General features: G+C 59.3%; 57 protein-coding genes and 3 tRNA genes (1 of these 60 running past the window's edge). 25 read left to right on the forward strand and 35 right to left on the reverse strand.

Features of this window, described 5'->3' with window-relative positions:
• Window positions 1–507, reverse strand: a 507-nt coding sequence (locus tag A3714_RS14510) for a histidine phosphatase family protein (protein ID WP_063527196.1), incomplete at its 3' end; no start/stop codon positions are given.
• 181 nt (window positions 508–688) lie between these two features.
• On the opposite strand from A3714_RS14510, the gene A3714_RS14515 reads away from it, so the two are divergent.
• The gene (locus A3714_RS14515) at window positions 689–1465 is read left to right on the forward strand and encodes an enoyl-CoA hydratase/isomerase family protein (RefSeq protein ID WP_063508109.1); all 777 of its coding nucleotides are present in this window, start codon (window positions 689–691) and stop codon (window positions 1463–1465) included.
• Between the two features lie 154 nt (window positions 1466–1619).
• On the opposite strand, the gene A3714_RS14520 is transcribed toward A3714_RS14515, so the two are convergent.
• The gene (locus A3714_RS14520) at window positions 1620–2249 is read right to left on the reverse strand and encodes a TetR/AcrR family transcriptional regulator (RefSeq protein WP_062817787.1); all 630 of its coding nucleotides are present in this window, start codon (window positions 2247–2249) and stop codon (window positions 1620–1622) included.
• Between the two features lie 213 nt (window positions 2250–2462).
• Between A3714_RS14520 and A3714_RS14525 the strand changes: the two genes are divergently transcribed.
• The 6 genes from A3714_RS14525 to A3714_RS14550 all read left to right on the forward strand — a co-directional run bounded on the left by A3714_RS14525 (window position 2463) and on the right by A3714_RS14550 (window position 10033).
• Complete coding sequence (locus A3714_RS14525; RefSeq protein WP_063508110.1) at window positions 2463–2933, forward strand: MaoC family dehydratase; 471 nt, start codon at window positions 2463–2465, stop codon at window positions 2931–2933.
• Window positions 2934–3189: 256 nt separating this feature from the next.
• Window positions 3190–4110: an SDR family oxidoreductase gene (locus A3714_RS14530; protein ID WP_063508111.1), complete on the forward strand. Its 921-nt coding sequence runs from the start codon at window positions 3190–3192 to the stop codon at window positions 4108–4110.
• Window positions 4111–4275: 165 nt separating this feature from the next.
• Complete coding sequence (locus A3714_RS14535; RefSeq protein WP_063508112.1) at window positions 4276–5481, forward strand: acetyl-CoA C-acyltransferase; 1206 nt, start codon at window positions 4276–4278, stop codon at window positions 5479–5481.
• Window positions 5482–6009: 528 nt separating this feature from the next.
• Entirely contained in the window at window positions 6010–7776 is a 1767-nt protein-coding gene (locus A3714_RS14540; RefSeq protein ID WP_063508985.1) for a DUF1302 domain-containing protein, read from the forward strand.
• Window positions 7777–7838: 62 nt separating this feature from the next.
• Complete coding sequence (locus A3714_RS14545; RefSeq protein WP_063508984.1) at window positions 7839–8459, forward strand: hypothetical protein; 621 nt, start codon at window positions 7839–7841, stop codon at window positions 8457–8459.
• 530 nt (window positions 8460–8989) lie between these two features.
• Window positions 8990–10033, forward strand: a complete 1044-nt coding sequence (locus A3714_RS14550; RefSeq protein WP_063525803.1) for a 3-deoxy-7-phosphoheptulonate synthase — start codon at window positions 8990–8992, stop codon at window positions 10031–10033.
• Window positions 10034–10282: 249 nt separating this feature from the next.
• On the opposite strand, the gene pbpC is transcribed toward A3714_RS14550, so the two are convergent.
• The 3 genes from pbpC to A3714_RS14565 form a co-directional block, all read right to left on the reverse strand.
• The gene (gene pbpC / locus A3714_RS14555; RefSeq protein ID WP_231866106.1) at window positions 10283–12571 is read right to left on the reverse strand and encodes a penicillin-binding protein 1C; all 2289 of its coding nucleotides are present in this window, start codon (window positions 12569–12571) and stop codon (window positions 10283–10285) included.
• A 156-nt stretch (window positions 12572–12727) separates the two neighbouring features.
• Window positions 12728–13438 carry a phosphoadenylyl-sulfate reductase gene (locus A3714_RS14560; protein WP_063509506.1) on the reverse strand — a complete coding sequence of 237 codons (711 nt, stop codon included), beginning with the start codon at window positions 13436–13438 and terminating at the stop codon, window positions 12728–12730.
• A 170-nt stretch (window positions 13439–13608) separates the two neighbouring features.
• Window positions 13609–14121, reverse strand: coding sequence for an outer membrane beta-barrel protein (locus A3714_RS14565; RefSeq protein ID WP_063509505.1), 513 nt, complete (start codon window positions 14119–14121; stop codon window positions 13609–13611).
• A gap of 304 nt (window positions 14122–14425) precedes the next feature.
• Between A3714_RS14565 and A3714_RS14570 the strand changes: the two genes are divergently transcribed.
• Window positions 14426–14836 carry a DUF4168 domain-containing protein gene (locus A3714_RS14570; protein ID WP_062817798.1) on the forward strand — a complete coding sequence of 137 codons (411 nt, stop codon included), beginning with the start codon at window positions 14426–14428 and terminating at the stop codon, window positions 14834–14836.
• Window positions 14837–14892: 56 nt separating this feature from the next.
• Here A3714_RS14570 and A3714_RS14575 read toward each other — a convergent pair whose 3' ends face one another.
• The 3 genes from A3714_RS14575 to A3714_RS14585 all read right to left on the reverse strand — a co-directional run bounded on the left by A3714_RS14575 (window position 14893) and on the right by A3714_RS14585 (window position 19051).
• Window positions 14893–16839, reverse strand: a complete 1947-nt coding sequence (locus A3714_RS14575; RefSeq protein ID WP_082844765.1) for a ligand-gated channel protein — start codon at window positions 16837–16839, stop codon at window positions 14893–14895.
• A gap of 161 nt (window positions 16840–17000) precedes the next feature.
• Window positions 17001–18341 (reverse strand): sensor histidine kinase, encoded by a 1341-nt coding sequence (locus A3714_RS14580; protein ID WP_063509503.1) that lies wholly within the window; start codon window positions 18339–18341, stop codon window positions 17001–17003.
• Window positions 18341–19051 carry a response regulator transcription factor gene (locus A3714_RS14585; RefSeq protein ID WP_063509502.1) on the reverse strand — a complete coding sequence of 237 codons (711 nt, stop codon included), beginning with the start codon at window positions 19049–19051 and terminating at the stop codon, window positions 18341–18343. Before A3714_RS14585 ends, A3714_RS14580 begins: the two co-directional genes overlap by 1 nt.
• A gap of 160 nt (window positions 19052–19211) precedes the next feature.
• Here A3714_RS14585 and A3714_RS14590 point away from each other — a divergent pair, with 160 nt between their 5' ends.
• From A3714_RS14590 to A3714_RS14600, 3 genes are read left to right on the forward strand one after another with little or no spacing between them, the layout of a single operon-like run.
• On the forward strand, window positions 19212–19817 hold the full coding sequence (locus A3714_RS14590) for a PepSY-associated TM helix domain-containing protein (protein ID WP_063525802.1): 606 nt from the start codon (window positions 19212–19214) through the stop codon (window positions 19815–19817).
• Between the two features lie 12 nt (window positions 19818–19829).
• Entirely contained in the window at window positions 19830–20318 is a 489-nt protein-coding gene (locus A3714_RS14595; protein WP_063508576.1) for a DUF2271 domain-containing protein, read from the forward strand.
• Window positions 20319–20346: 28 nt separating this feature from the next.
• Window positions 20347–21147 carry a DUF4198 domain-containing protein gene (locus A3714_RS14600; protein ID WP_082844658.1) on the forward strand — a complete coding sequence of 267 codons (801 nt, stop codon included), beginning with the start codon at window positions 20347–20349 and terminating at the stop codon, window positions 21145–21147.
• Window positions 21148–21629: 482 nt separating this feature from the next.
• Here A3714_RS14600 and A3714_RS14605 read toward each other — a convergent pair whose 3' ends face one another.
• Complete coding sequence (locus A3714_RS14605) at window positions 21630–23174, reverse strand: adenylate/guanylate cyclase domain-containing protein (protein ID WP_063508575.1); 1545 nt, start codon at window positions 23172–23174, stop codon at window positions 21630–21632.
• Window positions 23175–23320: 146 nt separating this feature from the next.
• Between A3714_RS14605 and A3714_RS14610 the strand changes: the two genes are divergently transcribed.
• The 4 genes from A3714_RS14610 to A3714_RS14625 all read left to right on the forward strand — a co-directional run bounded on the left by A3714_RS14610 (window position 23321) and on the right by A3714_RS14625 (window position 26296).
• Window positions 23321–23878 carry a nitroreductase gene (locus A3714_RS14610; protein ID WP_062817806.1) on the forward strand — a complete coding sequence of 186 codons (558 nt, stop codon included), beginning with the start codon at window positions 23321–23323 and terminating at the stop codon, window positions 23876–23878.
• Complete coding sequence (locus A3714_RS14615) at window positions 23875–24318, forward strand: YiiD C-terminal domain-containing protein (protein WP_063508574.1); 444 nt, start codon at window positions 23875–23877, stop codon at window positions 24316–24318. Before A3714_RS14610 ends, A3714_RS14615 begins: the two co-directional genes overlap by 4 nt.
• Before the next feature lie 128 nt (window positions 24319–24446).
• A tRNA-Ser gene (locus A3714_RS14620) sits at window positions 24447–24534 on the forward strand.
• 283 nt (window positions 24535–24817) lie between these two features.
• Window positions 24818–26296: an AbgT family transporter gene (locus A3714_RS14625; protein WP_063508573.1), complete on the forward strand. Its 1479-nt coding sequence runs from the start codon at window positions 24818–24820 to the stop codon at window positions 26294–26296.
• Window positions 26297–26445: 149 nt separating this feature from the next.
• Here the strand turns inward: A3714_RS14625 and A3714_RS14630 are convergent, their stop codons facing one another.
• From A3714_RS14630 to A3714_RS14660, 7 genes are all read right to left on the reverse strand, one after another.
• On the reverse strand, window positions 26446–26814 hold the full coding sequence (locus A3714_RS14630; protein WP_062817809.1) for a DUF4870 domain-containing protein: 369 nt from the start codon (window positions 26812–26814) through the stop codon (window positions 26446–26448).
• 36 nt (window positions 26815–26850) lie between these two features.
• Window positions 26851–27690 (reverse strand): NADPH-dependent 7-cyano-7-deazaguanine reductase QueF, encoded by an 840-nt coding sequence (queF, locus tag A3714_RS14635; RefSeq protein WP_062817810.1) that lies wholly within the window; start codon window positions 27688–27690, stop codon window positions 26851–26853.
• A 55-nt stretch (window positions 27691–27745) separates the two neighbouring features.
• Entirely contained in the window at window positions 27746–28519 is a 774-nt protein-coding gene (locus A3714_RS14640) for an ABC transporter permease (RefSeq protein WP_063508572.1), read from the reverse strand.
• On the reverse strand, window positions 28516–29448 hold the full coding sequence (locus A3714_RS14645; RefSeq protein WP_063508571.1) for an ABC transporter ATP-binding protein: 933 nt from the start codon (window positions 29446–29448) through the stop codon (window positions 28516–28518). Before A3714_RS14645 ends, A3714_RS14640 begins: the two co-directional genes overlap by 4 nt.
• Before the next feature lie 44 nt (window positions 29449–29492).
• A complete protein-coding gene (locus A3714_RS14650; protein WP_062817813.1) occupies window positions 29493–30164 on the reverse strand; it encodes a histidine phosphatase family protein in 672 nt (223 codons plus the stop codon).
• A gap of 103 nt (window positions 30165–30267) precedes the next feature.
• A tRNA-Gly gene (locus A3714_RS14655) sits at window positions 30268–30343 on the reverse strand.
• 34 nt (window positions 30344–30377) lie between these two features.
• Window positions 30378–30453: transfer RNA gene (locus tag A3714_RS14660), tRNA-Glu, on the reverse strand.
• A gap of 185 nt (window positions 30454–30638) precedes the next feature.
• Between A3714_RS14660 and A3714_RS14665 the strand changes: the two genes are divergently transcribed.
• The gene (locus A3714_RS14665; protein ID WP_063525801.1) at window positions 30639–31292 is read left to right on the forward strand and encodes a glutathione S-transferase family protein; all 654 of its coding nucleotides are present in this window, start codon (window positions 30639–30641) and stop codon (window positions 31290–31292) included.
• Window positions 31293–31442: 150 nt separating this feature from the next.
• On the opposite strand, the gene A3714_RS14670 is transcribed toward A3714_RS14665, so the two are convergent.
• The 8 genes from A3714_RS14670 to ccmA all read right to left on the reverse strand — a co-directional run bounded on the left by A3714_RS14670 (window position 31443) and on the right by ccmA (window position 37935).
• Window positions 31443–31946 carry a GDYXXLXY domain-containing protein gene (locus A3714_RS14670; RefSeq protein ID WP_063508296.1) on the reverse strand — a complete coding sequence of 168 codons (504 nt, stop codon included), beginning with the start codon at window positions 31944–31946 and terminating at the stop codon, window positions 31443–31445.
• A complete protein-coding gene (locus tag A3714_RS14675) occupies window positions 31943–33259 on the reverse strand; it encodes a DUF2157 domain-containing protein (protein ID WP_063508295.1) in 1317 nt (438 codons plus the stop codon). Before A3714_RS14675 ends, A3714_RS14670 begins: the two co-directional genes overlap by 4 nt.
• A gap of 241 nt (window positions 33260–33500) precedes the next feature.
• On the reverse strand, window positions 33501–34988 hold the full coding sequence (locus A3714_RS14680) for a RimK family protein (protein ID WP_062817817.1): 1488 nt from the start codon (window positions 34986–34988) through the stop codon (window positions 33501–33503).
• A gap of 238 nt (window positions 34989–35226) precedes the next feature.
• Complete coding sequence (ccmE, locus tag A3714_RS14685) at window positions 35227–35682, reverse strand: cytochrome c maturation protein CcmE (RefSeq protein ID WP_063508294.1); 456 nt, start codon at window positions 35680–35682, stop codon at window positions 35227–35229.
• Entirely contained in the window at window positions 35679–35867 is a 189-nt protein-coding gene (gene ccmD, locus A3714_RS14690) for a heme exporter protein CcmD (protein ID WP_062817819.1), read from the reverse strand. The genes ccmE and ccmD overlap by 4 nt, the downstream gene beginning before the upstream one ends.
• On the reverse strand, window positions 35867–36625 hold the full coding sequence (ccmC, locus tag A3714_RS14695) for a heme ABC transporter permease CcmC (RefSeq protein ID WP_062817820.1): 759 nt from the start codon (window positions 36623–36625) through the stop codon (window positions 35867–35869). Before ccmC ends, ccmD begins: the two co-directional genes overlap by 1 nt.
• A gap of 15 nt (window positions 36626–36640) precedes the next feature.
• The gene (gene ccmB, locus A3714_RS14700) at window positions 36641–37309 is read right to left on the reverse strand and encodes a heme exporter protein CcmB (RefSeq protein WP_063508293.1); all 669 of its coding nucleotides are present in this window, start codon (window positions 37307–37309) and stop codon (window positions 36641–36643) included.
• Window positions 37306–37935 (reverse strand): cytochrome c biogenesis heme-transporting ATPase CcmA, encoded by a 630-nt coding sequence (gene ccmA, locus A3714_RS14705; protein WP_063508292.1) that lies wholly within the window; start codon window positions 37933–37935, stop codon window positions 37306–37308. Before ccmA ends, ccmB begins: the two co-directional genes overlap by 4 nt.
• A gap of 86 nt (window positions 37936–38021) precedes the next feature.
• On the opposite strand from ccmA, the gene A3714_RS14710 reads away from it, so the two are divergent.
• The 8 genes from A3714_RS14710 to A3714_RS14740 all read left to right on the forward strand — a co-directional run bounded on the left by A3714_RS14710 (window position 38022) and on the right by A3714_RS14740 (window position 41994).
• On the forward strand, window positions 38022–38573 hold the full coding sequence (locus A3714_RS14710; RefSeq protein ID WP_063508291.1) for a lipocalin family protein: 552 nt from the start codon (window positions 38022–38024) through the stop codon (window positions 38571–38573).
• 3 nt (window positions 38574–38576) lie between these two features.
• A complete protein-coding gene (locus tag A3714_RS14715; protein WP_063508290.1) occupies window positions 38577–38984 on the forward strand; it encodes a DUF4279 domain-containing protein in 408 nt (135 codons plus the stop codon).
• Window positions 38968–39441 carry a CYTH domain-containing protein gene (locus tag A3714_RS14720; protein ID WP_063508289.1) on the forward strand — a complete coding sequence of 158 codons (474 nt, stop codon included), beginning with the start codon at window positions 38968–38970 and terminating at the stop codon, window positions 39439–39441. Before A3714_RS14715 ends, A3714_RS14720 begins: the two co-directional genes overlap by 17 nt.
• Window positions 39434–39604 (forward strand): hypothetical protein, encoded by a 171-nt coding sequence (locus A3714_RS18105; protein WP_197463428.1) that lies wholly within the window; start codon window positions 39434–39436, stop codon window positions 39602–39604. Before A3714_RS14720 ends, A3714_RS18105 begins: the two co-directional genes overlap by 8 nt.
• 70 nt (window positions 39605–39674) lie before the next feature.
• Window positions 39675–40520 (forward strand): CHAD domain-containing protein, encoded by an 846-nt coding sequence (locus A3714_RS14725; RefSeq protein ID WP_063508288.1) that lies wholly within the window; start codon window positions 39675–39677, stop codon window positions 40518–40520.
• A 148-nt stretch (window positions 40521–40668) separates the two neighbouring features.
• Window positions 40669–40986 (forward strand): multidrug efflux SMR transporter, encoded by a 318-nt coding sequence (locus A3714_RS14730; RefSeq protein ID WP_063508287.1) that lies wholly within the window; start codon window positions 40669–40671, stop codon window positions 40984–40986.
• An 85-nt stretch (window positions 40987–41071) separates the two neighbouring features.
• On the forward strand, window positions 41072–41536 hold the full coding sequence (locus A3714_RS14735) for a DUF1456 family protein (RefSeq protein ID WP_063508286.1): 465 nt from the start codon (window positions 41072–41074) through the stop codon (window positions 41534–41536).
• Window positions 41537–41607: 71 nt separating this feature from the next.
• A complete protein-coding gene (locus A3714_RS14740; protein WP_063508285.1) occupies window positions 41608–41994 on the forward strand; it encodes a DUF6713 family protein in 387 nt (128 codons plus the stop codon).
• Between the two features lie 174 nt (window positions 41995–42168).
• On the opposite strand, the gene A3714_RS14745 is transcribed toward A3714_RS14740, so the two are convergent.
• Window positions 42169–43092, reverse strand: a complete 924-nt coding sequence (locus A3714_RS14745; protein WP_063508284.1) for a LysR family transcriptional regulator — start codon at window positions 43090–43092, stop codon at window positions 42169–42171.
• Window positions 43093–43226: 134 nt separating this feature from the next.
• Here A3714_RS14745 and metE point away from each other — a divergent pair, with 134 nt between their 5' ends.
• Window positions 43227–45518 carry a 5-methyltetrahydropteroyltriglutamate--homocysteine S-methyltransferase gene (metE, locus tag A3714_RS14750; protein ID WP_063508283.1) on the forward strand — a complete coding sequence of 764 codons (2292 nt, stop codon included), beginning with the start codon at window positions 43227–43229 and terminating at the stop codon, window positions 45516–45518.
• A 274-nt stretch (window positions 45519–45792) separates the two neighbouring features.
• Here metE and A3714_RS14755 read toward each other — a convergent pair whose 3' ends face one another.
• From A3714_RS14755 to A3714_RS14800, 10 genes are all read right to left on the reverse strand, one after another.
• Window positions 45793–46965, reverse strand: coding sequence for a CmpA/NrtA family ABC transporter substrate-binding protein (locus A3714_RS14755; RefSeq protein ID WP_063508282.1), 1173 nt, complete (start codon window positions 46963–46965; stop codon window positions 45793–45795).
• Between the two features lie 199 nt (window positions 46966–47164).
• Window positions 47165–47752, reverse strand: coding sequence for an ANTAR domain-containing response regulator (locus A3714_RS14760; RefSeq protein ID WP_035246751.1), 588 nt, complete (start codon window positions 47750–47752; stop codon window positions 47165–47167).
• A gap of 172 nt (window positions 47753–47924) precedes the next feature.
• Entirely contained in the window at window positions 47925–48332 is a 408-nt protein-coding gene (locus A3714_RS14765; protein WP_063508281.1) for a globin family protein, read from the reverse strand.
• A gap of 62 nt (window positions 48333–48394) precedes the next feature.
• Window positions 48395–48976: a DUF3365 domain-containing protein gene (locus A3714_RS14770; RefSeq protein ID WP_063508280.1), complete on the reverse strand. Its 582-nt coding sequence runs from the start codon at window positions 48974–48976 to the stop codon at window positions 48395–48397.
• Window positions 48977–49023: 47 nt separating this feature from the next.
• The gene (locus A3714_RS14775) at window positions 49024–50358 is read right to left on the reverse strand and encodes a cytochrome c3 family protein (protein WP_231866097.1); all 1335 of its coding nucleotides are present in this window, start codon (window positions 50356–50358) and stop codon (window positions 49024–49026) included.
• A 10-nt stretch (window positions 50359–50368) separates the two neighbouring features.
• Window positions 50369–52351, reverse strand: coding sequence for an FAD-dependent oxidoreductase (locus tag A3714_RS14780; RefSeq protein WP_063525937.1), 1983 nt, complete (start codon window positions 52349–52351; stop codon window positions 50369–50371).
• 45 nt (window positions 52352–52396) lie between these two features.
• Window positions 52397–53575 carry an alginate export family protein gene (locus tag A3714_RS14785; protein WP_063508975.1) on the reverse strand — a complete coding sequence of 393 codons (1179 nt, stop codon included), beginning with the start codon at window positions 53573–53575 and terminating at the stop codon, window positions 52397–52399.
• A gap of 128 nt (window positions 53576–53703) precedes the next feature.
• Window positions 53704–54543, reverse strand: coding sequence for an ABC transporter ATP-binding protein (locus A3714_RS14790; protein WP_063508974.1), 840 nt, complete (start codon window positions 54541–54543; stop codon window positions 53704–53706).
• Between the two features lie 17 nt (window positions 54544–54560).
• On the reverse strand, window positions 54561–55562 hold the full coding sequence (locus A3714_RS14795; RefSeq protein ID WP_063508973.1) for an ABC transporter permease: 1002 nt from the start codon (window positions 55560–55562) through the stop codon (window positions 54561–54563).
• A 27-nt stretch (window positions 55563–55589) separates the two neighbouring features.
• On the reverse strand, window positions 55590–56600 hold the 3' portion of the coding sequence (locus tag A3714_RS14800) for a CmpA/NrtA family ABC transporter substrate-binding protein (RefSeq protein ID WP_103918039.1). 363 nt of this gene lie beyond the right edge of the window; only the last 1011 of its 1374 coding nucleotides appear in the window; its start codon lies beyond the right edge, outside the window; it ends in the stop codon at window positions 55590–55592.

The raw sequence follows: 56600 nt of genomic DNA on the forward strand, positions 1-56600 counted from the left end.
GAGAAACATGGCCATGGCACCGCCGGAACTGACGATGAGAATGCGATCTTTGTCGCTGTACTGTTGCTGGATATGGTGACGCGCCGCCAGCACCCGGTCGGAAAAATGTTGCCAGCTTTCCGGCAGATCGCCGCTCAGCTCGTCCAGGCGCCAATGCTTCATGGCCGTTTTCAGTGCCTTGTAGAACGCCGCCACCGGCGCGCCCTCCGCAGGTGCCTGTTCCGGGAACTGCGTCAGGTAGGCATCCACAATGGATTGAAAGTCGAATTCATTCAGTCCGGCATGAATATCTTCCGGCAGCGCCACGCCAAGGCCTTCGCAGATACCGGCACCGGTTTCCCGGTGACGCACCAGATCGCCGGAAACCAGCGCATCGAAACCCATATCCCGTTCGGCAAAATACTCGCCAAGCCACCGGGCCTGCTGGTGGCCAAGCTCGGAGAGACGGTCATAGTTATCGGTGCCGAACGATGCCTGTCCGTGGCGGACAAGATAGAACTGGGCCATGTGGAATCCTTACAACGGGCAAGAGAGCAATTCGCAATGACCCCAGCCTAGTGCAGGCCCGCGAGTTAGTGAAATTGATATTTTGAATCTGGCAGAATGAATATGATGCATGACGATTTGGCTATTATTCGAAATGCTGTTTCGATATCTTCGGTAGCTTCCCCACTTGCCGGAGACTTCCATGACCGATCTGACTCTCACCAGCGGCTGCGTCCAGGCCCGGGAACAGGGTGCCGTGCTGCATCTGGTGCTGGACCGGGCTGCCAAGCTCAACGCCATGACCGCCAGCATGTACCAGGACCTGACCCGAGGCGTCGAACATCTGGCAAAGCGGGACGATCTGCACGTGCTACTGCTCACCGGCAATGGTCGGGCCTGGTGTGCCGGCAACGATATCGGCGATTTTCTCAATGCGGACCCGGCCAGCCGGGATAGCGGCAAGCTCAGCCCGGCCATGGTGCTGGTTCACGCCCTGATGGCCCTGGACAAACCTGTGGTGATTGGCGTGCAGGGCAATGCCACCGGTATCGGCACCACCCTGCTGCTCCATGCGGACCTGGTGGTGGCCGCCGACGATGCCCGTTTCCAGACTGCCTTTATCAATCTGGGCCTGGTCCCGGAAGCCGGCTCCAGCCTGCTGCTTCCTGCCTTGATCGGTCGCCAGAATGCCAACCGCCTGCTGCTGGCCGGCGATACCCTGACAGCAGAGGAAGCGGAGCGCTGCGGCCTGGTCGCCTACCGGGTCACCCCTGACGAACTGGAGCCCACCGCCCAGGCTCTGGCCCAGCGACTGGCAGAGAAATCTCCACCAGCCATGGCCATGACGAAGCAACTACTGCGTCACAGCCATGAAGCCATCAAGACACAGATCGAAAAGGAAAGCGCGCTGTTTGCGGAGAGGATGTTCAGCGAGGACACACGGGAGCGATTTGCGAGATTCTTGGGAGGCGGGAAATAAGTGAACAGTTAACAGTGAATAGTTAACAGCGCCGCGAACCTTGTGTTGCTGCGATCAAACGTAAGAGGCCGCGCCCAAGGGATGGGCGCGGCCTCTTTGCGTTGAAACCATTACGCGCTGTTGCGCGTCGCTGTTAACTGTTAACTATTCACTGTTAACTGCCTTTCATCACTCCCCGCAGCGCCACCAGCACCACTTCATCCACCACATCCTGCCGTTGTTCCGGCGTTTCCGAATCGCGGGGCTGGTACCAGTTGATCACCGAGTTCATGGCACCGAAGACCGGCTTGATGGACATCCTCGGACGCGCGGCACGCATGGTGCCATTGGCAATGCCTTCTTCCAGGACGGTCAGAAACAGATCTTCACAGCGCCGGCGGCGCTCCTGAAGACGCTCCAGCTGAACACGCTGGGCTTCCGTGGTGCTGCTGCGCAGCAACATCTGCACCGCTTCCGACACGGTACGCTGGTAGGGCTGGGTCCGGATCAGGGTGCGGACATAACAGCGGGCCATCTCGGTAAACCGTTCCGAAGCAGGCAACCCGGAACTCACCACCGGTTCCAGCTCTTCAAAAAGCGCGTCCATGGCACGATGGTGGATCTCGAAGAATAGCTGCGCCTTGGAATCAAAGTAGTGATAGACCATGCCCTTGGTGGCAGAAAGTCGCCGGGCAATGTCGTCAATACTGGTGGCATTGAAGCCCCGCTCCATAAAGCACAGGGCCGCCGCGTCAAGAATGGCATCGCGGGGGTCGGTCAGCAGGGCGTCGCTTTGTTCTGGCATGGTGCTCCTCAATCACGGTGCAGACCCGTTTAAGGGGAAAATAGTGACATAACCGACGCGCCCCACCATTGACCCTCCCGCACCCCGGTGACGGAATTCTCGCCCTTCATGCCGTTTTTCACCCTTTACGGCCAGTTACGCCACTCCCATACTCCCGATCTTAAAACAATATTCTGAAAAGATAGCGCAGCCGCGCCCTAACAGGGAGAGCCCATGAGCAGATCGCAGATCACTATTGAAGCCCTGCAAGCCAAGACCGGTGAAGTGCTGGGTGTGTCCCAGTGGCGAACCGTGGACCAGCCAAGAATCGACGGCTTTGCCGAGCTGACGGAAGATCCTCAATGGATTCACACGGATCCGGAGCGTGCCGCCAGGGAAAGCCCTTTCGGCACCACCATCGCCCACGGTTTTCTGTCCCTGTCACTGCTTTCCGCCATGGCCATGGATGTGCTGCCTGCCATCAAGGGCCAGGCCATGGGCATCAACTACGGTTTTGACAAGGTACGCTTCATGAACCCGGTGCGCGAAGGCAGCAAGGTACGCGGCACCTTTACCCTGCTGGAAGTGAAGCAACGCTCAGAGAGCGAATGGCAACTGCGCCATGGTGTGACAGTGGAAATCGAAGGCCAGGACAAACCCGCCCTGATCGCCGAATGGCTGAGCCTGGCGATTGTACCAGCCTGATTTAACAGGCCGCTGTAGGAACGTAGCGCAGCGGAGTAACGACCGTAGGTCGGCCCGTAGGGTAAGCGAAGCGCATAACGTCGCTCGCGGCGCGATAACCGGGTTACCGGTATCGAGTTTTGAGTCGCGAGGAGCGAAAACCCTGTTGTCTGTGACTTTCGGAACTCGCTTCTCGTGACTCGCAACTATCCCGAATCGCGCCGCCAGCGACGCTCCTACAAATAGCATTTGATGTGAATTATCCGGAGAAAGAAGCATGACAATCCGTTTTGACAATCAGGTAGCCATCGTCACCGGCGCCGGTAACGGCCTGGGAAAATCCCATGCGCTAGAGCTGGCTCGTCTGGGGGCCAAAGTCGTGGTTAATGATTTCGGTGGTGCCCGTGATGGCAGCGGCGGCTCCACCGAGGCGGCCGAGCAGGTCGTCGCGGAAATCCAGGCCGCCGGCGGCGAGGCCATTGCCAACGGAGCCGATGTGTCCAGTCCGGAACAGGTCGACGCCATGGTGAAACAGGCCATGGATACCTGGGGGCGCATTGATGTGCTGATCAACAATGCCGGTATTTTGCGCGACAAGAGCTTTGTGAAAATGACCCAGGACGACTGGGACAAAGTCATCGCCGTGCATTTGACCGGCTCCGAAATCTGTACCCGCGCGGTCTGGCCGATCATGCGCGAACAGGGTTATGGCCGTATCGTCATGACGACCTCCACCTCTGGCCTGTACGGCAACTTCGGTCAGGCCAACTACGGCGCCGCCAAGATGGCCGTAGCTGGGCTGATGAATACCCTATGCATCGAAGGGGAAAAATACGACATCAAGATCAACTGCATTGCGCCCACCGCCGCCACTCGTATGACCGAAGATCTGATGCCCCCGGAAGTCCTGGCCATGCTGGAACCAAAGGAAATCACCCCAGCGGTGCTGTTCCTGTGCAGTAACAAAGCACCGACCCACCGCATCGTACTGGCAGGTGCCGGCTGCTACGCCATGGTTCGCCTGATGGAAAGCGAAGGTGTCTATCTGGATGAAGACGAGCGAAATGTGGATGGCGTCGCCGCCCATTTCGAGCAGATCGGCAATATGGACAACGCCCGGGAAATTCTCGCCGGCGGTGACCATGTCACCAAAATTCTTACCAAAGCCGCCCAGGCCAAGGGCATCAAGCTGGGTTAAAGGACAGTAGCGAGTGACGAGTACCGAGTTTCGAAAGGCGAAACCAGAACACGTTAGCAACCCGGTTTTGCTTTTCGAAACTCGGTACTCGTCACTCGCTTCTCACACACTTCAGGCTGCTGCACCCTCCCCCGCAGCAGCCCTTATCTGGACCAGGAGAGAGCCATGAGCAGAGAAGCCGTCATCGTATCCACCGCCCGTACCCCCATAGGTAAAGCCTACCGGGGCGCCTTCAACGACACCCAGGCCCAGGCCCTGGGTGGCCATGCCATCAAGCACGCCGTGGAGCGCGCCGGCATCGACCCGGAAACCATCCAGGACGTGATCATGGGCGCCGCCCTGCAGCAGGGCAGCACCAGTGGCAACGTGGCCCGCCAGTGTGCCCTGCGTGCGGGTCTTCCCACCACGGTGTCCGGCATGTCCATGGACCGCCAGTGCGCCTCCGGCCTGATGGCCATCGCCACCGCCGCCAAGGAAATCATCGTCGACAACATGGATGTGGCCGTGGCCGGCGGGCTGGAGTCCATTTCCTTGGTGCAGAACGACAAGATGAACACCTTCCGCGCGGCCGACCCCTGGCTGAAACAACACCGTCCGGACATCTACATGTCCATGCTGGAAACCGCCGAGATCGTGGCAGACCGCTACAGCGTTTCCCGTGATGCCCAGGACGAGTACGCCTACCAGTCCCAGATGCGCACCGCCGCTGCCCAGCAAGCCGGCAAGTTCGACGACGAGATCGTCCCCATGACTACCGTCATGAAGGTGATGAACAAGGAAACCAAAGAGATCTCCGACCAGGAAGTTACCCTGAGCAAAGACGAAGGCAATCGCCCGCAAACCACCCTGGAAGGCCTGCAATCCCTGCAGCCCGTCTTCAAAGGGGGACAGCAGGTACAGGAAGGCGGCTTCATCACCGCCGGTAACGCTTCCCAGCTGTCTGACGGCGCCAGCGCCTGCGTGCTGATGGAAGCGAAGGAAGCCGAGCGACTGGGCCTGCAACCGCTGGGCGCTTATCGCGGCATGGCCGTGGCCGGCTGTGATCCTGACGAGATGGGTATCGGCCCGGTTTTCGCCGTACCCAAGTTGCTCAAGCGCTTTGGACTGACCATTGATGACATCGGTATCTGGGAACTGAATGAAGCCTTTGCCAGCCAGTGCCTGTACAGCCGCGACCGGTTGGGTATCGACCCGGAAAAATACAACGTGAACGGCGGCGCCATTTCCATCGGCCACCCCTACGGCATGTCCGGTGCCCGCATGACCGGCCACGCCCTGATCGAAGGCAAGCGCCGGGGCGTGAAATATGTGGTGGTGACCATGTGCATTGGCGGCGGCATGGGTGCCGCTGGCCTGTTCGAAGTGTTCTGATTGCTGTCTCTGACTTCCCCTTCAGGGCGCCACACGGCGCCCTTTTTTTGTCTTCATGATCAGGGTCCACTGCCGGGACAAACCTTACTGTGTTTTCTGCGATGGAATTCTTTAGCAAATGTGTCAACGCTCACAAATAAAACTAAAATGAAATCTTCTTTTATTTGTTACCCTGGGTAACGAATCACCGAGAAAGGTAAACATCAACTTTAATATCGTTTCTTTCTCCTGGTCTTGGATCACGAAAACCCCATAAAACCTAACGCCTTTATTCCAGAAACAGGCTCTTCGCTCCCTATTTCCCTTCAACTTCGACGTTGGTCTGTCTTGACCACATACCCGTCGGTATGTATGAATTGAATCCGACGTATCGCTTTTTGAAATAATGGTTCAAAAAAACAAAAGGCGAGAGTCAGGATTTTAACGCCCGATGGGACCGGGCGTGACAACAAGTGCGCTACAACAACGTTCACAACAACAAACGGAATTTCTACCCGGCTCATCACCGGGTAGTGGGAGAGCAAAATAATGCGAAGCAAAGCGATCGCTGTCGGCTGCAGCAGTGCCCTGGCTCTGGGCCTGCTGACAGCCGCAGCCCCGGCCATGGCTGGCGAAAAACAAATCAATGACGACATCAGTCTCAAATGGAACCTGAAAGCGTCCGTGGGCGCGATTTCCCGTATGGAGTCTGCCCGCAAGGAAAACCTGTTTGCCGGTGATACGCCCGGCGGCACCTCCAGTTCCGCCGTCTCCGACGACGGCAACCTGAACTATGATGGTGGCGAAGTGGTGTCTGCCGTCGCCAAGGCAGTGGGCGACGTCAACCTGCAGTACAGGAACTACGGCCTATTTGTGCGTGCCAAGGGCTGGTACGACTATGTGCAGAAAGAGAAGGATGTCCCCCACGGCAACTTCCCCAATGAATTTGTCGGTGGCGAGCCGCTCAGCGACGACGGCTTTGATCGCAACTCCAAATTCCAGGGAGCCACCTTTCAGGATGTCTTTGTCCACGGCACCTTTCAGGTCAATGAACAGCCTCTGAAGCTGAAGGCGGGTCGTCAGACGCTACTGTGGGGGCGTAGCCTCTATTCCCGGGGCTCCCTCAGTGCGCTGAACGCCATTGACCTGGCAGCCCTGCATCGCCCCGGTGCCGAGTACACCGAGTTCCTCAAACCCGCTGGCATGGTGACCGCCGACTACCAGTTTACCGACCGGCTCTCCATGAAATCCTTCTACCAGTATGAGTGGCGGGCAGCGAACCTGGATGGCTGCGGCACCTTTTTCTCCACGCTCGACAACACCGCCGTCGGGTGTGATGCCACCTTCTCCAGCTCCGTCATCATTCCCAACAAAACCGCCTTTGAAAACGGTCTCTACATTCCACGTCGAGACGAAAAAGAGCCGGATGATGGCGGTCAGTACGGGCTGAAATTCGACTATGCCTTCCCGAAATCCAAGGCCAAGGTGGGCGCCTACTTCCTGAACTATCACATGCGTCTGCCGATCTATTCGGTGACCAAGGAAGACAGCCCGCTTGCGCAGGGGATTACCGCCGGCAACGACATCGCCTACTTCTATGAATACCCGGAAGACATTCAGGTGATCGGCCTCACCGCCGACAAGACCTTCGAAGGGATCGGCAACCTGGCCATGAACCTGAGCTACCTGCCGGATATGCCGGTCCAGATCAACACGCCGGATCTGACTACCTCGCGGGTGCTGGAAGCCAATGGCGTACCGGCAGCCGCCGCACAGGGGTTTGCCACCGTTCCCCAGGACACCATTGACTACGTCTACGGCTCCGGCAACGACGTCACCGGTTTCAAGGAATTCGATATTCAGCGTGCCGAATTCACCTTTACCACGGTTATCCCCAAAGTACTGGGCGCCCAGAAAACCATCGTTTCTGCCCAGGTCGGCTCGGAATTCATTCAGGATTTGCCGGACCAGGAAGACATGCGTTTTCGCCGCCACACCAACTTCGGTGTCGGTGATCTGGGCGAGGACGGCTATGTGACTGACTTTAGCTGGGGCTACCAACTGACGCTGAAATCCACCTATGCCAATGCCATTGGCCCGGTGACACTGACTCCGTCACTGACCCTGCAGCACGGTGTAGAAGGCTACTCCAGTGATGACGCCCTTCAGGAAGACCAGCGCAGCCTGGGCCTGGGTATCGGCATGGGCTACAAGAAGCTCAGCGCGGACCTGTCCTACACCACCTATAACGATGCCAGCTATAGCGTGGTCAACGACCGGGATTACCTGTCCCTGAGCACCACCTACAACTTCTGAGACGACAAAGGACACCGCAGGCTGCTCCCCAGTGGCCTGCCAACCAGAATGAGGATGGAACGATGAGAAAACTGCAATTCGCCATGGTGGCCCTGCTCGCTGTGCTGCTCATGGCCTGTGCCTCCGGCTACCACGATACCCGTGTGGTCAACACCCAGACCGGCGTAGAAAAAGACCCACAGGGTCCCTACCAGTCATTGGTGGTGGGGGTCCTCGTTGAGCACGAACTGCGTGGTCACCTGGAAAACGCCATCGTTGCCAGGTTTGCCGAGCAAGGCATCAAGGCCACCGCCGCCCATACGGTCTTTGGTGACAAAGGCATCGAAGGCAAAAGCCGCGACTATCTGGCAGAACGCATGCAAGAAAACGGCTTCGACAGTGCCCTGGCGATCCACCTGGAAGAACAGCGCAGCGAAACCCTTGAGGTCAAAGGCGACCCGGGCGCGGCCGTCCCGATCGCCGGCACCATGACCATGCGCCCCCAGGTGTTCAGCGATGACTTTTTCGTCAATGAGGACATCTATGTGGTTCGGCTGGACCTGTGGGACGTGGACCAGCAAGCGATTATCTGGCAGGGCAACACCGTTAGCTTCAACACCGGCGGCTTCAAGGGCCTGGAAAAAGGGGCCGGCCACTTTGCCCAGGTCATCACCAACGCCATCGGCAAGGCCGATATCTTCTGATTCTGTTTTCTCCTTGATTGTCTCCACCTTCCTTGCCCACTTCGGTGGGCATTTTTTTGCCCTGTCACGCCCCTGTCATCCCGGCCCGGCATATTGACCTCCTATCACGGAGAGAGGCTCGCCCCCTTGCTTCTGGCAGGGGTCATCGCTAGGCTTGAAAGCTGAACTCAACGAGATTTCATCATGAACGCAGCCCGCCACAATCACAGCATGCCTGCAGACCGCAAAACGGTCGGCACCGTTGTGCCCGCTGCCTTCTATTACGGGTATTGGTTTAGCCGCTCGCGCGCCTGACTTATACCCAGGCGCGCCCGCTACGGGACGCCTGCCGAAACACGAAAACCCCGGTCGGTATCCCGCCCGGGGTTTTTTATTGCCCAGACAACAGCACCGCAGAGGACAAACAGCATGTATCGATATAGCCAGCACCTTAAAGCATCGCGATTTAGCCAGTGGCAGCACCCGCTCCAGCGAACACTACGATCGAATCACGCGCGACGATAATGCGCACAGAACGTTAAGGAACGACCATGCAACAGACACAGAGCCACATCGCCAGCCCCGCCGACCCCCGTTCGCGCCGCAGCGTGCCACTGCCCTCCCCCAGCGCAATGCGCGAGCGCCTGCCGGTGGACGCCCAGCTGGCGGCACAGATCCAGACCCATCGACAGACCGTACGCGATATTCTCAACGGCGAAGACGACCGCCTTTTAGTGATCACCGGTCCCTGCTCGCTCCATGACCCGAAATCCGCCCTGGAATACGGCCATCGCCTCAGCGAACTGTCCCGTCAGCTGGACGACAGGATATTCCTGGTAATGCGTGCCTACGTGGAGAAACCCCGCACCACGGTGGGCTGGAAAGGTCTGCTTTACGATCCGCACCTGGACGGTAGCAACGACATCGGCACCGGGCTGAACGTGTCTCGCCATCTGTTTCTGGACCTGGCACGGCAGGGTCTGCCCCTGGCCACGGAACTGTTGCATCCCATGGCCGCCGACTACCTGGGCGACCTGCTCAGCTGGGCGGCCATTGGCGCCCGCACCACCGAATCCCAGATCCACCGGGAGATGGTCAGCGGCTTGCCCATGCCCGTAGGTTTCAAGAACGGTACTGACGGCAGTATCGATGTGGCCAGTGACGCCATGGGCGCCGCCGAGCATCCCCACACGCACCTAGGCATAGACCACAACGGTCACAGTGCGTTGCTGCAAACCGCCGGCAACCTGGATACGCACCTGGTGCTTCGCGGTGGGCATCATGGCCCCAATTACGATGCAGAAAATATTCGCAGTGCCGTCAATGCCTTGCAGGCGAAAGGCCGCAACCCACGACTGATCATCGACTGCAGCCACGCCAACAGTGGCAAAGACCCGCTCAAACAGCCGGAAGTACTGCAGGATCTGCTTGCACAACGCCGCAACGGGCAAAAGCATATCGCCGGAATCATGCTGGAAAGTCACCTGCAGGATGGCAAACAACCGCTGAAAAAGCCCCTCCAGTACGGCCTGTCCATCACCGATGGTTGCCTGGGCTGGGACAGGACAGCGCAGTTACTCTGCGGCATCGAGTAGAGCAGTTCACAGGGACGAACCCGGCAGGAAACATTGATCCAAATCACGACACCGGCACCTATTCAGTAAAGGCGATGGTGTCGTGATATTGTCGAGATAACGGACTGGAGACCTGCCCCATGACACTGGAACAATTGATTACCGCTTTCGTACTGTTCCTCAGCAGCATTGCCCTTGTGGCGTTTATTGTTTACCTGAAAAATCAGTCAAAAAACTAATATGGCGCCGTCGCATGTAGCGTTAAAACGCTTATTTCCCCAACACCTTGAACCGGTGGGTTAATCGAAATCCCTGGTCATCCACCAGCGTCAGCGTATGCCAACCGGGTTCAGCGATGATCGCCTGCTCATGGAAATGACGGGTCTTGCCGAGAAAACGATCATCCAGGTGCCAGAACAGCTCTGCCTCGCTGCGCTGATGGACAGCGCGGAACACTGCACGTCCCAAACGACCATTCAGCTCCACAGGAATGTAGATAGCGGTGCCAGCATGGGGGTAGACCAGTGCCATGGGCGGCTCGGTTTGCATGGCGCGGGCGCCGGCCACACAGTCCGCCCGCCAGGACGGCAAGGGCCGATACTCCGGATGATGGCGGCGATAGAACCAGGCCTGGGCGGGTGGCAGCACGAACCAGTCTCGATGCTGCATCTGACTCACTGATTCACACTGACTGTGCACCCGTTGGCCATTGGCATCCAGGTGCACGCGGATATGGTGTGGCGTGACAGTCTGAAAATGGCTCTGCCGCGGAGCCCACTGGTCCGCGGTCTCACACCGGCCCCCTGCCAGGTAGCCATCATCGGCACAAACCTGCACGGTTTTCAGCTCATCCAATGGCGGCTGTGGCCAGGACGCAGTCCCCAGCAGGCTGAACACATCCAGCATCAGTGGTGCCGCCGTCGCCGCGCCCCCGAGTGATGGCGCCGGCTCACCATTGCCGTTGCCCGCCCAGACACCCACCGTATATTGCCCATTACTGCCGATGGCCCAGGCATCACGCAGTCCATAGCTGGTGCCGGATTTCCAGGCAATTGACTGGCTGGAGGTGAACAGTCGCCACTGCTGTGCCGTGCCTGGTCTGGCAACCTCCCGCATGGCCTCCAGGGTAAGCCAGGCAGCACCGGGGCTCAGTGCCATCCCCGGTGCCGTGGCGATTTGTTGCTCTGCCAGTGTTCTCACCGATTCTGCCGGTAGCCCGCTGGCGCTCGCCATCATCTGCGCATAAATGGCGGTGAGCTCGTCCAGGCGCCCTTCTGCACCACCGAGAATCAGGGTGAGTCCATAGTCTTCAGCGCTGCGAAACAGGGTGGTCATGCCCAGGCGCTGGAGTTCGCTATGAAAGCGGCCCAACCCGTAGTCTTTCAACATACGTACCGCAGGAATGTTCAGCGACTGGCTAAGGGCTTGATGGGCTGGCACAGCGCCCCGATAACCATGGTCAAAGTTTTCCGGGCTGAAACCACCGTAGTTCGTAGGCAGATCCGCCACCAGGGTGCCGGGTAGCAGGCGCCCGTCATCCAGCATCAAGCCGTACAACAAGGGTTTGAGCACACTGCCGGTGGAACGGGGGGCACTGGCGATGTCCACGGCGGCGCCGTACTCCACAGGGTCCCCATGGGAGACATTGCCCACATAAGCGCGGGTCTGTCGTTGCTGATGATCAATGACCACCACCGCCACGTTATGCACCCCATCGCGGGCCAGCCGCCGACCATGTTGCCGGGCCAATTCCTGAACCCGCCGCTGAAGATCCGCATCCAGCGTTGTGGTCAGTAGCCGTTGCGTGGACGTCTTCGAGAGGGTGTTGAGCAAGTGAGGAGCCAGCCCCGCCAGAGGTCTGGGCGCGGCAGGTAACGGCTCCATCAGCGCCAGGCGCAGGTCTGCCTCAGCCATGGCACCCTGGCGGTGGAGTTGTTGCAGCAGGGCATCACGTTTGGCCAGTAGCCGCTCCCGATTGCGCCCGGGATGAATCAGCGAAGGCGAATTGGGTAGCACTGCCAGCAGGGCCGCCTCCGCCCAGCTCAAGGCTCCGGGTTCGCGGCCAAAATAACGCCAGGATGCGGCACGCAAGCCGACTATATTGCCACCGAAGGGAGCCCGGCTGGCGTAATGGACAAGGATCTCCGGCTTGCTGAAGTGCCACTCCAGCTGCAATGCCAGTAGCGCCTCACGGGCTTTTTCGGTGAGAGTCCGCGGCGGATCGTCACGCAGCAGCCGGGCCAGCTGCATGCTCAGGGTGGAACCTCCGCTGACCACCCTTCCCGCTTCCAGGTTCAGGCGCATGGCCCGGGCGATGGCCAGCGGATCAATGCCCGGGTGCCGGTAAAAGCGCTTGTCTTCGAACAACAGCAGTGCCTGTTCGTATTTGTCCGGCAGCTGTGCCACGGGCACGAAACGCCACTGCTGATCCTCGGCAATCCGGGCATCCAGCAGACGGCCGTGGCGATCCAGCATCAAGGTGGCGTAGGGCGTGTTATCCAGCCGCTCAGGCAGCGGCCACCATTGCAGGGCCGCCAGCATCAGTAGCGAAGCAAGCAACCCCCCTATCAGGAGAAAGCGTCTTTTCGGGTATTGTCGCTTCATGGGCTGGCAGACAGAGGGAGACACTGAAAGCCTACTCAACAATGGGGAAAGGGTCGACCGGACAAAAAAACGGGCGCATCAAGCGCCCGTTTTGTGTGGCTTTGCTATGGCTTAAAGGTGAAGACCACACTCGGTCTTCTGCTGGCCTTTCCATCGGCCTTCGCGGCCTTCGCCCTTGAAGGTACAGTGGCTGCAGCCGATGGAGTTGTAGCCTTCCGCCACCAGCGGGTGGAACGGCAGATCATGCTCCGCGATGTAGCTGTCACGCTGTTCCTTGGTCACGTCGATCATGGGGTTGAACTTGATCATCCCGCCACGCTCTTCGAATACCTGCAGGCCCGCCCGATGCTCGGTCTGCCAGCCCATCAGGCTGGAAATCCACAGGTCGTAGTTTTCCTTGGCCTCGTCCAGCGGGTTCACCTTGTTCACCTGGCAGCACAGGTCCGGATCGGATTCCCACATGCGGTTTTCCAGGGACACCTGGTGGTGATCCGGGTCCGGCGTCACGTCGATGACGGTCAGGCCGAAGCGGTCAATCAGGTAGTCCTTGTACTTGAGGGTTTCCTCGAAGTGGTAGCCGGTATCAATGAAATGCACCGGCTGATCAGGACGAATCGTGGAGATGATGTGCAGAAAATAGGCAGAGGTCGCCGCGAAGGAAGAGGTCACCATGATCCGTTCGGGAGAAAAATCCTCGAATACCCGGGCGATACGTTCCTCAAAATTCAACGGACCATAGACACGATTCAGCTCCGCCAGGGCCTCTTTGGACAGGCCGGCGGAGTTGTCTCCGAAACGTGTAATAAGCTGTGCACTACCCATGATCTACAGCACCTCAAAACAGGAATTGCGAGTGCCATGATAGGGTTTCAGCGAAGAAGATAAAGGAATATATGGTGATACTTTTATAACATTCCGACATATGCCTCGCGAACCAACCTGTCACCGGGAGCGACTCAGCTGCCCTCCCCCGGTGACAGTGATTCTGCGGGTCAGAACCGGTAGTTCAAGCCCAGACCGATCAGCTCCTGGGAGCCAAAGTCATTATCCACCAGGCGCAGATACTCCAGGCTCATGCTGATGTGCTCTTCCATACCCAGATCAAAACCGCCGCCATAGGAAGCGCCGTCGTCACGCAGGGTTTCGCCGTTGAAGTCATTCTCCACGTAGCTGTAGCCACCGATCAGATACGGGCGAACTGCACCGGCTACGGGCGGCGTCAGTCGGGCATAGACGCCGTAGTGAAAATCATTTTCCACCTCCACCCCCCGATAGGAATCATCACCGAAGGCCTTGCCCGCATGGACCTCGGCACTGATCAGTTCATGCAGAACCATGCCTCCCCGCACTGTCAGCCCTGTCAGAGTCACGTTGCTCACCGAACCACGATCGATGTTCAGCATATTCACCTGGGCACCGGTGTAGAACTCCGCCTGTGCCGCAGTACCGGCTAACAGCAAACCCGCTGCAAGCGTTCCACGAAAAATTCCGGATTGTTTCAACATTCAGCTCTCCTTGGTTTTTCTTATCAGTCCCACCGCGGGGAATAGCCCCGCTTACCCATTGAAACTGTCACAGCGGAAAAATGAAAGGGTTACACGCCGGATCCGGTTTGCCGGTCTGATCTGATGACTCAAGTGACGTCTACCACCACGCAGATTTACATAACTTAACAAAAACGGCGGAACGGCTGCTCTCAATCATGTCCGACCTTGCATGTGTCACTCGCGACGATGCAAGACGTTATGACACAGAAACGGCCTTCTGATTTTTATTCGGGGGCATGAATATGCGAAGGAGACTGATTCCATGAAAAAGCCAATGATCACCCTGGCCGCACTGCTGTTTTCCGGCGCCCTGACCGCCACCGCCACGGCCCAACAGCCCGGAAACCCCGCCACTCCCCAGCAAAACGCACCGCAAACCCAGACCATGCAGACGCCACAGAATCTGCCGGATGCGTCTGAATTTTCCGATGCGGATCTTGATGCCTTTATTGCCACCCAGAAAGAGATGGCAGGGATCCAGCAGACTTATTCCCGGAAACTGCAAGCCAGCAAGGATGAGCCCCAAAAGGCCATGAAGGTGCAGCAGGAAGCCCAGCAGAAAATGGTAGAAGCCGTGGAAGAGAACGGGCTCGAACTGGAAAGATACAATCAGATCGTTCGCCTGGCGCAGCATGATGCAGACTTCCGCGCCACGCTTCAGGAAAAGCTCTAATACTGAGACTTAAAAAAAACGCCGGCAAATGCCGGCGTTTTTTCTTCCACACGCTTTTAGAAATTCACCGTTACCCCGAGCCAGTAACGCCGACCATCTTCCACATAACCGTACTCATCCTCGAAGATTTTCTTGTCGGCCAGATTGTAGATACCGGTATTCAGCTTCGCCTGGGGTGAGAGACGGAACCCTACCCCCGCATCCACCAGGGTATTGGATGGGGCGATGATCGCACTGCTGGATGGGCCGGTGGTCGGCTGGCTTTCCTTACCCCGGTAGCGCACCGTCAGCCAGGGAGAAACCGTGTCCGTGGCCTGCCAGTTGGCCTGCAGACTGGCCAGATGCTCTGGCAGTTGGTTGAGGGGCTCGCCCTTGTACTCGCCGGATTTTTGCTCGGAATCCGTATAGGTATAACTCAGGTTCAGGGACAGCACCCGGTAGAACGTGGTCGACAGGGCAGCTTCCACACCCTGGGTTACCGCTTCATCCACATTGACCCGATAGGTGGGGTCGGAACCGAACTGGTTGGGGCCATCAGTGCAGATCTCGATCGGACAGGCGATGCGGGTAATCTTGTCTTCAAAGTCGTTATGGAAAACTGTGACATTGGCCTGAAGGTCCCGGCCGGCGTTGAAGTACAGCCCCAGCTCCTTGTTCACGGACGTTTCCGGCTCCAGATCCGGGTTACCATAGATATTGCCACCGCGGCTCACCTGTCCCCAATCCGGAGTAATCTCTCGCAACGAGGGAGACCGGAAGCCGGTGGAGACACCGCCTTTCAGGGTCCAGCGGGGACTGAACCCCCACACGCCATAAAGACGCGGGCTGAAGTGGCTACCAAAGTCATCATCGTCATCCATCCGTGCCCCGGCGGTAAGCGCGAAGGTATCCGTGAGCATCCATTCGTCTTCCGCAAACAGTGCGTACTTGGCGGTATCAATTCGGGTGCGGTCGGAAATCCGGTTGGAGGTCTTGTCGGAGAGCGCTTCCTCGATAAAGTCCGCGCCCAGTGTTAGCCGGTGATCCCCCAGCGGCATCACCAGTGACGTCTTGGCAGAGGTGTTGGTAATCACCATCTCGCGGCTCTCGTTTTCCGCCCTTTCCCGTTGCACGTAGGTGTCTGAGGTACCGATTGCCCAGCGTCCAGTATGGCTCAATGAAAAAGCTTCGCGGGTACTGCGGTTGTCGGAATCGGTACACCCACCCCGGCAGCCGGTCGCCTGGGCACTGTAGCCGATCAGAGAGCGGCGCCGCTGGTCCACCTGGCTGGCCTCCAGCACGACGTCGTGATCCTTGCTGAGTGTCACCGACAATTTGGCAGTCAGATTTTTCAGGTTTTTTTCTTCAAAACCGTTTTCAAACAAATCTTCTTCCCGATCCTGGAAGCGACCATAAAGCTGCAAACCGACCAGGCCGTCCTTGAGAGGACCGGTGAGGCTGAAATTACCCTGCTTGATGTCGCCGGAGCGGGAGTCATCCTGAATAATGGTGTCCAGCTGAACGGCGCCTCCCCACTCGTCGGCCACCTTGCGGGTAATCACATTGATCACCCCGCCAATGGCATCGGATCCGTAAAGGGTGGACATGGGACCGCGCACCACCTCAATCCGCTCGATACTTTGCAGGGGCGGCAGCCAGTCCTGCTCGAAACCGGCACTGCCGTTGGGACGGGTTTCGCGACTGGAAACCCGTTTGCCATCCACCAGAATCAAGGTATACGCCGAAGGCATACCGCGCATGACAATATCCGTGCCGCGATCACCGGAACCCCCACCGGTAACAATCACCCCGGGAATATCGCGCAGGGCATCGGTGGCATCCTTGTAGTAGCGCTGCTCAATCTGCTCCCGGTTAATCACGCTGATGGAAGCCGGCGCATCTTCCACTTGCTGAGCGAAGCCACCGGCAGTCACGGAAATCTGCCCCAGTTCATGGCTCCCCTGCTCTGCCCAGGCCATTCCGCTAGTCGCCACCAGCAGTAACCCCAGGTTCCCCAAACGCATTCCCATCTTCCTTATCTCCTCAATCATCTCGACAACAGGACCGGACGCTCAAACAGAGACGGATCCCCCGAACACGGCCAGAGCCGCATAAACATGAATGAACATGCTTCACGGCAAGTGATGATATTGATTCTTATTTGCAGATAAAGAAGATTTACAAACTATACAGCCGCCGGCAGGCGCAGGTGGATCCGCAGACCTGGACTCACGTTTTCGGCCCATAGCTGGCCGCCCAGGCGCTGCACCGCACGGCGGGCAATGCTCAACCCCAGACCGAAACCACTGTTGCCGGCACGGGCACTGTCCAGCCGGACGAAAGGCGCGAAGATATCTTCCAGCCGCTCCGCAGGTACACCGGGCCCCTGATCGGTCACCCACAGGTGCCACCACATGCCTTCCCTGGCGCCGCAGAGGGACACACTTCCCTGGGCGGGAGAATAGCGCACCGCGTTCCGCACCAGGTTTTCCAGTACCTGGGCCAGGGCATTCAGATTGCCGCGGACCTGGGCGTCGACAGGCAAGTCACAGGGGAAGCGGGAGGGATGCCAATCACTTTCGAAAGCGGCGTTATCGCTCACCACATCCCACAATGCCAACAACGAGATTGACTCCTGCCCGGTGTCATCGGACTCCGTGTCCTGCCATCCCAGGGCCAGGGTATCGTTCACCAGGGTGCGCATCTGGATCAGCTCCCTGGCCACCCGTTGCCGCAGGGCTTGCTCGTCCATCTGGCTTTCCAGGGCCACCGCCAGACGACTGAGAGGCGTACGCAACTCGTGGGACATGTCATTGAGGAGCTGGCGCTGGGTGGTCAGCATGGCCGACACCTGTTCGGCCATGTGATTGAAGCTGCGGGCCACATCACCAAATTCGTCCCGGCGCTGACTCAGCGGTGGGTGGACCCGGGCCTCCGGGTCATCCTTGAATTGCATCACCTGCTGCTGCAAGCCGCGCAGCGGCCCGCGGACGCGCCAGAACAGCACCAATCCCAGTGCCAGGGCCACCAGAGCGGGCAACCCCACCATTAACAGGGACTCCCATATCGGCCAGTCCTGAGCGGGCATGAAGCGAGGCGGTAGCTGCATGACCAGGCGACCCTGTTCCGGTCGCTGGGGAAAAGGCACACCGATATAAGGCATGGAGCGATAACGAAAACTCATGCGCCACTCCAGCCCCCGCTGAAACCGCAGGCCGTCCCGCTCCGATTCTGTCAGAGGCATACCGCTGAGCGACTGGTCATGCTGGCTGACCACCATGATGTCGCCGGGTTCATGCTCAGCCACGGCAGCGATCCAGGCCGCCACACCCGGAGCCCCCTCCTTCAGCCAGGCTTGCTCCGCATCGGCGGCATAACCGCGCATCACGGTTTTCGCCTCATCACTGAGCAACAAAGCCCGGTTACTCAGAGTGCGATTGAGCCAGTGGCTGAGCGTGACGGTACACACCGCCGTTATCATCAGCAGCATTGCCAGTCGCCAAAGCAGGGAATGTCGATCAAGCATCACAGATGAGCGGTCACCAGGGTATAGCCCTGCCCCCAGACGGTGCGCACGGTGGATTCCGATACACCGGCAGCACGCAACTTGCGGCGCAGATGGCTGACATGCAAGTCCAGGCTACGGTCGTGGCGACCCCATCCCCGATACAGCACAGCCTGATAGAGGAAGGGCTTGCTCAACACCTGGTCACGGTGCTCCAGCAACACCTGCAGGAGACGGAATTCAGTGCCGGTCAGGCCCAGATCCTGATGCCGATAACTCGCACCCTGGCTAGCCTCGTCCAGCACCAGACCACCGGCGGTTTCCGTTAGCGCAGGCCGATGCCGCTCCAGGCTGACCCGCCGTAACAGCGCCTCCACCCGTACCGCCAGTTCGGCCATGCTGAACGGCTTGGGCAGGTAATCATCGGCGCCACCAATCAGCCCTTGAATCCTGGCCTGCTCGTCACCCAGGGCGGACACCACGATCACGGGCACCGGGCTTTTCCGGCGAAGCTGTGCCAGCAATTCCAGCCCATTCAGACCGGGCAGCAGGATATCCAGCAATACCAAATCAAAGTCACCGGAAGCCGCCGCCGCCAAACCCCGGGCGCCATCCGCACAGAGGGTGGTTTGATAACGGCGCTCCGTCAGAAAATCACGCAGATGGGCGCCGAGTAGCGCATCGTCTTCGATGATCAGCAGGCGGGAAGGGATATGGGCAACGGCATTCATTCGCGAATGATAAGAATTACCATTCGCTGAATCCAGCATTATTTGAATCAAATTCAAGAAAGGGCTCCGTCTTACATTCTTTACAGCCCCCGCGTCTATTTAAAAAGAACCATTCTCATTACCATCCCTGGCATCGAAATTTGCCGAGCCCTCCCCCGCTGTGAACAAGAAACGCAAAGCCTTCTGGCTGAAACAGCTCCACCAATGGCACTGGATCACCTCGGCCCTGTGCCTGATCAGCCTGCTGTTATTCAGCCTCACCGGGATCACCCTGAACCACGCCAGCGCTATTCATGCAGATCCGGCGGTACAGGAACAGGAAGCCTTATTGCCCACCCCACTGCGGCAACAGCTCGCCCTCAGGCAAGAAGGGGCCCTGCCCATGCCCGTCCGCGTCTGGCTGGAACAGGAGATGCAGATCCGTACCGGTGACAAAGTCGCCGAATGGTCCGCCGGGGAAGTCTACCTGGCCCTGCCCCGCCCCGGCGGCGATGCCTGGCTGGCCATTGATCTCAATGATGGCAGCGTGCTGGCCGAGCAGACCGACCGGGGCTGGATCGCCTTTTTCAATGACCTGCACAAGGGACGGCATACCGGCGCGGCCTGGACCTGGTTTATCGACATCTTCGCCGTGGCCAGTCTGCTGTTCGCACTCACCGGCCTGGGGCTGATGATGCTCCACGCCAAACGTCGTCCGGCCACCTGGCCGGTGACCCTGGCCGGGCTGGCACTGCCCTGGTTACTGATCGTGTTTTTCATGCACTAAAAGGACAGCCCCATGCGTTTACTCCCCGTCTTGCTGTTTTCTCTGCTGGCCGGTTATGCCGGCGCCGATACCTTTCAGGTGGAAGTGGAAATCCCCCGATTAAGAGTGGCGGAATACCACGCGCCCTACGTGGCCTTCTGGGTAGAAAACAGTGATCGCAGCACCATCCTGCCACTGGGCCTGTGGTACGACGACCAGGAAAAGTGGCTCAAGGATATCCGCCAATGGTGGCGACGTACCGGCCGTGGCCAGCAAAAGCCCTATGACGGCCTCACCGGCGCCACCCGCAGCCCGGGCAAACACTCGGTGGATTTCAGCGAACTGCAACGCCTGCAGGAGCTGCCGAAGGGGAATTACCAACTGGTGGTGGAAGCCTCTCGGGAAGTGGGCGGCCGTGAAGTGGTGCGTCTGCCCTTCCAGTGGCCCGCCAGCCGACCTCAGCAACACCAGGCTAACGGTAGCAGTGAACTGGGCACCGTCACGTTGACCCTCACCCCCTGACGCCAATCACCATGAAAAGGAGAACACCATGAACACCACACTGAAGCGCATCAGCCTGTTATCCCTGCTGGCAATGGCATTGCCCGCCCAGGCCCACAAGCTGTGGCTGCTGCCCAGCCATACCAGTATCTCCGAGCCCCAGTGGGTCACCGTGGATGCCAGCATCTCCAATGACATCTTCGCCGTGGAGCGCGCCTACCCGCTGGATTATCTGCAAGTCACCGGCCCGGATGGTCAGGCCGCTACCGTGGAAAATCTGCTTAAAGGTCACCGCCGCAGCGTCTTCGATGTGAACCTGGACAAACCCGGCAGCTACCGGATCGCCGTGGCCAACCCCGGTTATTTCCTGATGTACCAGGTGAACGGTGAACGTCAACGCGCCCGAGGCATGGATGCGGACAAACTGCTCGCCGAGCTCCCCCAAAATGCCAGCGACGTAACCCTGATTGAAGTCCATAACCGCCTGGAGACTGTGGTCACCTTGGGCGCTCCGACCCCCATTGCGCCCACCGGTAAAGGCATGGAACTGGAAATGCTGACCCACCCCAACGATCTGTACGCGGGTGAAACCTCGCAATGGCGTCTGCTGGTAGACGGCAAACCGGCCACCGGTGTGGCAATGGAACTGGTCCCCGGCGGCACCCGTTATCGGGATAGCCAGGACAACTGGACCGTGATCAGCGACGACAAGGGGTTGCTGTCCATCTCCTGGCCGGCCGCCGGTCGCTACTACCTGGAAGCCGCCAGCACTGATGACAAGGTCAGCAACCCGAAAGCCGACCAGCGCCGGCTACAATATCTAGGGACCGTGGAAGTGTTGCCGATGTGAGAGCAGCGGCGAGCTACTAGCTGCTTGCTTCGAGTGTACCGCGGGTGGGGCCGTGCCAAACGGCAAGCGCCCTGCCCGCGACATTATCTCCAACCTTCATGTTGGAGCTATGCTTGCATAGCGAACCGAGCGTAGCGAGGCGAGAAAGAATTGTCGTCCGCCGTTCTTTCTGAAACCTGTCGGGCGCTGAACTTCCTGATCGCCGTGCGGGCGATTTCCCCACAAACGCGGTTCGCACCTCAAGAGGTATTATTCGCTTCGCTCACCCTTCGGGCCGCACGGAACTACGTGCGTTACTCCGCTGCGCTACGTTCCTACAGTGGCTTCGTAGAAACGCCAAGGTCCCAGGAACTTCCCAACCTTTCCCTATCCAACCGAGCGTAGCTCGTAGCTCGTAGCTCGTAGCTCGTAGCTCGTAGCTCGTAGCTCGTAGCTCGTAGCTCGTAGCTCGTAGCTCGTAGCTCGTAGCTCGAAAATATCCCTTAAACCCTGACTTCGGTTTGCACTTTTTTCGCGGCACGGCCCATCACATCGATGATTTTTTCCCGTTCGCGTTTTTTCAGTTCGGCGCTTTTCACGTGCAAGCTGAAGCCCTCCGCTTCAAAGTCCAGGTCCACCGTCTTGTCCTGTTTCAGGTCAGTGGCGGATCGGGCCAGCGTCTTGAGGATGGAGTTCTTGTCGAAATTGCGCACCCGCTGCACATCCAGATGAATGCCGAAGCCCTGGGTTTCAGCGGATACATAGCGGTTGCGGGCGCCGGCATCCTTCTTGGCCCCCATGGCTTCATACACCGGAATCGGCCGGTTGAATCCCTTGACCTGAATGTCGCCAATATTGCGGCACTGAATACGGTCTTTCACCAGCTCCTGGGTGGCCTGGGAAATCAGCACACCACCGGGGCGACAGGCGGATTCCAGTCGGCTGGCCAGATTCACGTCGGTACCCAGAATGGTGTAATCCATTCGCGAGTCGGTACCGAAATTGCCTACTGTCACATAGCCGGTGTTGATACCAATGCGGATTTCCAGCTTGTGATCAATGCCCTCCCGCTTCCAGCGCTGACGCAGCAGTTTCATCTGCTCCTGCATTTCGATGGCCATCATGACACAGTGGAAAGCATCTTCCTGGGCGCCGGCGCTTTTGGGATCGCCAAAAAATACCATCACCGCGTCCCCGATAAACTTGTCGATGGTGCCGCCATGACGCAAAGCGATGCGGGTCATTTCACTGAGATAGGTATTGAGCATGCTGGTCAGGGTTTCCAGCGGCAGCTCCTCGGAAATGGCACTGAAGCCCTTGATGTCGGAAAAGAACACCGTCAGCCGTTTGCGGCGGGTTTCCAGCTTGGCATCACGCTTACCGGAAAACAGCGATCCCCACACCTGGGGCGGCAGATACTTGGCCAGTTTGCGCGACATATCCACCGCCTGCTTCTGCTGGCGGCGCACGGCATCCTGGGCTTGCTTCAGATAACGGGCCTGGAGATGCGCAAAGGCGGAAGATGCCCCCACATAGATCCCCAGGCCCAACAGGGAAATGACCGTCAGCAAGATCGGTGACTGCTCCACCGGCAAGGCGGGAAAACCCAGAATCCAGCCCATCACCAGCGCACCGATGGCCGTCATCAACAGGTTCAGTAGCCAGGGCTTCAGGCCACCACTGCTCACCGCATTGGCATGCACAATGATCAACAACACCATCGAGGGCACCAACGCGAAATGCAGCAGGGCACAGACCACACCGATGATCATCGCATCGGCCTGCATCAAAAGTGTATGAACCGGCTTTTGCGGGCGATCCTGCCTTTCGGCCAGAAGCAGCAAGCCTTGGGCGGTCAAAGGATATACAAGCAACCCCGCCACCCCGAGCATGTAAATCTGTGGGTACAATTCCAGCTTGAGGCCGGCCATAAGAATCATGGCAGCCACGAGAAAAGCCAGTAAACGGATGTAATTGGCCTGACGCCGCGCCCGCTCCATGGGACCGATATGCAGTCGGCGGGCTTTCTTTTTGATTGAGCTTGGCATGTGAACCGTTTCACGTGATTTGCGAGAAGCTTATCCGTTTCCCTTCTAAGAAAAAAGACTGGCATGATCAAAGGCAGACAGATAGCGGTGACTGGGACTTGTTATCAAATCGGGCTACCATGGCGCCCCAGTACAAGGAGCCCTGAATGGACACCATCACCGCCCTGACCACCCGTGTTTCCAGCCCCCGTCTGGACCAGCCAGGCCCCAGCGATGAGCAGCTCGACCTGTTGCTGCGCGCGGCTATCCGTGCACCGGACCATGGCCTGTTGCGTCCCTGGCGGTTTATCGTCCTGGAAGGCGAGCAACGGGAACGGCTGGGCGACATCATGGAAGCCCAACTCCTGGAGGAGCAGCCGGAGGCCGATACACGCAGCCGGGAAATTGCCCGCAGCAAGGCAATGCGTGCACCGACCATCATCGTTGCCGTGGCGGAGGTCACCGAGAACCACAAGATTCCCGTGTGGGAACAGGTGCTGGCCGTTGGCGCCGCCGTACAGAACATGATGGTCGCCGCCTATGAACTGAACCTGGGCGCCATGTGGCGAACCGGTGCCATGGCCAACTCCGATCTGGCCAAGCGCATGCTGGGCTTTGCCCCCAAGGATCAGGTGGTGGCCTACCTGTATCTGGGCACCCCGCTGGGCAATCTGAAAAGCCTGCCGGATGAGTCACCCGCCGACTTCATCCGTACCCTGCCATGATGGATCTGGCCGCGCTGGGAGAACGGGTCCGCGACGCCATCCCCCTGACCCGGCATCTGGATTTCACCTTCGCCGATTTCGACGGTCTCTGCCTGGTCGTCACCGCGCCCTTGGCGCCCAACCACAATGACAAGGGCACCTTCTTTGCCGGCAGCCAGTCTGCCCTGCTCACTCTGGCCGGCTGGGGACTGACCACGCTGGCGGCCCAGAAGAGCGGTCACCCGGCCGACGTGGTGGCCGTGGAAACCTCGCTGGAATACAAATTACCGCTGGACGGTGATCTGCATATCGCCGCGACCATCAGCGAAGAAGACCGGGATCGCTTCACCCAGCGTCTCAGCCGACGGGGCAAGGCCACGCTTCGCATTCATGCCACGGGCACTGCCTCCGACGGCCAGGTGGTTTGCCTGTATCAGGGCCTGTACCTGGCTAGAACCTGAATCTCCAGCCCGGAACTGCTCAAACCCTGACCAACCAGGCAGTGAGGCGCTTGCCTCAGGCCCCACCCTCCGGTACTCTACGCGCCCTCAAGAGTTGGCCAGATGGCTCTTGAGCACAATCAGTTCAAGGTGGGGTGTCCGAGTGGCCGAAGGAGCACGCCTGGAAAGTGTGTATACGGAAACGTATCGAGGGTTCGAATCCCTCCCCCACCGCCAAATTTAAAAAAGCCCCGCAATGCGGGGCTTTTTTGTGGGCGCCATGAGGGAGTTGAACCCTCACAACGCCAGGCGATATCTTTCCGCGAAACCGGTAAAGATGAAACGCCTTCCGCCATCTGTTGGAGCTATGCTTGCCCCCCAAGGGGGATCTGCGACATGCGAACCTTCTCCAACCATTCGCCATGCAAGCATAGCTCCTACGAAACACCGCCCTCGATCCCCCTTGTTCCCGCTAGCCGCTCCTCGCTAAAGTAATCCGATTACCACAAGGGGCCACACCATGACCAACACCCCCGGCTGGCTGGGCCGACTGGAAACGCTGGGCAACAAACTGCCCCACCCGACCCTGCTGTTTGTCTGGCTTTGCCTGTTGCTGCTTCCGCTCACCGCAGTATTGGGAGCAATGGGGCTATCCACCGTGCATCCGCTCAGCGACGAGACGGTAACGGTGCGCTCGCTGGTCGACGGCGACGGCATTCGCTATCTGTTCACCTCCTTGGTGGGCAACTTCACCGGCTTTGCACCGCTGGGCATCGTGCTGGTGGCCATGCTGGGGCTGGGCGTGGCAGAGCAGTCCGGGCTGTTGTCAGTAAGCCTGGCCAGTCTGGTGCGACGGGCGTCCGGACGCACCCTGGTGATCACGGTGGCCTTTGCCGGGGTCCTCTCCAGCCTCACCGTGGATGCGGGCTATGTGGTGCTGATCCCGTTGGCCGGGCTGGTATTTCAGCTTGCCGGTCGCTCCCCCATCGCCGGCATCGCCACCGCCTTTGCAGCGGTATCCGGCGGCTTCAGCGCCAACCTTTTAGTGGGGCCGGTGGACGCTACCCTGGCCGGCCTGTCCACGGAAGCCGCCCGGATTGTGGACCCGAGCCGAACCGTGGATGCCACCGGCAATTACTGGTTCATTATCGTCTCCACCTTTCTGGTCACCGCACTGGTCACCCTGGTCACCCAGCGCATCACCGAACCCAGGCTGGCCAACCAGCCACGTGGAGAGGCCTCCACCCCGGAAGTGCCAAGCAGCCACCCCCACGCCCTGAAATGGACGCTGGCCACCCTGGTGCTGCTGCTGGGGGGCATTGCCTTGCTGGTGCTACCCGCCGATGCGCCCCTGCGCCACCAGGACACCGGTGGCATCCTCGGCTCGCCGTTCATTCACGGGCTGGTAGTGATCGTGGCGGTCATCGCAGGGGTGTGTGGTGCGGTGTATGGGCGGATGAGCGGCCAGTTTCGCAATGCCGGCGACATCATCAGTGCCATGGAAACCACCATGGCTTCCATGGCCGGCTACCTGGTGCTGATGTTTTTCGCCGCTCAGTTTGTGGCCTGGTTCAATTACAGTCAGCTGGGACTGCTGCTCGCCATTGAGGGCGCTGCCTGGCTGGGCAGCCTGACGCTCCCCAAGGTGGTGCTGTTGCTGTTTTTCGTATTGCTTGCCGCTCTGATCAATTTATTGATCGGCAGCGCTTCGGCCAAGTGGTCTATCCTGGCGCCCATCTTTGTACCCATGCTGATGCTGCTGGGCATCTCCCCGGAAGCAACCCAGGCGGCCTACCGGGTGGGTGATTCCAGCACCAATATCATCACCCCGCTGATGCCCTATTTCGTACTGGTACTGGGCTTCGCTCGCCGCTATCAGCCAGACACCGGTATCGGCACCCTGATCGCCCTGATGCTGCCTTATAGCCTGACGTTGTTGCTGGGGTGGTCGGTCTTGCTGGGAGTGTGGATCGGGTTTGGCTGGCCGTTGGGGCCTTAAAGGCAGCAGCAAGCCCCAAGCTTCAAGCTGCAACACGAGGTAAAGACATTGCCAAATTCCAGTCGCCGTGCTCCGCGCTGAAACTCTCTTAAAACAAAAAAACCGCGTCCAAAGGGTGCGGTTTTTTTGTAGCTTGTAGCTTGTAGCTATTATTTAATCAACCGAATGGTCAACGGATAACGATACCGCTCTCCGCCATTGGCCTTCACCGCGGCGATGATGGTCATCACCAACCAGAAGATACCGATGATCGGCAACAGCAGACCGCCGATGACCACAAACATCAGCAGGAAGGCAATAAAGCCGGCAATGGAAATGGTGATGTTGAAGTTCAATGCTTCCTTGCCCTGGTCATCGACAAAGGCACTTTCATCTTTCTTGACCAGCCACATGATCAGTGGCCCCAGGATATTCCCGAACGGCACCACCAGACCCGCCAGCGCCAGGAGGTGGCAGGCAAGGCCCAGGCTGCGTTCTTCCGGTTTGGGTTCGCTCTGGGTCTGTTCCAGATCCGACATTATTCGCTCCTTGATAACGATGTTGGCTTGATGATGTTACTGACGGATGGTGCGTCGATTCGGTAAGGGCTGCTCGCTGTTGGAGCGGAACGGATTGATGTCGATGCCTCCCCGGCGCGTAAAGCGACCATAAACGGTCAGGTGGCGTGGGGAGCACTGGCGCATCAGATCCACGAACATCTGCTCGATAATCTGTTCATGGAACCCCTGGTGATTTCGCAGGGACACCACATAACGCAGAAAACTGGCAGGGCTGATGGCGCGACCGGTGTAGCGCACCACCACCGTGGCCCAGTCCGGCTGGTTGGTTACCGGGCAATGGCTACGTAACAAGTGGGAATAAAGCTGGCCGGTCTGCTCGGCCCCCTGGTCGCACAGCAGCAGGTCGGGCCGGTATTCATAGTGCTCAAACCCGATATCAATGTTATCCACGCACTGACCACGATCTTCCCAGACCGGAAAACCGGCGGATTCTTCCAGGGAATACAGCAACACTTCCATATTGCCACCCACGGTCTGGGCCACATCCTTTTCAATGGCGGCGCGTACCTTGTCTCGACTTTCAAAACGGGTGTTGGCAAAGGAATTCAGATACAGCTTGAGCGACTTGGATTCCACAATATTGGGGGTAGTACAGGGAATACGCAGCTCGCACAGGGCCACCACCGGCTTGCCTTTTTCATTGAGCCAGGACAGCTCGTAGGCATTCCAGATATCCGTGCCGTGGAACGGCAGGCTGGTATCCTCATCGCCAAGCTCTTCCAGCTCCAGGGATTCCCGCGCATCCCAGCGCGGCACCGGGCACAACAACGAGGGCATGTACTCATCCACATAATCGGTGGACCGCCCCAGTGGCGTTTCCTTCAAATAACTCATGATTACCTCTTGGCACACCCGTCCATGGATTATATTCCCATCATAATCCGATTGTTTAGTGGCGAATACCCGTACCCCGTTGCAACAGCCACAGTGCCAGCAGATAGAACGCCACCACAAACATCAGGATCGCTCCCAGTGAAGCGTAGACATTCACATCACTGACACCCAGCACGCCGTAACGGAAGGCATTGACCATGTAAACGATGGGGTTCGCCAGGCTCACTGTCCGCCAGAATTCCGGCAGTAAATCGATGGAATAGAACACCCCGCCCAGGTAGGTCAGCGGCGTCAGAATAAAGGTGGGAACGATGGAAATATCATCGAACTTGTTGGCAAAGATGGCGTTGATGAAACCGCCCAGGGCAAACAGGGCCGCCGTCAGTATCACCACGGTGATGGTAATCAGCAGGTGCTGCATGGACAGATGGGTGAAAAACAGACTGAGCAGGCTGACGATCAGGCCCACCAGCATCCCGCGCACCATCCCACCAACGATAAAGCCATTGAGGATCACGTGGGCCGGCATCGGCGACACCAGCATCTCTTCAATGGAATGCTGGAACTTGGTGGAAAAGAACGAGCTCACCACATTGCCGTAGCTGTTCTGTATCACGCTCATCATGATCAGGCCGGGGACGATGTACTGCATGTAATTAAACCCGCCCATCTCACCGATGCGGCTCCCGATGAGATTGCCGAAGATCACGAAGTACAGGGTCATGGTGATCGCCGGAGGCAGCAATGTCTGCGGCCATATCCGGGTAAAACGACGGATTTCCTTGGTAACGATGGTGAGAAAGGCCACCCACTGTTGGTATGCACTCATGATGCCTGCTCCCCGGGCAGGTTCTGCTCCACCAGTCGCACAAACAATTCCTCCAGCCGGTTGGCCTTGTTACGCATACTCATCACTTCGAAGTGCTGATCCGCCAACGCCACAAACAGGGTGTTGAGGCTTTGTGATTTGGGTACCGCCACTTCCAGCATTCGGGAATCTTTCAGCCACACCTCGAACCCCTCCAGCACCGGCTCCTCGGTGACCGGCCGGGCCAGATCCAGAATAAAGGTTTCCACCTGCAGTTTTTCCAGCAGGGATTTCATGTCGGTATTTTCCACGATGGTGCCGTGATCAATGATGGCAATGTGGCGACACAGGGATTCCGCCTCTTCCAGATAATGCGTGGTGAGAATGATCGTTTTGCCTTCACCGTTGATGCGGGTAAGGAAATCCCACATGGAACGGCGCAGCTCGATATCCACCCCGGCGGTGGGCTCATCCAGAATCAGCAGTTCCGGTTCATGCACCAGCGCCCGGGCAATCATCAACCTGCGCTTCATGCCGCCGGACAGGGTCCGAGACTGTTTGTCGCGTTTTTCCCACAGGCCCAGCTGGCGCAGGTATTTCTCCGCCCGTTCTCGAGCCAGGGGCGCGGGGATGCCATAAAAACCCGCCTGGGTGACGACGATGTCGAACACCTTTTCAAACTGGTTGAAGTTGAATTCCTGGGGCACCACGCCAATTTTCTGCTTGGCCAGGGCCCGTTCGGTATCCAGGGAATAGCCGAAGATACTCACCTCTCCGCCGGTCTTGTTGACCAGGGAACTGATCACACCGATGGTGGTGGATTTGCCCGCACCGTTGGGGCCAAGCAGGGCAAAGAAGTCACCCTTCTCCACCTGCAGATCGATGCCCTTGAGCGCCTGCACACCATTGGCATAGGTCTTGGTCAGATTACGAATCGTCAGAGCAGACAAGGATTACCTCGCCAAAATAGTCGAATGGATGGTGAAGAGAGAGATCAGTGGTCAAGCACCCGGTGGCCATGTTCACCACGCCAGACCCAGTGCATCTGCCCACCGCTGAACCACACCCATAGCCCTTCCATCATCCAGGGCCAGTCTTCTTCGCTGATGCGGCGGCGGCCATGCAGCTCGGCCACCAGCACCGCCAGAATGGTGTCATGGGTCACGTGAACATTGAGGTGGCCACTGGCAGGCTCCCGGGCTTTCAGGTAAGCCGCCAGCTTGCTGCGGCCTTCTGCCGGGGACAGCATGCCGTCGAACGGCTCCTGAAGGTGCTGATTGAGAAACCGGAAGGCCCCCATTTTCAGGAAGGTGGGCCCCACCTGGTTCAGGTCCTCCACATAGCACCCCGGCTCCACCAGGGTGGTATCCGTGGTGATATCGGGAATCTCATCAATCAGCCCCGCCTTGCGGGCGCCTTCTGCCATGGCGATGGCAGTATTCACACAGCGCCCCACCGGGCTGGAATAGAACGCCTCCACCGGCCGCGCCAGCTGGGCGCCCCATTCACGGGCCATGTCGATACCTTCCGGGGTCAGCGGCAACCGATAGTCGGCAAAGCCGTTCTTGGCCAACTCACGCACAGAATGCCGTGTCAGCAGATGAACAGGCTTGTCCTGCGGTAACAGGTTGAGGGCTTCCAGCAATCGGGGGTGTAGGCGGGCCATAGTCTCTTCGCTTTCGGTCAGTCCCTAGTGTAAGGGCCGCCCGGTTGAAAGCAAATGACAGGGCCGGAAACGACGAAGGGACCCGAAAGGGTCCCTTCTGATTTGGAGCGGGAAACGAGATTCGAACTCGCGACCCCGACCTTGGCAAGGTCGTGCTCTACCAACTGAGCTATTCCCGCTTAACTTTTTGCCAGCTAACGACCAGCGAATTAGTGGCGTCCCCTAGGGGAGTCGAACCCCTGTTACCGCCGTGAAAGGGCGGTGTCCTGGGCCACTAGACGAAGGGGACCCGGGCTTGACGTGGTACGTCAAAGCGGCGCGTAGAATAGGTATCTGATCGGCCAGCGTCAAGGAAAAATTTTGGCCCGGTCCGTCATTGACCCGAAAAACCTGTGCTGCTCTGATATTGGCGCGCTATAACGGCGAAACTTTCGCCACACCGTTGAAAAAACAACCATTTACCGGGAGAGACCCATGACCATCAAGCTGTACGGAGCCGCCCTGTCACCCTTCGTTCGCAAGACCCGCGTGGTGCTGGCACTGAAAGGAGTTGACTACGAAGCCGTACATATCGACCCCAACAATCCACCGGAAGGCTACGAAAAGATCAGCCCCATGAAACGCATTCCGGCCCTGGAAGTGGACGGCCAGTATCTGGCGGATTCTGCCGCCATCTGCGCCTACCTGGAGAAGGTCTACCCGGAACCGGCCCTCTACCCCACCGACCCCATGGAACTGGGGCGGGCAATCTGGTTCCAGCGTTATGTGGACTATGACCTGGCCATGCGCTGTACCTTCGCCGTGTTCCGCAACCGGGTAGTGATGCGCCTGATCGGCAAGGAGTGCGATGAAGAGAAAGTGCAGCACGCCCTGACCACCACCATCCCGCCCCTGTTTGCCTATCTGGACAAGGAACTGAAGGGTCGTGAGTTCCTGGTTGGCGACAGCCTGAGCGTGGCGGATATCAGCCTGGCCAGCCAGCTGGTCAACTTCAAACACGGTGGCGAAAGCATCGATCCGGCCAACTACCCCAACCTGGCCGCCCACACCGAGCGCATGCACGCCCTGGAGCCCTTTGCCAAAACCATTGAGAAGGAGTCCGGGTTTATTCAAAAAATAATGGGGTAAAGCAATTAATAATGAATAATTAATAGTTAAAAACTACGCGTGAAAGCGGACAGAGACCTGCAACGCAAGAGGCCGCGCCCAAGCCATGGACGCGGCCTCTTGCGTTTCATAAGCAGGAACCCAGGATCGCGCGTTATTAATTATTCACTATTAATTATCAATTGCTTTAGTCTCCACCGTCACCAGCGCCGCCCGACCATTCGGTGCCACCTTCAGCACCGCCACAGCACCGTCCCGTAATTCCCGCTCCAGTTGCAGCGCCTTTTCCTTCGGGGCAAACAGGGCCTCGATGCCGTAGGTGACTCGGCGGGTGCCGCCCCAGGGCAAACCGCTGACTCTGCCGCGCAGGTAAAGACCCTGCGCCGGGGGCTGGTGGGACGGAGTCAGTCCGCGCCACAGGTCGCCGTCTTGCTCGAGAGGCAGATAAATCACGTCCCCGGGACGAAATCCTGTCGCAGGCAGGGTGCTGAACTCGTAGCCCAGGCGGGCATAGTTACCGCGGAACAGATCCCGCGGGTCCACCGGACGGGTTTCCACACGGATTTCCTCGCCCAGCCATAGCGGGTAGAAACCGTTCGCAAAGACCCCGGCGAGAATCACCACTTGCAGGGTAAGCGCGGCCAGCAAGGCCAGGCCCAGAGTGCGCTGTTTCATGCCTGTCCCTCCCCGCTTTCCGGCGCCACAAGACGCTGCTGGCGACGCCAGTAGCGCGCCGCGCCATAGAGCACCGCCGCCGCCACCAGGAACATGGCCGCGGCGCCCAGGTAATCACCGAACAGATCCAGATAGCGCATCACCGCCAGCGCCAATACCAGGGCAATGCCGCTGTAGAAGAACTGGCTGAGGCCACGCCGCAAGCCCTCCTGAATCAGCACAATGGCCGACAACAACGCCAGCAGATTCACCGCCACCGCAAACAGCATGGCATCGTCCCGACTCAACAAACCATGAATCGCCAGCATCACGAATGGCAGCAGCATGACCAGCAACCGCCCGCCGGTCTGTCCCAGACGGCGAAACACCAACAATGATGACGCCAGCAAGGCCGGCAGCAGCCCCAGCCACAACCCCGGGTCCGTCAACCCGGCCTGCTCATGGAGGTAACCTTCGGAGAATTCGCTGAACGTGAACGGCAGCAACAGCAACAGATAGCCCCGCAGGGTCCATAGTCCGATCAGACTGCCGGCCCGTTGCCTGTGCAAGGCAGGGCGACTGCCCAGCCAACAGACCAGCGCATAGAGCAACGCCAGCAGGCCCAGATTCAGGGTTAGATGCCCGGCCTCGAAATCCGGCCCGCGCGGGTAGCCATAGGCCCAGCCCAGCAACAGATTCAGCCAGCTCACCGCCACTGCCGCCAGCACCAGCATCAGCCCCGCGGATCGGGCCTGTACCGCCACCGTCAGCCCCACTGCCATGAACAGGGCCATGGCCCAGGGCGGTGAAAACTGACCTTCGGCAAACAGCCAGAGCATGGCCACCGCCAGCATCAGCAGGGTAATCACCCGGCTACGCACCAGCCAGGCCATGGGTGCCACGCCCAGTGCCCAGTAAAACAGGCCATCCGGGAAATGTTCGCCCAGGTGGTAGATCTGCGCGATCAGCATGATCGAGGCGCCATAGCTGATGCCGCCGAGAAACAGCCAGCCGATACCCTCTCGGCGCTGCAGGTATTGATAGATGCCCACCCCGTTCAACGCCACGGTGGTGGCAATCAAGCCCAGCATGCGCACGGCCCGGGGGATCGTCTCCCAGTTGGCTGACACCAGCAGCAGGATGGCCATACCGACAAATAACAAGGCCACAGTGACCAGCACCTTGTAGGCCAGTGAACTGTCGGAATCGTCGTCCAGGCGGGTGCCGTAGCGGGCCAGAATGCGGTTGCCCTGGTCTTCACTGATATCGCCGTCGTCCACCCACTGGCGACATTCGCTACGCAGCTCGCGACGCAATAACCCGAGAAGTTGCATGGAGAGTTCCTTGTGCTTTTCTTCGATCAGACCTGACAAGATCGCGAAAGGCAACGGCGGGGTGTTACGGAAAATGAGACAAGGCGTTCAATAGAACGCTTTCTTGTTGGGAAACGGAGCCAGACCCTCCTCCGGTGCTACCTCAACCCTATTCGCCATGCGAGCATGGCTCCAACGGGGAGAGGTTGGCACCGGTGGGGGGAATCGCGCCGCCAGCGACGCTCCTACGGAAAGGGAGAGGCTACACCGGCAGGCCGATGCGCTTGGCCTCCATGCGACGCAGGAACTCCAGCATCACCTGGCGATAAAGATCCTCGCCCAACCAGGCGTCTTCCACCCCGGCATCGATGTTCGGGTTGTCGTTCACCTCGATCACTACCACCTGGTCCCCGGACTGTTTCAGGTCCACGCCATAGAGACCATTGCCCATCAGCTTTGCGGCCTTGAGGGCGGCTTTCAGCACCTTGGGCGGGACTTCCTGTACCGGCAGGGTACGGCTGTTGCCGGATTCGGTCTTGCCGCCGCTCTGGTGGTGGTAGATCTGCCAGTGCCCTTTGCTCATGAAATACTGACAGGCGAACAGGGGCCGGTTGTTCAGCACGCCGATGCGCCAGTCGTAATCCGTGTACATAAAGGCCTGGGCCAATACCACCGACGACTGTTTCAGGTAATCCCGCAGGCTGGTGGCCAGCTCTTCGCGGGTCTTCACCTTGCTGATACCCCGGGAAAAACTGCCGTCAGGAATCTTCAACACCATGGGCAGTTTCAGCTCGTCGATCAGTCGGTCAATCTGCTCATCGTCATCGCTGAACACAAAAGCCGTTGGCGGCACCGGCACCCCATTGGCCTGCATCAGTTCCGCCAGGTAGATCTTGTTGGTGCAGCGCAGGATCGAACCCGGGTCATCCATCACCACCATGCCCTCCTGTTCTGCCTTGCGGGCGAACTGGTAGGTATGGTGATCCAGTGCAGTAGTCTCGCGGATAAACAGACCGTCGTACTCACCCAGGCGGGTGTAGGCATCACGGCCGATCTGGTCCACGCGAATCCCCAGCTGACGTCCGGCCCGGATAAAACGCTTCAACGCCGCCTTGTCACTGGGCGGCAACGCCTCTTCCTCATTAACCAGCATGGCCAGTTCGTAGCGGTCACTGCGACGGCGGCGCGGGTTGCGCCAGACACGGGCATTGAACTGCTCCAGGGCCTGGGCAAAGGCATCTTCCTCGGCCCCTTTCAGTTGCTTCAGGGCCAGCGGCTTCAACGCTTCGATGGTCCACTGCTCGCGGCGACGGAACTCCACCTTCAACAACGGACAGGGTAACTGATCAAAAATCTGCCGCCCCAGGTCAGCCAGGCCTTCCTGGGTGGTGTGGCCGAAGTACAGCATCAGCGAGAAGTGATCCGTCCCACTGCCCTTGCGTTTCATGGCCTTGTCCAGCGCCGCTTCGAATTGACCGAAATGCAGGCCATAAAGCGCCTTGCGGCTCAGGTCATTCACTGTTCGTACGGACGGCAACACCCGCTGCCCGCGAGCTTCCGCCAGCAGGGAACAGTAGTAGCCGGGGCTGAGGTATTTATAGCTGCGGCACAGGTTGATCACCTGCACTTTCTTGTCGGTACAGACCGGTTGCTGTGCCTGCAGATACTCCCGGGCGGAGAGCAGATGGCGGGCGGGATAGTAGGCGGCCCAGTCTGCCGGGTCGTCGACCAGAATAATAACCTGACTCATGAAAAGCCCTAAATTGCGAGGTGCCGGAGATGGCACCGATACCCGCGAATGTAGGGCCAGACAGGGAGGGGTAGCAAGCGGTTTTATTCAGTTAACAGTGAATAGTGAACAGTTAACAGCGGCGCGGTCCAGCGCCGGTTCAACTACAAGCAAAGAGGCCGCGCCCATGCCATGGACGCGGCCTCTCATCTTGCAAAGCAGGACCAGGCCCACTCGCGAACTGTTCACTGTTAACTATTCACTGTTCACTGCCTTTCTTCGCTCCCGGATGACCGGCCTTTTCCAGGGCATCCTGGACTTCCGGCGGCATGTAGGTTTCGTCGTGCTTGGCCAGCACTTCCTCGGCCTCAAAGCGGTTGCGGCTTATCAGGGTGCCGTTGGCGACGATGCCCTGCCCCTCGCGAAACAGGTCCGGCAGGATACCCTGATAGTGCACGGTAAAGCGGCCCTTGCCATCGGTGAGCACAAACTGCACGTCCAGGGTCTCCTGGTCGCGCACCACACTGCCCTCTTCCACCAGGCCACCCACACGCATCTGGGTTTCCAGCGGCGCCTCACCGGCCATCACCTGCTGGGGAGTGAAAAACAGATTGATGTTCTGGCGCAGCGCATAAAACATCAATCCGCAGGCGATAGCCAGGCCCACCAGAATGGAGACCACCAGGATCAGTCGCTGCTTGCGTGCCGCATTCATTGTTCAGATTCTCCCAGAGAGTCACGGCGCTGTTGCCGTGCCAGACGTTGACGCACCTGTCCCTGCCCGCGTATCGCCAACACCATGTTGGCGATGATCAAAAGCGCACTGACTCCGTAGGCGCTCCAGACATAAAATCCATGTTTTCCCATGGCCAGAAAATCGGCAAAACTGTCGAAAGCCATCAGTGCTCGCCCTCCTTCACCCGTTTGCTCACCCACTTGCTGCGCCGTTCCCGCCACAGCACCTCAGTGCGAGCGCGTAGCAGCACATTGACGGCATAGAGCAACCACAGGCCCAGCATGCTCAACAGCAGCGGATACTTCATGGCCGGATCAATGGTGGATTCACCGAACATCTTCAGGGTGGAACCCTGATGGAGGGTCTGCACCCATTCCACGGAATACTTCACGATCACCACATTGATCACCCCCACCATGGCCAGCAGGCCCGCGGCCCGGGCTGCCTGACGGGGATCGCGGATGACCGCCTGCAGGGCAATCACGCCCACATACATGAACAGCAGAATCAGCATGGAGGTCATGCGCGCATCCCACTGCCAGTAGGTACCCCAGGTAGGTTTGCCCCACAGGGCACCGGTCACCAGGGAAATGGCCGCCAGCGCCGCCCCAAAGGGAGCGATGGACTTGAGCATGACCTCCGCCATCTTCATGCGCCAGACCACCGCCACCAGACCGGACACGCCCAGGGCCATGTAGCCCATCAGGGCACCGCTGGATGCGGGCACGTGAATGAAGATGATCCGGTAGCTGTTGCCCTGCTGATAATCCGCCGGGGCAAATGCCAATCCCCAGACCAGGCCCGCCGCCAGAGTCAGCAAGGCAATGGGCGTCAGCCAGGGCAGTACCCGGGAGCTGAAGGTGTAGAAATAGCGCGGTGAGCCCAGCATGTGGTACCACCGCTTCAACGTTTGCCAGACCATTTCGTTATCTGAACCTCAATTCCCTGAACTGATTTTGAGACCGGCGCTCACCGCCAAGGGTCCCAGACTGATCGTTAATGCCAGCAAGGCACCCAGAATCGCCAGAATGCCATCCACATTGGCGCCACCGGCCGCTGCACTCACCGCCCCGGCGCCAAAAATCAGCACCGGGATATACAGGGGCAGCACCAGCACGGCGAGCAGGATACCACCTCGGTTGAGTCCTACCGTGAGGGCCGCGCCAATGGCGCCGACAATGGTCAGCGCCGGGGTACCCAATAGCAGGCTCAACATCACCGTCCCCAGGGCTTCATCCGGCAGTTGCAGCATGTGTCCCAGCAGCGGCGAAATCAGCACCAGCGGCAGACCGGTGAGCAACCAGTGAGCCAGCAATTTGGCCAGCACCGGCACCACCGGCATCACGGGGGCCGTGAGCAACATGTCCAGCACACCGCTTTCCTGATCCCGGCGGAACAGCCCATCCAGGGACAACATCACCGCCAACAGAGCCGCCACCCAGAGCACCCCCGGCGCCACGGTAGCCAGCAATTCCGGTTTCGGGGAGATTGCCAGCGGAAACAGGCTGATCACCATCACGAAGAAAAACAGCGGATTGATGATCTCCGCCGGGCTGCGCCATAGCACCAGCAATTCCCGACCCAGCGCGGCACGGAAGGTATTCATGAAAGCACCTCGGCACGGCCATTCTCCAGATGCAGACGCTGCACGCCGTCGCCAACCCGGTGGTGGGAGGTATAGATCACCAGGGAGCCGGCCTCAGCGGCCTGCTGCATCTGCGCATCCAGTTGTGCCACGCCGTCCTGGTCGATGGCCGTATAGGGTTCGTCGAGCACCCACACCGCTTTGCGTTCCAGCCACAACCGCGCCAGGGCAACGCGCCGTTTCTGGCCGGCAGAGAGGTGTGCTGCCGGCACATCCTCGAAACCCCGCAACCCTGCCGCCGCCAGGGCCGCCATGGGGTCACCGGCCTGATGGTTCAGGGCGCAGGCATAGCGCAGGTTTTCCAGCGGATTGAGCTCTTCGCGGACACCGGGCTGGTGCCCCAGATACAACAGGTCCTGCTGCCATTGAGGCTGCCACCAGCGTCGCTCGCCCTCAAAGAAGCCATGCAGCCCCACCAGAATCCGCAACAGGGTGGTCTTGCCGGCGCCGTTGGCACCGGTAATCTGCCAGATTTCCCCGGCGCGTGCGGTCAGGCTCAGGCCACTGAACAGCATGCGATCGTCGCGCTCGCAGCCCAGTTGCACAAGCTCCAGTCTGGTGGATGAATCGGACAAAATTGCCTCCATGGAACAGCGCGGCAGTATAGCATGCCCATTCATGTCAGGCTTGATTCAGGCTAGCCTGTCACTCTACCCACAAAGAGGATATCTCCATGCGACTGATACCGGGATTGTTCACCCTGCTCCTCGCCAGCCTGCTGGGCGCCTGCGGCGGGGACAAGCCCCTGGCCACCGTCGACCAGGTAGAACTGGAACGCTACAGCGGCACCTGGTATGAAATCGCCCGCCTGCCCCAGTGGTTCCAGCGCGGTTGCTATAACTCCACCGCCACTTACTCTCTCAATGAGGATGGCACCGTGCGCGTGGTCAACCGCTGCCAACGTGACGGCGAGGAACCCAGCGTAGCGGAAGGCACCGCCCGGGTGGTCCCCGGTTCTGACAATGCCAAACTCAAGGTGCGTTTCGACAGCTGGATATCCAAACTGTTACCCACCATCACCGAGGGCAATTACTGGATCATTGCCCTGGACAAGAATTACCAGACGGTGGTGATCGGCGAACCGAGCCGGGAATACCTGTGGATTCTGGCACGTAGCCCGGAGCTGCCAGATGATCAATATCAAGCATTGCTGCAGCTGGCCGAAAGCAAGGGCTTTCCGGTGAACGAGCTGCAACGCAACCGCGACCTGCAACCGGAACAGTGAGCCATGGAACACCACGTCTATTTTACGGTGTTCGGCTTTGACCATGATCCCCGCCAACTGGATCTGCTACTGGGGCAAAACGCTGACGATTACTGGCATGAAGGGGAAAGCTTCAGCGAGGCCTTCCCCGAGGCGCGCCGCCGGGAAAATCGCTGGATCCTCTCCAGCCAGCTGGACCACACCGCCAGCCACCGGGATCATTTCGAGAAACTGCTCTACAAACTCAAGCGCCTGTCGCCGCAACTGCAGGCCCTGGATCCGGGCTACCGTTTCGGCATTGGCGTGTCACATTACTTCGTGATGGACGACCCGGCGTTCTACTTGCCCGCCGAAATTCTCGAGGGCTATGAAAGCCTGGGCTTTGCCATCACCTTCGATCAACTGGGACTCGACCATGGCACAGGAAATTGAGCGCAAGTTTCTTATCAACGATCCGCGCATCGTGGATTCACTGGCCGGCGAACGGCTGACGCAGGGTTACCTGAGCCACGACAAGAACGCCACCGTACGCGTTCGCATTGCCGGCACCCGCGGCTGGCTGACCATCAAGGGCAAAACCGTGGGCGCCACCCGCAGCGAATTCGAGTACCCGGTGCCGGAGCAAGACGCCAGGCAAATGCTGGATGAACTGTGCGGCGCCGGCGTCATCGACAAGACCCGCTACCGCCTGCCCCAGGGCGCGCTGTGCTGGGAAATTGATGTCTTCCATGGTGACAACGATGGACTCATCGTTGCTGAAATCGAACTGCCCAGTGAAGACACCCCCTTCGACAAACCCGACTGGCTGGGCGAAGAAGTCACCGGCGATCCCCGCTATTACAACAGCGCACTGAGCAGCACGCCCTTCAACCAGTGGGCCGATGACTGAGCACCGCTATACCCTCTGGCGCCAGGACGAAAACGGCATCCGGGCCAGAGTGGCTGACTACCCGAGTCGCCAGGCAGCGGAACAGGCCCGTCAGCACTATGAGGCCCTGGGCCACAAGCAGATCTACTGGGTGGAAGACAATGGTGAAGCTGGCGCTCAGTGAATCTGGGATAATGTTCATCACGACGCAGTCATAATATCCCGACAGACTCAGGAGGATGACGGAGGGAACCATGGACGAGAACACCCTGGTTGAACGGCTATGCCAGCAGGCCATCCGCATTAATGCGCAGGCACTGGCAGATCTGCAGCATCAACCCCTGCCCGCCAATGCCGTACACGACTGCCGGGTGGCCGTGAAACGGCTGCGCGCCCAATGGCAACTGCTGCGCCCCTGGCTCAGCCGCGACGATCACCGCGCCTTTGATCACGGCATCCGCAGTGCCGCCCGGCTGCTGGCCGGCGCCCGCGACAACCACGTCATGCCCGCCACGCTGCAGAAACTGGCCAGTAAGGCCGACAAGCCCCGCCGACATTCCCTGAGCCGGGTGGCAAGCACACTGTTCAGCGACACCGACCTGCAGCCGGAAACCCACCACCATCAGGAAGCCATCACCGCCTTCGCCCAGGACCAGCAATATTGGCAGTCGCTGGCCCTGAGCATCAGCGACCATGAGTTGCTGGTCAGTGGTCTGGCGCGCACCTACAAGCAGTGCCGCAATCGCACTATCAAGGCCCAGGGCGGCAGCGACCCGCAACCCTGGCATGACCTGCGCAAATGGGTGAAGTACCTGCTCTATCAGCAGCAGGCCCTGGCGGATCAGGACATCCACACACCCTGCCACGATGCGGACCTGGAGCGCCTGGGCAAGAAACTGGGCAAACTCCACGACCTGCACATGCTCCGCGAGCATGTGCTGGCACACAGCCACGCCATCGAGAAGCAGAAAGATCTGGCCCATACCCTGGATGCCATCCACGGGCGGGAAAAACGTCTGCTGAAGAAATGCCAGACGGAAAGCCAACGCCTGTTTCAGATGCCCACCAAAAAATGGATCACCGGGGTGACCGCCAGCTGACCGCTCAGGGGAACTTTTCCTTCCTTGCCCACTTCCAAGGGCTTGATACAATCACCAATCCGGTGCCCGAGGACGACCTCGATCACGGCACTCACGGGCAGGCTGTTGAAAAGCCTGCCAGGGGACGACCCCATGCAGGAGTTTTATCATGGCATGGGTTCTGGTCATTCTCGCCGGCATCCTCGAATCCGGCTGGGCACTGGGGCTGAAAGCCAGCCACGGCTTCACCCGCCCGCTTCCTTCCCTGTTAACCGTCATCAGCATGGCCGCCAGCTTCTGGCTATTGGCCAAAGCCATGCAGACCCTGCCCGTGGGCACCACCTACGCGGTGTGGACCGGCATGGGCACCATCGGCACCGTGCTGCTGGGTATTCTGCTGTTCCAGGATGCCGTCAACGCGCCGCGTTTGCTGTGTCTGGGGCTGATTCTGGCGGGCATGGTCGGGCTGAAGATTTTCACCCCGTAAGCCCGAACAATAGGGGCGTGTCCCGGTTACCGGTTCCCTGTAACATGGGCCCACGCCCTCTCCTGCCGCTCACTACAGGTTTTCCATGCTTAATAATGACGTTCTGCGCCGCGCTCGCTATATTTTCGACTTTGACGATAGCCGCATGATCGGCGTCTTCGCCGAAGCCGGCGAAACCGTGACCCGGGAACAGATCAGCGACTGGCTGAAAAAAGATGACGATCCGGCCTTCCAGAAGTGCAACGACCGCACCCTGGCAATCTTTCTCAATGGCCTGATCAATGCCCTGCGTGGCAAAAAGCCCGGCCCGCAACCGGAACCGGAATCCCGCCTGACCAACAACATGATTTTCATGAAACTGAAGATCGCACTGAACCTGCAGGCCGAGGACGTGCTGGCCATTCTGGAACTGGCCAACTTCCGTTTGAGTAAACACGAGCTCAGCGCATTCTTCCGCAAACCCGGCCACAAGCATTATCGGGAGTGCAAGGACCAGATCCTGCGTAATTTCCTGACAGGACTACAGATACAGTTTCGCGACGGGGAATAAACCGTTACCTCAGAGGTAATGGCGCCAGCCCGGCAAACCGGGTTTCATGACAGGAAAAGCGGAGAGATGCCATGAAACCCGATCTGCCCCAAACCCTTTTTCTGTTGAACACCACCGTCCTGCTCACCCACCAGATTGATGCCGCCTACTGGCACGAATGGAACCTTTTCCACCTGCCCGGAGGCAATCAGTTCAACCTGATACTGAACCTGCCCATCATCGCTCTGGCACTGATGGCCTTCCTGCAGGTGGCCACCCACAGCCCCCACCAACGCCTGTCTCACCAATTCCTGGCTGGGCTGGGACTACTGACCGTCGCCATCCACAGCGGCTTCTTCCTGGCCGGACATCCAGAATTTAGGCAGCCCATGTCGCTGTTCTTGCTGGCAGCCACGTTCATTTTGTCTCTCGCACAACTGAAAACGTTGCCCCCTGCAAATCGCAACAGCCAAACCTGAGGAAAATCGCACCGCAGGCGAGCTGATTCAACAGCAACCCTGCCAGCATCTACTGGCGTTATTTTTCTCTATTACCCAAGCCGACGTTTCCATGGATTGTAGGAGCTATGCTTGCATGGCGAACTTCCCTTACGCCGTGTTCGCCATGGCACGCATCGCTGCTGCTGCAACGGATTAACTGCCTTTCACCGCCCGCACCCCGCTCAGGGTCTTGAAGCACAGCTCCTTGGCGGTTTCCCAGAATTCCTGCATGTAAGGGGTGTGATGGTCCTCCACCCGCACGGCCGCATACAGCGTGCGCCAGACGCCCTTCTCGCCCAGCCGCACGGTTTTCAAAAGGTCATGCTCGGTGTACTCGGTAAGCGCCCAGTTGGGTAACGCCGCCACGCCCCGGCCCGCCGCCACCAGTTGTGCTGTCATGGGAGTCAGTTCGGCGGTACGAATGGCGGCGGGTTCAGCATTGGCCGGGTTGAGGAACGCCGTGAACACATCCAGACGCTCCCGCTCCACCGGATAGGTAATCAGGGTCTGGTCGGCAATATCGTCCGGCTCAATCCACTTGCTTGCCGCCAGGGGCGACTGCCGGGATACCGCCAACACCAGCTCATAGCGGAACAGGGGCAGATATTTCACCGCCTCGTTTTCCTGCGGATCGGAAGTGATCACCATATCCAGGTCACCGCGCACCAGCGCCGGCAAGGGCGCGAAGCTGAAGGCCGCAGACAGGTCCAGTTCCACTTCCGGCCAGTGTTCGCGAAACGCATCCAGTGCCGGCATCAGCCACTGGAAGCAGGAGTGACATTCAATGGCGATATGCAGGCGCCCGGTCTGGCCCGCCGCCAGGCGTTTCAGCTCCCTTTCCGTTTGCTGCACCCGGGGCAATACCTCCCGGGCCAGCGTCAATACCCGCAAGCCAGCCGTGGTAAATCGCACCGGACGCGTGCGCCGTACCAGCAAGGCAGCGCCCAGCCTACCTTCCAGATCCTTGAGCTGATGGGACAGCGCAGACTGAGTCACATGAAGCCGTTCCGCCGCTTCCATCAGGGAACCGGCCTCTTCGATCGCCAGCAGGGTGGTCAGATGTCGGACTTCCAGCATGAGAATATCTCATATTTAAAATTAGATATTTGATTTTGCCTCAACTTCACCTGTCCCCACAATAGTCCCCAATCCCACTGGCACCTGAAAGCAGGCCAGCCAGTGTCCCCATTTCTGCATGAAAGGAAGACAGCATGACCACCCTCCACAACCTCGGCTTTCCCCGTATTGGTGCCCGCCGTGAGTTGAAGCAAGCCGTGGAAGCCTACTGGGCCGGCGATCTGCAACAGACCGAACTGGAACATGTGGGCAAGAGCCTGCGCGAACGACACTGGGCGCTGCAGGCGGAAGCCGGCCTGGACCTGGTACCCGTGGGCGATTTCGCCTGGTACGACCAGATTCTGGAATTTTCCTGCCTGCTGGGCGTGGTACCCCACCGCTTCCAGCAGGACAACCAGCAACCGGTAAACCTGGATACCCTGTTCCGCATGGCCCGGGGCCGGGCCCCCACCGGCACGCCGGCGGCGGCCTGTGAAATGACCAAATGGTTCGACACCAACTACCACTACATCGTGCCGGAACTGGCGGCGGACCAGACCTTCCGCATTGCCCGGGAAAGCCTGTTCGAACAGGTGGAAGAAGCCAAAGCCCAGGGCCACGCCCCCAAGCCGGTGATCCCCGGACCGCTCACCTATCTGTACCTGAGCAAGGGCGAGAGCTTTGATGGCGCCGACGACAGCAACAAGCTGACTCTGCTGGACAGCCTGATTCCCGTGTACCGCCAGATCCTGCAGCGGTTCGCCGATCAGGGCGTGGAATGGGTGCAGATCGATGAACCGATTCTGGTGCTGGACCTGCCCGACAGCTGGCAGCGCAGCTACCTGCGTGTCTACGACCAGCTCGCCGCCGCCAGTGAGTGCAAGTTGCTGCTGGCCACCTACTTCGGCGGCCTGGAAAACAACCTGTTCACGGCTCTGGAATTGCCCGTGGATGGCCTGCACCTGGATCGGGTGCGCGGCAACGATGATCTTGGTCAGGTGGTGCCGCGGCTGGGCGACAAGGTGCTGTCGCTGGGCTACATCAATGGCCGCAATATCTGGCGCACCGATCTGGATGCCGCCCTGGATGCGCTGATCTCCCTGCGCAACGAACTGGGCGATCGCCTGTGGCTGGCGCCCTCCTGTTCCCTGCTGCACAGCCCGGTGGATCTGGATCAGGAAGACAAGCTGGATAGCGAGCTGAAAAGCTGGCTCAGCTTTGCCAAACAAAAACTGCAGGAACTGGCGCTACTGGGCGGCGCCCTGGACGGCGACAGCAGCGTCAATGCGGGTCTGCAATCCCAACGCGACGCCCTGCAAGCCCGCGGTCTGTCCAATCGTATCCATAACCCGGTAGTGGGCAAGCGGCTGGCTGACGCCGGCAACGTCTCCCGCGACCGCAACAGCCCCTTTGCCGAGCGCATTGCCAAACAACAGCAAGCGCTGCAATTGCCGGCCTTCCCCACCACCACCATCGGCTCCTTCCCGCAGACCCGGGAGATCCGTACCGCCCGCCGCGACTGGAAAACCGGTCGCCTGGACGACGCCTCCTACACCGAGCAGATGAAGCAGGAAATTGCCCGCTGCATCCGCTATCAGGAAGAGGTGGAACTGGATGTGCTGGTGCACGGCGAAGCCGAGCGCAACGACATGGTGGAATACTTCGGTGAGTTACTGGATGGCTTTGTCTTCACCCGCTTCGGCTGGGTGCAGAGCTATGGCTCCCGCTGTGTCAAACCGCCGATCATCTTCGGTGACGTGCAGCGACCCGAAGCGATGACCGTGGCATGGGCGCAATACGCCCAGTCGCTCACCGACAAGCCCGTCAAAGGAATGCTCACCGGGCCGGTGACCATCCTGCAGTGGTCCTTCGTGCGCGATGACCAACCCCGCGCCGACACCTGTCGCCAGATCGCCCTGGCCCTGCGCGATGAAGTGCAGGACCTGGAAGCCGCCGGCATCAAGGTGATCCAGATCGACGAACCCGCCCTGCGCGAAGGCCTGCCCCTGCGCAAAGCCGACTGGGGCCAGTACCTGGACTGGGCCGTGGACTGCTTCCGCCTGGCCACCGTGGGCGTGGCCGACGATACCCAGATCCACACCCACATGTGCTACTCGGAGTTCAACGACATCATCGAGGCCATCGCCGCTCTGGATGCGGACGTGATCACCATCGAAACGTCCCGCTCCAACATGGAACTGCTGGATGCCTTCCGGGATTTCCAGTATCCCAACGACATTGGTCCGGGGGTGTACGACATCCACTCCCCCAATGAACCGGACGTGGGCTGGATGGTACAACTGATGGAAAAAGCCGCCGAGCGACTGCCCAGAGAACGGCTGTGGGTGAACCCGGACTGCGGCCTGAAAACCCGCAAATGGGAAGAAACCCGCGGCGCCCTGGCCAACATGGTGGATGCGGCCAAGCAGCTGCGCGAAGCGGTTTAGCATCCTCTGCCGAAACCGAAACCAACGCCCCCCCGTTGGAGCCTTGCTTGCAAGGCGAAGAGCAAAACGCTGGCACCGTGCCAGACCGAACCCCTTCGCTTTGCAAGCAAAGCTCCAACGGTGAAAAGGCCAAATTATCGGCCTACCTCACGCCCCTCCACCAAAAAAACTAAATCCCCGTTGGAGCCTTGCTCGCAAGGCGAAAGGCAAGAAGCTGGCTCAGTGCCAAACCAAACGCCTTCGCTTTGCGAGCAAAGCTCCAACGGGGCGGGTTCTATTGTGCCGGCCCCGCTTCCGCTTCGATCACTTTCAACAACCGGTCCGGCCCCAGCTCCACGGGCTTGGGTTCGCCGGGTAACTGCCAGTGGCCTGCATGGCGCTCGTCCGGTTTGCTATCCATCAATGGCAGGCTGGTGAGATCCGCCAGGGCATCGCGGAACAGGTCGGTGCGGTAGCACTGGGCCGCGAAGGTCCGGGTTTCTTCCAGGGAACACTGGCGCCAGCGCTGCATTTCTTCCAGCAGGAAACGGGCGTCAGATCGCCAGGGAAAATTCGCATGGAAACCGGCGAACACATGAAAGTGATGGGCCGGAAACGGTTGCCCGGTCAGGCCGCCGGGCAACCGCTGACTGAAGGGAGCTCGGATCACTTCCGCCGGCACATCCAGCCAAGCCGGGTGCGCCAGCAACGACAGACTCTCCAACAGATTCTCGTCCGCATGGCGGGCGGCCCGGAAAAGGGCCCGCAGCATGGCGCGGTGGGGCCCGGGATTACGGGCCACCCAGTCCCGGGACACCGCCAGCACCTTTTCCGGCGCGTTTTCCCAGATCTGATAACCGGAAAGGATGCAGTGCCCGGCGCCGGTCAGGGCGGCCAGGCTGTTCCAGGGTTCGCCCACACAGAAACCATCGATATGCCCCATGCGCAGGTGATCCACCATCTGCGACGGCGGCAGCACCACCAGCTTCACATCGTGATCCGGGTCCAGCCCGGCCACGCTCAGCCAGTGACGTAATTGGTAGGCATGACAGGAAAACGGAAATACCACCGCCAGTACCAGCGGCGCCTCTCCACTGCCGGCCCTGGCGGCCACCAGCTTGTTCATGGCGCTGGCCATGTCGTTGGGCGTGGGTCCTTCGGATAAAGCACACAGCCCCTGGAACAACATCGGGGAGACGGTTATGCCGTTGCCGTTCAGGCCCATGGAGAAGGCCGTGGCCAGGGGTTTCTTGATGCAGCCCAGACCCAGTGACGTGGACATCAGCATGGGCGCCAGCATGGGTGCCGCATCCAGCTGCCCCACCAGCAGGCGATCACGCAGGCTGGCCCAACTCCACTCCGGTTGCAGCTCCACATCCAGCCCTTCGGCGGCGAAGTAGCCCGCTTCCTGGGCCACCACCAACGGCAGGCTGTCAGTGAGCGGCATATAGCCGATACGGATTTTCATGGGGCTTGCTCCGAAAGGGCCTGACGCCTGACGCTGGACGCCTGACGGCGAACACACCTGGCGCCCTCTACGGTACGTACCCGTCTCACCGTCTTATCCGGTGTCTCCATGAGGCTTCGACCCTTCATCAATGGCATCACTCGTCGCATATTATCTCCTGTGTAGCGTCAGGCCTCCGGCGTCCAGCATCTGGCGTTCTTCACCCCTGCGCCTTCAGCATCTCGGCATAATCCAGCACCGACCTGGCCACCTGGATCAGTGGCTGGCCGGTATTCATGGCCTGGCGCCGCAGGGTGCTGTAGGCATCCTGCTCGTTGAGGCGGCGGCGTTGCATCAGCAGGCCCTTGGCCCGCTCGATGATCTTGCGTTCTGCCAGCGCTTCGCGGGTCTGTTCCAGCTCCTCGCGCAGGGCCTGGTATTCCCGGAAACGGGCGGTGGCCACGCGCATCACCCCACGCACCCGGGCCAGATCGGTTTCCCCGGCCACATAGGCACTGACGCCGGCACGCAGGGCCGCCACGATCAGATCCTCATCGTCCTGGTTGCAGAACATGACCATGGGGCGCGGCATATCCCGCTGCACCAGGGCCATGCTTTCCAGGGTGTCCCGGTCCGGCGCGTCCATGTCCACGATCACCACATCCGGGTTGCTGGAATGCACCTTCTCCGCCAGCCCGGCAGCACTGGTCAGACGACAGAGGATCTCGTGCCCTTCATCGATCAGGGCACGCTCCAGAATCGCGGCGCGCGGTGGCTGGTCATCCACCAGCATGATTTTCAGGGCCATAGTGTCGGAAGCGTCCAGGGATTGAGTGTTACGGGATTGGTTTGCAACGGTTGTGCCAGTCATGGGTTTATTAACCTACTGTTTTTGTTTGCTATTCCTTTTTCACCATAAGGGCCCCCGCAAAGCGCACCATAGCGGTGCACTCTGCGGCGCCAAAACGGCGCCTCACGGCTCAGTAGTTCGCGGCATCAATCATGGTGCTGGCCAGCAAGGTATAGGCCTCTGTCCAGGCCGATTCTGTGTCGGCATCGAAGGCGTCGCCCAGACCCTGCGCCAATGTCCAGAGCAAGGCCTGCGCCACGGCGTCGTAATCTTCCGGTTTAACGCCGTAATCCTTATGGCGTTCACCCAGCTTCTGGACGGCGGGCACAATGGTATCGAGCCTGTCGAGCCCCTTTACCGCCACACCAATCATGCTCATCAGTTTCTTGCCCTGCTCTTCCATGTTGCCCTTGAAGAGTGGTTCCAGTTCCGGGGCCTGGGTAAACAGGCGCTGATAAAACAGGGCGGCCGCCTGATCGGCAATGCCTTCCACTTGCTGCCAGCTGGCCTGCACCCGCGCAATCTGTTCCGGTGTCATGGTATTTCTCCCGCTATTGGATAAGTGCTTGCACGCACAGCGTGCAAGCAGGGTGTTGCCGGTTACATGGGTACGCGAATCACCACGCCGCCCATCACATCGCCCAGCTCGAAATCCGTTTTGGGAGAGTCCTTGTGGTTGTTGTGACAAGCCGCGCACGGGGCGGCCACCGCCACATCCGGGTATACCGCCGTGTAGTAGGTCGTGTCGCCAAGAGCCTCGGTGCCGTAAAAGTTCTTGCCCGGGTTATCGACGATGTACTGCAAGCCTTCTTTTTCCAGTTCTGTTTTGGGCGCATTTTGTGAATTGATGGGCCACAGTGACTGCAAGGAATAGGAGAAATCACTGGATACCTCGGCCACCGCTTCCGCCCCGTAACGGAACATCTGCGCCGGCAGCGGTGCGCCGTTTTCCAGGTCTTCCCAGTACTCATGGGGTTTGATGCTGTCAGCACCCGCCGGGCCCAATCGCCCGATGATCATCTTGGTGTAATTGGTGCGGTCCGCGTTCATCACTGCGAACAGGGAATCGGTATAGACCTGTGGATCGATACCGACGGCAGGTTTGCTTTCCTGGCCGCCTCCGCAGGCACTTAATAGTAGTGTGGCCAAGGCTGTAGTGAACAACGTTCTTGAATATTGCATGGGTGTTACCTCCTCAGGTTCAGGAACCTCTGAATGAAACATCAGTATCAGTACGGTCCTCGCTTTCCTTCCCGGGCCTTGTCCCGCTCCACAGCCATATCCACCGATGGCACATGGTGTTCGGGTTTGCCCTGAAAGTTCTTTTCCACCAGATGCGGATCAGCCAGCGCATCAATGGCGAATTCCAGCCCGTGGCATTGCATGCACACTGGGCGAATCATTTTTTCTACCGGACGCAGGATCAGGCTCTGGTTGTGTTGCACCAACACATCATCGCCATGGGTTTCCCGGGGCATATGGCAGGTGGCGCAGGTCACGCCACTACCAGGGGGCAGCTCGCCGCGTTTTTCCGCTTGCCATAATCGGTGGTGGCTGGAGCGCAGGTATTCGTTGCTGTGTTCATCGTTGTGGCAGCCCAGGCAGCTATCCACGGCAGCTTTTTGGGTGTCGAAATCATGGGCACCATGGCAACTGATACACGTGAGCTCCCGGTGGCTGGCTTCCACATGCATGTTCAGCACCGATTGCGATGGCGTCATGGGTGATAACTCCATGGCCAGTCGCATGCCGTGCCGGCCCTGGAGGAACCCCTCGTTTTCCTGCTCATGACACTGGGCGCACTGCAACGGCGCTGGCTTGTCGACCCATTGATCGGCATCACCATGGCAGGCGGTACAAGCCACCCCGGCTTCCGCATGGGCGTTGCCATCCCAGTGCTCCGGCACGGTTTTGTCTGCGGGCGGCTTCCCGGAACCTTGTATCAGGGCAACCAGATCTGCGTCGCTCATCCGGCTGGCCAGGTTGCGGGGAGTCAGGCGGGGGCGCTCACTGAGCCAGGGCTCATCGGCATGGGCGAGCAGGAAATCTTCATAGAGCGCCAGGTTGTCATGGAAGTTATGGCAGCCGGCGCTGGCACAGGTATCGAATGCCATGCCTTGGTGGCTGGGGCGCTCTTCGCCAATGTCCTGATGACAATGCACACACATATCCATGGGCAACGTCACTCCCATGCCCACATCCAGCTCCGGCCGGTGCTCCACATGACAGGACACGCAGTAGCGGGCGTCCACATTCGCCAACCGGTTAGCGTTGCGCGGGTCAGTGAATTTGGATTTCGGGTGTGAGTCCCTGGCATCAGCAAGCTGCTCACCATGACAATTCACACACGCGTTTTGCAGCACCTCCTGGCTATTGAAACCTTCGTCATGGCAAGCACTGCATTGCAGCTCAATCTGGTGATGGCCATGGGTCATGGCACCGGGAAGAAAGGCACTCTTGGAAGCATCGTTATCCAGTAATGACATGCCCAGCCAGGCCGCCAGTGCCAGCGACCCCAACAGCCATAGCCCCCACCACAGTGTCTTGATCCCCGGCTTCCCCACAGGCATTCCCCTAGAAGTAGTACGCAGACAGGATGTGAAACACCAGCAGCGCAGGTAGCGGCCAGCACACCAGAATATGCAACCAGGTACTGCCCTGACGCAGCCGCCCCATGGCCGGAACCGAGCCCTGCAACCGGGTCAACAGGGCTGCCGTCATCCCCACTATTCCCACGCCCAGAAAGCTCAGCATCAGCCAGCGATTCAGGTTGTCCCCCAGGGAAAAACCGGTGTGCCCGTAAAGCAGCGCCAGCGCCATCGCCCCGAGCGCGGCATGGGCAATACGCCACCCGCTGAATCCCCCCATCGGCAAACCAGGAAAGCGCTTTTTCAATGACATCAGCAGTAAAAGCAGTGAAGCGATCAGCACCGCATAGCCACTCCACTGTCGCCATAGAGGGTTGCGGGAAACCAGCTCGAAGAACCCCATTTCCAATACCGAGGTGGCCGGCATCGGTGGCGGAAGCCATAACGCGACCCCCAGGAAAACAGCAGACAGGGCGGCAATAATGGCCAGGCTTCGACCGCCGGGCACACTCCGTTTGGCAGCGCCCTGCCCGCCACAAAGGCTGTCCAGAAGCGGCTCGCAACCGCCACAGACAGTGGCAGCTCCACTCGCCTGCTTCAGATCCGTCACCGCGGTGACGCCGCGATCCAGATATTCCTGTAACTGCCCCCGGGTCAGGCCACGGCATTGGCACACCACCGTCGCAGTCGGCCACTGCCCCACGGATTGGTCGTTGCTGTCACCCGGATTTCCCGTCAGTACAAAGCGGCCGACCTGCCAGGGCCACAGGCGCTTGCCATCGCGGATGCGATTGAGCACCTGTTGACGTTCCGGCCAGGGCCCCACCGATACCGTGCCGACCACCCGCCCGGTACGCACCATCAGCGCGCGATAGATGCCCTTTTCACGGTCGCGATAAACCAGAGTGCGATGCACCAGGCCACGCTCTTCATCACTGAACAGGCCGGCACTGAAGACTTCCAGCGACAGCACCTTGAGCCAGGTGCTGTCCGCCACCGGCATGTAGCTGACCGCTTCCCCGGCCAGATTGGCCGCTGCCACCCGAGCCTGTTGCAGGGCTGGCATAACCAGCCCGCACACCCGGTCCTGAAACTGGGCGCACTCTCCTACCGCATAGATATAGGGGTTGGATGTCTGCATACCCGCATTGACGCGAATACCACTGGCCACGGTGATGCCCGCCCGTTGGGCCAGCGCCGTGCGCGGAGCAATGCCGGTGGCAAACACCACGGTGTCACAGGGCAGCAACTGATCGTCTGCCAGGCGCACCCCTTCCACCCGCTCCACACCTTCCACACGTTTCACCCGGGCAAGCAGGCGTACATCCACTCCCGCGCTGGCGAGGTTGTCGGCCACCATGTCGGCGGCTTCTGAATCCAGTTGCCGGTTCATCAAGCGGTCGGCGTGTTGTATCAGGGTAACTTTGGTACCAAAACGGCACAGGCTATGGGCGGCCTCAATGCCCAACAGGCCACCTCCGATCACCACGGTATGAGTGCTACGCAGCCGGCGTGCCATCAGTGCCTGGGCATCATCCATATCGCGAAAACGCAGCACACCGGAAAGTTCGGCGCCGGGAATACCGGGAATATGGGCTTCACTCCCCAGCGCCAGTACCAAACGACCGTAGGGATGGCGTTGCCCAAGGCTGTCCTCAACCCAGCGTCGCGCCGGGTTGATTGCAATAATGGCCCGCCCCACCAGATGCTCCACGTTCGCATCCAGTTCGGCGGGCAGGTTAGTCAGATCATCAAAACCGGTGGAACCGGACAAAAAGGTGGATAGCTTGACGCGATCATAGGGCGCCCAGTCTTCCTGGCCGAACAGCTTGACCGGCGTGGTAACGCCACGACGGCGCAGCTCCACCAGACACTGCATGCCCGCCGGGCCATTGCCAACAATGATCAATGGCCGCTCGGTTTCGCTTTGCGGAATCTCGCTGTCAGGGAAAAACTGCCGTGCTTCCACCTTTCACCTCCGTAACGGTTTTGATGAAGGTTGCTGAAGTCAGGATCAGAGCTTCAGTTCTGCCCAGGCCCACAGTTTTTGTGTATCCGAGCCGAAATCATCGGCGCTGTAGTCGGCGTATTTCAGGCCCACCACGTAGTGCTTGCCGATGGGGCGTGCCACCAGCAGGTTGGTTTCGGTGCCGTAATCACTGCTGCCCTTGTCAGCCTGGAAGTCGTGATACACCGCCGCCAGCTTGAACCCCGCCAGCTTGGTACCGACGCTGACAAAACTGTCTTTCAGACCATCCGCCGGGGTCACCAGGAACTGATCCGCCCAACCATTGAAGGCATGCTTGGTGGCCAGGGGGGTCTGGAAGGCAATCTGACCGTCATCCGAGCCCAGCACTTCCTGCGCGACCTTGACGGTGACCCCGGCCAGTTCTGCGCCCACTTCGGCGAAGTAGTACTCGGTATCGCCGGCTTCCACCTCTTGCTGGGCGCCTTCCAGGGTGAGCAGCAGCTTTACGGCATCCAGATCGAAGGCACCGGCATAGCGCAAACCGTAGGTGTCGTTATCGGAATCGGGCACGTTATCGGTTTCCAGCAGGTAACCGTAGGCGGTGAGGGATCCCCCCGGCGCACCAGCCCAGCTGGCGTTGAACAGGGTATTGGACACATTGGCATCGAACTTGGGCGTAATGCCGTTTACCTGGGTGAGATAGGCCGTTGAGAAAGAAAAATCACCGGTGCCGTAATCCACCTTGGCGCCATCAAAGGTCTGCTCATCCTGACGCCAGCCCACGTTGCCGACGAAACGGGCGTTGTCGTAGATAATGCGTTGACGGCCATAGGTGGCCACCAGACCGTCGAGCGCATCGCTGCCGGTATAACGCACTGCGGCGCGATTAAGCTCGGTGACTTCCGGATCGGCGATCACCGGGTAGCCGGTCATGTGCGGCGCAAAGTTGTCGACCTTGCCGACAATGCGGGTGTCTTCAAACTCCCCCAACACATCAAAACCGTGCAACGTGCCGCTCTGGTAACCCAGACGGGTGCGCAGGGTGAGTGCCTGGGCATCCTCTGCGGCACCGTCGCTATCCACTTCTTCATGGCGCAAGCGCAGATTCAGCAGCGGTTTGCCAGCTTTCAACGCGGTGATAAACGCATCGTCTTCGGCGTGAGCCGCCCCCGAAAAGCCGAGCGTGGACAGGATGACGCCGGCGGCAATGGCAGAATATTTCATGGTCGTTTCCTCGAAGTAATTTCCCAAAATAAAAAAACAGTGATGTGCTGTCATCAGGCACACCTTCCCCCTGCCCGCTTTTCCGTGTGCGAAAAAAACAGGCGAATAAAATCAGTCATAAACGGGTATCAGGCCCGTTTGCGCACGGCGCCAGTGGCAGCGTCAGTACGCTTGGGCAGCGGTTCCACCTTGCGCTGTTTCTCGTACAGGAATTGCAGCACCTGCTGACGACAACGGACGAAGGTGGGATCGTCGGCCAGGGCCAGGCGGTCCCTTGGACGCGGCACATTGACATCCAGAATCTCGCCGATGGTGGCGGAGGGCCCATTGGTCATCATCACAATGCGGTCGGACAGCAACACCGCCTCGTCCACATCGTGGGTAATCATGATCACCGTGGTACCCAGCTGAGCATGGATCTCCATCAGGGAATCCTGCAGGTGGGCACGGGTCAGCGCATCCAGCGCACCAAAGGGTTCATCCATGAGCAGCACCTGGGGCTGCATGGCCAGGGCCCGGGCGATGCCCACACGCTGCTTCATGCCACCGGAAATTTCGTCCGGCTTCTTGTGCATGGCATGGGCCATGTGCACCAGCTCCAGGTTATGCTCCACCCAGTCACGAATCTCGGCTTTCGACTTGGTTTTCTTGAACACCTGCTTGACCGCCAACTCCACATTTTCGAACGACGTCAGCCACGGCAGCAGCGAATGGTTCTGGAATACCACCGCCCGCTCCGGGCCGGGTTCGGTGACTTCCTGCTTGTCCAGAATCACACCGCCATCGGTGGCCTGTAACAGGCCGGCGACGATATTGAGCACTGTGGATTTCCCGCAGCCGGAGTGGCCGATCAGCGAGACGAATTCACCGGCATCAATTTTCAGATTCACATCTTTCAACGCTTCGAACGTGCCTTTCGGCGTGTCGAACTTCATGCCGACGTTGGAGAGTTCCAGTAAGGCTTTCATGTCGTTTCTCCTATCCTTTAGCGCTGCACGGAAGATTTGTCCCACACCAGCGCGCGCTGCAGCATCAGCATCAGGCGATCCAGCAGGAAACCGATCAGGCCGATGACGATCACCGCCACCATGATCCGGCCCAGGGACTGGGAGCTGCCGTTCTGGAATTCATCCCAGACGAATTTCCCCAGGCCCGGGTTTTGCGCCAGCATTTCTGCGGCGATCAGCACCATCCAGGCGATCCCCAGACTCAAGCGCAAACCGGTGAACATCATCGGCAATGCCGAAGGCAGTACGATCTTGCGGACATGGCTCAGTGCATTGAGACGTAGCACTTTGGACACGTTGACCAGATCCTGGCTAACCGATGTCACACCCACTGAGGTATTCATCAATGTGGGCCACAGACAGCACAATGACACCGTGAACATGGATGTCAGGAAGGACTTGGCCACCATCGGATCATCCGTCACATACACCGCGCTCACTACCATGGTCACCAGCGGCAGCCAGGCCAGCGGCGAGACCGGTTTGAACAGCTGAATCAGTGGATTCATGGCCGCGTAGGCAGTACTGCTCAAACCGATCACGATGCCCAGAGGAATGGCAATCAATGACGCCAGCAGGAAGCCACTCATCACCGTGATCAGGCTGGTTCCGATCTGATCAAAGAAGGTCGGCGCACCGGTGTAATCCCGGTAAACCGGCTCCCACTCCGGCTGCTGCTGCAACCGGGCGGCAATGTACTTTTCCTGGCGTTCGTGAAACGCCACTTCCTTGGCACGGGACGCCTGATGTTCATCCACCAGAGACCCTGCCTGCTCCCAGACATCAACCGGTCCAGGGAACTGGCCCAGCGAGGTGTCGATCCGCTGAGCGGCCAGTTGCCAGAGCAACAGGAAGATCGCGATCCCCATCACCGGCCATATCAACTGACGAAGCAGGGCCTGCCACTGGTCACCGGTCATCTTGCCGGTAGCCAATGCACGGTAGGGTTCCATCCAGGTTGGGAAAGTCAGGGTCACCATGATTGCTTCTCCTCAGGTGGCGAGCGCTTAAAGCGCGTCGCCCTCTTTCAGACCGATCGGAAACTTCGCCAGATACTCGTTCGGCTTGCGACCGTCATAGCTGATGTTGTCGATAAAGCCTTTTTGCGGTGGTTTGAAACCATCTTCGGTGGCGAAATCCGGGAATTCGTCCGCAGGGATTTTGCCTTCGGCGATCAGTGACTTGGCCGCTTGGGCATAGATGTCCGGGCGATAGACTTTCTTGGCGATATCCATGTACCAGCTATCCGGTTTGGACTCGCTGATCTGGCCCCAACGGCGCATCTGTGTCAGGTACCAGATCGCATCGGAGTAGAACGGATAGGTAGCGTTGTAGCGGAAGAACACATTGAAATCCGGCACCTCACGCTTGTCGCCTTTTTCGTATTCGAAGGTGCCGGTCATGGAGTTGGCGATCACGTCATAATCCGCCCCCACATAGTTCGGCTGGGAAAGGATCTTCACCGCTTCCGGACGATTGGCGTTGTCGTTCTCGTCCAGCCACTTGGCGGCACGGATCATCGCCTTGACCACGCGGATATGGGTGTTGGGGTATTCCTCCGCCCAGGACTTGCTGACCCCGAAGACTTTTTCCGGATTGTTTTTCCAGATTTCGTAATCGGTAATCACCGGCACACCGATGCCCTTGAACACGGCCTGCTGGTTCCAGGGCTCACCCACGCAATAGCCATGAATGGTGCCGGCTTCCAGGGTGGCGGGCATTTGCGGTGGCGGCGTCACCGACAGCAACACATCCGCCTGCAACTGGCCGCTGGTATCGCCCTTGTGCGGCGCATAGTAGCCCGGGTTCAGACCACCGGCGGCGAGCCAGTAACGCAGCTCGTAGTTATGGGTGGACACCGGAAACACCATGCCCATTTTGAAAGACTTACCGTCGGCCTTGTATTGCTCTACCACCGGTTTAAGGGCATCGGCCTTGATCGGATGCACCGGTTTGCCATCCTTGCTGGGAATATGCTTTTTCATTTCTTCCCAGACGGAATTGGAAACGGTGATGCC

The organism is Alcanivorax sp. HI0007 (genome assembly GCF_001635525.1).
In the GTDB taxonomy this organism is placed as follows: Bacteria; Pseudomonadota; Gammaproteobacteria; order Pseudomonadales; family Alcanivoracaceae; genus Alcanivorax.

Excerpts from the sequence above, each read along its gene's own strand:
- A3714_RS14715 (WP_063508290.1), top strand. The coding sequence starts at position 38,577 with ATGGAACACCACGTCTATTTTACGGTGTTCGGCTTTGACCATGATCCC.
- A3714_RS14735 (WP_063508286.1), top strand. The coding sequence starts at position 41,072 with ATGCTTAATAATGACGTTCTGCGCCGCGCTCGCTATATTTTCGACTTT.
- A3714_RS14585 (WP_063509502.1), bottom strand. The coding sequence starts at position 19,051 with ATGAATGCCGTTGCCCATATCCCTTCCCGCCTGCTGATCATCGAAGAC.
- ccmE (WP_063508294.1), bottom strand. The coding sequence starts at position 35,682 with ATGAATGCGGCACGCAAGCAGCGACTGATCCTGGTGGTCTCCATTCTG.
- A3714_RS18105 (WP_197463428.1), top strand. The coding sequence starts at position 39,434 with ATGACTGAGCACCGCTATACCCTCTGGCGCCAGGACGAAAACGGCATC.
- A3714_RS14675 (WP_063508295.1), bottom strand. The coding sequence starts at position 33,259 with ATGCAACTTCTCGGGTTATTGCGTCGCGAGCTGCGTAGCGAATGTCGC.
- A3714_RS14790 (WP_063508974.1), bottom strand. The coding sequence starts at position 54,543 with ATGAAAGCCTTACTGGAACTCTCCAACGTCGGCATGAAGTTCGACACG.
- A3714_RS14640 (WP_063508572.1), bottom strand. The coding sequence starts at position 28,519 with ATGAGTGCATACCAACAGTGGGTGGCCTTTCTCACCATCGTTACCAAG.
- A3714_RS14540 (WP_063508985.1), top strand. The coding sequence starts at position 6,010 with ATGCGAAGCAAAGCGATCGCTGTCGGCTGCAGCAGTGCCCTGGCTCTG.
- A3714_RS14625 (WP_063508573.1), top strand. The coding sequence starts at position 24,818 with ATGACCAACACCCCCGGCTGGCTGGGCCGACTGGAAACGCTGGGCAAC.
- A3714_RS14520 (WP_062817787.1), bottom strand. The coding sequence starts at position 2,249 with ATGCCAGAACAAAGCGACGCCCTGCTGACCGACCCCCGCGATGCCATT.
- A3714_RS14570 (WP_062817798.1), top strand. The coding sequence starts at position 14,426 with ATGAAAAAGCCAATGATCACCCTGGCCGCACTGCTGTTTTCCGGCGCC.
- A3714_RS14795 (WP_063508973.1), bottom strand. The coding sequence starts at position 55,562 with ATGGTGACCCTGACTTTCCCAACCTGGATGGAACCCTACCGTGCATTG.
- A3714_RS14760 (WP_035246751.1), bottom strand. The coding sequence starts at position 47,752 with ATGGCCCTGAAAATCATGCTGGTGGATGACCAGCCACCGCGCGCCGCG.
- A3714_RS14785 (WP_063508975.1), bottom strand. The coding sequence starts at position 53,575 with ATGAAATATTCTGCCATTGCCGCCGGCGTCATCCTGTCCACGCTCGGC.
- A3714_RS14565 (WP_063509505.1), bottom strand. The coding sequence starts at position 14,121 with ATGTTGAAACAATCCGGAATTTTTCGTGGAACGCTTGCAGCGGGTTTG.
- A3714_RS14575 (WP_082844765.1), bottom strand. The coding sequence starts at position 16,839 with ATGCGTTTGGGGAACCTGGGGTTACTGCTGGTGGCGACTAGCGGAATG.
- A3714_RS14615 (WP_063508574.1), top strand. The coding sequence starts at position 23,875 with ATGATGGATCTGGCCGCGCTGGGAGAACGGGTCCGCGACGCCATCCCC.
- A3714_RS14630 (WP_062817809.1), bottom strand. The coding sequence starts at position 26,814 with ATGTCGGATCTGGAACAGACCCAGAGCGAACCCAAACCGGAAGAACGC.
- A3714_RS14525 (WP_063508110.1), top strand. The coding sequence starts at position 2,463 with ATGAGCAGATCGCAGATCACTATTGAAGCCCTGCAAGCCAAGACCGGT.
- queF (WP_062817810.1), bottom strand. The coding sequence starts at position 27,690 with ATGAGTTATTTGAAGGAAACGCCACTGGGGCGGTCCACCGATTATGTG.
- A3714_RS14600 (WP_082844658.1), top strand. The coding sequence starts at position 20,347 with ATGAACACCACACTGAAGCGCATCAGCCTGTTATCCCTGCTGGCAATG.
- A3714_RS14710 (WP_063508291.1), top strand. The coding sequence starts at position 38,022 with ATGCGACTGATACCGGGATTGTTCACCCTGCTCCTCGCCAGCCTGCTG.
- ccmA (WP_063508292.1), bottom strand. The coding sequence starts at position 37,935 with ATGGAGGCAATTTTGTCCGATTCATCCACCAGACTGGAGCTTGTGCAA.
- A3714_RS14560 (WP_063509506.1), bottom strand. The coding sequence starts at position 13,438 with ATGGGTAGTGCACAGCTTATTACACGTTTCGGAGACAACTCCGCCGGC.
- A3714_RS14650 (WP_062817813.1), bottom strand. The coding sequence starts at position 30,164 with ATGGCCCGCCTACACCCCCGATTGCTGGAAGCCCTCAACCTGTTACCG.
- ccmC (WP_062817820.1), bottom strand. The coding sequence starts at position 36,625 with ATGGTCTGGCAAACGTTGAAGCGGTGGTACCACATGCTGGGCTCACCG.
- A3714_RS14535 (WP_063508112.1), top strand. The coding sequence starts at position 4,276 with ATGAGCAGAGAAGCCGTCATCGTATCCACCGCCCGTACCCCCATAGGT.
- A3714_RS14765 (WP_063508281.1), bottom strand. The coding sequence starts at position 48,332 with ATGACACCGGAACAGATTGCGCGGGTGCAGGCCAGCTGGCAGCAAGTG.
- ccmD (WP_062817819.1), bottom strand. The coding sequence starts at position 35,867 with ATGGCTTTCGACAGTTTTGCCGATTTTCTGGCCATGGGAAAACATGGA.
- A3714_RS14720 (WP_063508289.1), top strand. The coding sequence starts at position 38,968 with ATGGCACAGGAAATTGAGCGCAAGTTTCTTATCAACGATCCGCGCATC.
- A3714_RS14530 (WP_063508111.1), top strand. The coding sequence starts at position 3,190 with ATGACAATCCGTTTTGACAATCAGGTAGCCATCGTCACCGGCGCCGGT.
- A3714_RS14755 (WP_063508282.1), bottom strand. The coding sequence starts at position 46,965 with ATGAAAATCCGTATCGGCTATATGCCGCTCACTGACAGCCTGCCGTTG.
- A3714_RS14665 (WP_063525801.1), top strand. The coding sequence starts at position 30,639 with ATGACCATCAAGCTGTACGGAGCCGCCCTGTCACCCTTCGTTCGCAAG.
- A3714_RS14610 (WP_062817806.1), top strand. The coding sequence starts at position 23,321 with ATGGACACCATCACCGCCCTGACCACCCGTGTTTCCAGCCCCCGTCTG.
- ccmB (WP_063508293.1), bottom strand. The coding sequence starts at position 37,309 with ATGAATACCTTCCGTGCCGCGCTGGGTCGGGAATTGCTGGTGCTATGG.
- A3714_RS14740 (WP_063508285.1), top strand. The coding sequence starts at position 41,608 with ATGAAACCCGATCTGCCCCAAACCCTTTTTCTGTTGAACACCACCGTC.
- A3714_RS14515 (WP_063508109.1), top strand. The coding sequence starts at position 689 with ATGACCGATCTGACTCTCACCAGCGGCTGCGTCCAGGCCCGGGAACAG.
- A3714_RS14670 (WP_063508296.1), bottom strand. The coding sequence starts at position 31,946 with ATGAAACAGCGCACTCTGGGCCTGGCCTTGCTGGCCGCGCTTACCCTG.
- A3714_RS14550 (WP_063525803.1), top strand. The coding sequence starts at position 8,990 with ATGCAACAGACACAGAGCCACATCGCCAGCCCCGCCGACCCCCGTTCG.
- A3714_RS14680 (WP_062817817.1), bottom strand. The coding sequence starts at position 34,988 with ATGAGTCAGGTTATTATTCTGGTCGACGACCCGGCAGACTGGGCCGCC.
- A3714_RS14770 (WP_063508280.1), bottom strand. The coding sequence starts at position 48,976 with ATGCAATATTCAAGAACGTTGTTCACTACAGCCTTGGCCACACTACTA.
- A3714_RS14745 (WP_063508284.1), bottom strand. The coding sequence starts at position 43,092 with ATGCTGGAAGTCCGACATCTGACCACCCTGCTGGCGATCGAAGAGGCC.
- A3714_RS14580 (WP_063509503.1), bottom strand. The coding sequence starts at position 18,341 with ATGCTTGATCGACATTCCCTGCTTTGGCGACTGGCAATGCTGCTGATG.
- A3714_RS14725 (WP_063508288.1), top strand. The coding sequence starts at position 39,675 with ATGGACGAGAACACCCTGGTTGAACGGCTATGCCAGCAGGCCATCCGC.
- A3714_RS14545 (WP_063508984.1), top strand. The coding sequence starts at position 7,839 with ATGAGAAAACTGCAATTCGCCATGGTGGCCCTGCTCGCTGTGCTGCTC.
- A3714_RS14595 (WP_063508576.1), top strand. The coding sequence starts at position 19,830 with ATGCGTTTACTCCCCGTCTTGCTGTTTTCTCTGCTGGCCGGTTATGCC.
- A3714_RS14605 (WP_063508575.1), bottom strand. The coding sequence starts at position 23,174 with ATGCCAAGCTCAATCAAAAAGAAAGCCCGCCGACTGCATATCGGTCCC.
- A3714_RS14730 (WP_063508287.1), top strand. The coding sequence starts at position 40,669 with ATGGCATGGGTTCTGGTCATTCTCGCCGGCATCCTCGAATCCGGCTGG.
- metE (WP_063508283.1), top strand. The coding sequence starts at position 43,227 with ATGACCACCCTCCACAACCTCGGCTTTCCCCGTATTGGTGCCCGCCGT.